The organism is Mycobacterium sp. (assembly GCF_965229265.1).
Taxonomy (GTDB): domain Bacteria; phylum Actinomycetota; class Actinomycetes; order Mycobacteriales; family Mycobacteriaceae; genus Mycobacterium.
Genome location: NZ_CBDDIY010000011.1, coordinates 1,019,611 through 1,073,619 on the forward strand (window position 1 = coordinate 1,019,611; position 54,009 = coordinate 1,073,619).

The window sequence follows — 54,009 nt, forward strand, 5'->3', positions numbered from 1 at the left end:
ACCGGCTGGGCCGCAGCGAACTCAACTACGGCGAATACCGCAGCATCTCCAGCACGCTGCAGCGCATCGACGCGGTGACCGTCGAGGAGGTCAACGCGATCGCCCGTCAGGTACTGGCCAACCCGTTCGGGGCCGCCGTACTGGGCCCGCACAAGTCCAAACGATCGCTGCCGCAGCCACTTCGGACCATCAGGAGCTAGCCGTGACGTTCAGCCTGCGCGAGTTGGCAGTACCCATCCTCGGTGCTCCAATGGCAGGCGGTCCGAGCACGCCGGCCCTGGCGGCGGCGGTGTCCAATGCCGGTGGTCTCGGTTTCCTCCCGGCCGGCTATGTGAGCGCCGAGCAGTTCGCCGACGCGATCGCCGCGACGAGGTCGCAGACCACCGCGCCGATCGGTGTGAATCTCTTTGTGCCGCAAACCTCGGTGGCGACCGAGGCCGGGCTGGACCGCTACCGGGAGCTGCTCGTGCCGCTGGCGCAGCATTATGGCGCCGAACCCGGCGCCACCCGCCCCGATGATGACGGCTGGCAGGCCAAACTCGACGTCGTGGCCGATACCGCTCCGGAGGTGGCGTCGTTCACCTTCGGGTGTCCGGCGCCGGAAGTCCTTGCCGCACTTGCAGACCGAGGAGTGCTGACCGGGGTCACCGTGACCTCGCTGGACGAAGCGAGCGTCGCGGTGGCCGCCGGGGCCGGTGCCTTGGTGGTGCAGGGCCCCGAGGCCGGCGGGCACCGCGGCACCTTCGACCCGGCCAGAATGCCGGGGGACCGACCGCTGGATTCGCTGCTGGCCGAGGTCGTCGCGGCCCACGACGTCCCGGTGATCGCCGCGGGCGCGATCGCCACCGCCGCCGACGTGCGACGGGTACTCGGGCTAGGCGCGCAGGCCGCACAGGTCGGCACCGCGTTCCTGCTGAGCCAAGAGGCCGGCACCAATCCTGTTCACCGGCACGCACTGTCGGATCCCCAGTTCACCCACACGGTGGTCACGTGCGCATTCTCCGGGCGCTACGCCCGCGGTCTGGCCAACGACTTCACCGACCGCTTCGATCCGATCGCTCCGCTGGGCTACCCGGAGGTCAACCAGATGACCGGTGCCCTGCGCCGGGCGGCGGTGGCCGCCGGTGACCCGCATGGCACCAATCTGTGGGCGGGCACGGCGTGGCGGGCGGCCAGGCCAGGCAGCGCCGCCGAGATCGTGGCGGCCCTGACCTGTGGGCTGTGATGACGGTCTCGCGCCGTCGGCTCGTGCTGGCCGCAGCCGCCGTGGCGGCCACCGCGGCCTGCGGGAAGACCAGCTACACCCCGCCGCAGCATAGCGACCCCGCCGAACCCCTGCCGCCACTGGACGAGCGAATGGGCATGCTGGAGAAGCGTCACAACGCCATCGTCGGGATCTATGGCGTCAATCTCGATGCGGGCGTCACGGTGGCGCACCGCGACAGCGACCCGTTCGCCATGTGCTCGACGTTCAAGGCCTATCTGGCGGCCCGGGTGCTGCAGAAGGCCCAACGCGGCGAGCTACGGATGACCGACACCGTACTGGTGGATCCCGCTGCGGTGCAGCCTAACTCGCCGATAACCGGTCCGAGAGTGGGTAGTGCCATGCCGTTGGCTGAGCTGTGCCGGGCCGCGCTGCAGCGCAGTGACAACACCGCCGCCAACCTGCTGCTGACCGTGATCGGCGGTCCACAGGCGATCACCGCCTTCGCCCGCTCGATCGGCGATGAGCGCACCCGGTTGGACCGTTGGGAGACCGAACTGAACTCCGCCATCCCGGGCGATCCCCGTGACACCAGCACACCGCGCGCACTCGGCGGCGGCTTCCGGGCGATCCTCACCGGGGACGTGCTCGACGAAGCGCATCGCCACCAGTTGGAGGACTGGATGCGCGGCAACCAGACGTCCAGCATGCGGGCCGGCCTGCAGCCGGGCTGGGCCACCGCCGACAAGACCGGCTCCGGCGACTACGCCAGCACCAACGACGTCGGGATTGCGTTCGGGCCCAACGGGGAACGCATCCTGTTGGCGATTATGACCCGCACGCAGTCCGACGACGCGAACGCGCCCGCGTTGCGTGACCTCGTCGCCGAGGTGACCACCCTGGCGTTGCCGACATTGCTCGGGCAGGGTTAGACACCACAAGATGCGACCGACCGACGCGTGCCCCTGCGGTTCCGGCGAACCGTTCGGCCGGTGTTGCCTGCCGCTGCACCAGGGCCAGGCTCAGGCGCAGACCGCCGAACAGCTGATGCGGGCCCGGTACAGCGCCTTCGCGGTCGGCGACCCCGACTACCTGTGGCGGACGTGGCATCCGCGCACCCGGCCCGCCGCGGTGACACCGGAGCGCCGGCTGACCTGGACCGGCCTGCAGATCCTCGACACCGTTGAAGGCCGGGCTGGGGTCCAGACCGGTGAGGTCGAATTCCAGGCGCACTACCGGGATGGGCGGCGAAGCGGGACGCTGCACGAGCGGTCCCGATTCGTCATGCGAGCGGGTCGGTGGTTCTACGTCGACGGGGACCTCTTCGACTGACCGCGGTCGCGATGAGTTTCCGTCCGCCTCGGAGTCAGACTCGGGGACGACAGCTGAAAGGATTCATCGTGAGTGAGTATGCCGCCCCGATCGGGGCGCCTATCTGGTTCGATTTGATGAGCAGCGACCCCGCGCGCGCCGCGGAGTTCTATCACGAGATCTTCGGCTGGGAGGTGGAGGCGCCGCCGCAGGCGGAGTTCGGTGGCTATCAGAACTTCACCCGCAACGGGAGGCGGGTCGCCGGGCTGGTGCCGCAGATGCCTGGGGCCGGTGCGGCCAACATCTGGTCGGTGTATCTGCACACCAGCGATGGCGAGGCCACCGTCGCGGCGGCGCAGGCTGCGGGCGCGACGGTGATGGTGCCGCCGATGCCGGTCGGGGATCTGGGCTCGATGATGGTCGTCGTCGACCCCGCCGGGGCCGTCATCGGATTCTGGCAGCCGGGGACGCACGCCGGGTTCACCGAGTGGGGTGAGCACGGGACGCCGTACTGGTTCGAATGCCAGAGCAAGGACTACGACGCATCACTGGCGTTCTACCGGGCCGTGCTCGGCGCCCGCATCGACGAGATCGGAACCGGCGGCGCCGCGGATGCCGTTGGGCCGGAGCGGTATGGGCAGGTCTTCGCCGGGGAGAGCGCGTATTCGGGAATCATGGATGCGGCCAAGCTCTTTCCCGCTGAGGTGCCGTCGTTCTGGCAGGTGTACGTCACTGTCGACGACGTCGCCGCGACGGTGAAGCAGAGCGAGGTTCTCGGTGCCGAGGTCCTGATGCCCGGCGAGGAGACCCCGTACGGCACTTTGGCGGCGATCAGGGATCCGCTGGGTGCGCTGATCTGTCTCGGTCATCCGCCGGCCGGTATGTGAGGCCCAAACACCAACGAACCGGGACGCTCGAAGAGCTGTCCCGGTCCGCTGTGTGGGGGTGAGCCGTTGGCTCACATGGGGTCTCAGGCCAGCAGGCCGGCCGGATCGGTGTAGGGCAGGTCGAGGTCGTGGGCGACCTCGGCCGAGAGCAGGTCGCCCTGGTGGGTCGACAGCCCCCTGGCCAGCGCCGCGTCGGCCTTGCACGCGCTCTGCCAGCCCTTGTCGGCGAGCTTGAGCACGTAGGGCATGGTCGCGTTGGTCAGCGCGTAGGTCGAGGTCCGCGGGACCGCGCCGGGCATGTTCGCGACGCAGTAGAACACGGCGTCGTGGACCTTGAAGGTCGGGTTGTCATGAGTGGTGGGCTTGGAGTCTTCGAAGCAGCCACCCTGGTCGATCGCGATGTCCACCAGAACGGCGCCCGGCTTCATCTGTGCCACAGTCTCATTGGTGACCAGCTTGGGGGCCTTGGCGCCGGGCACCAGCACGGCGCCGATGACCAGGTCGGCCTGCTTGACGGCATCCTCGAGGTCCAGCCGCGAGGAGTAGCGGGTCTCGATGGCGCCGCCGTACTCGGCGTCGATCTTGCGCAGGGTGTTGACGTTGAGGTCGAACACGGTGACGTGAGCGCCCATGCCCCAGGCGACGGCGGCGGCGTTGTCGCCGGCCATGCCGCCGCCGATCACCACGACCTTGGCCGGGGCGACGCCGGGCACGCCGCCCATGAGCACGCCGCGACCGCCCTGGGTGCGCATCAGGTGGTAGGCACCGACCTGAGCGGACAACCGTCCGGCAACCTCGCTCATCGGAGCGAGCAGCGGGAGTGCGCCGTCGGCAGTCTGTACGGTCTCGTAGGCAATCGAGGTGGTGCCCGACGCCAGGAGGGCGTCGGTGCAGGGACGCGACGCGGCCAGGTGCAGGTAGGTGAACAGGGTCTGGCCCTTGCGCATGCGGCTGTATTCCGCCTCGATGGGCTCCTTGACCTTCAGCAGCAGGTCAGCTTCGGCCCACACCTGGTCGGCGCTGCTTACCAGCTGCGCTCCGGCGGCCTTGTAGTCATCGTCGTGGATGGCCGATCCCTCGCCCGCGCCGGCCTGGACGAGCACCTCATGCCCGCGGCGGACCAGTTCGGACACACCGGCCGGGGTGATAGCGACGCGGTACTCGTTGTTCTTGATCTCGGTCGGAATGCCGACACGCATGATCGCTCCTTGTTGTGGGATTGGCTTACCAAGAATTGTGAAGAACCATCGGCAGTAAGGCAATCGTGACGACAAAGATTCACTAAGATCGCACTATGTCCGAAGGATCTGCGAAAACGGCAACTCGTTCCGGGGTCGCGTCGAAGGATGTTCGGAGCGCCGAGCTCGACGACGTCGACCGGCGGATCCTGGCGGCGCTGCACGCCGACGCGCGGATATCGAACAGTGCGCTGGCCGATGCCGTCGGGATCGCTCCGTCGACCTGTCATGGGCGGGTGCGCCGGTTGCAGGACATCGGGGTGATTCGCGGTTTCTACACCGATATCGACCCGGCCGCGATCGGCCTGTCGCTGCAGGCGATGATCTCGGTGAGCCTGCAGTCCAACGCGCGCGGCAAGATTCGCAACTTCATCCAGCACATCCGAAGCAGGCCCCAGGTGATGGACGTGTACTTCCTGGCCGGTGCCGACGACTTCATCATTCACGTCGCGGCCCGCGACACCGACGACCTTCGTTCGTTCGTCGTGGAGAACCTCAACGCCGACGCCGACGTGGCCGGTACCCAGACGTCGCTGATCTTCGAGCACCTGCGCGGGGCTGCGCCGCTGTAGGGAGTGCCGCGTGGTCCGCACGCTAGGCGGCCTCCCCGCCCGGGGGCGGGGCTTCCCCGTTGTCGAGGAGGCGTTCGGGGTGGTGGTAGGTGTTGGTGCCGCCTCGGATCATGGGCAGTTGTGGTGGGGGGATCCATTCGGTGGTGCCGTCAGGGAGTTGGCGGGTGGTCCACCCGCCGGTTTCGACGAGTTGGTTGTCGGGTCCGCAGGCCAGGGTGAGGTCGTCGATGTCGGTGGCGCCGCCGTGTTTCCAGTCCTTGGCGGCGTGGTGGACGTCGCTGTGGTAGCCGGGGGCGTCGCAGCCGGGCCGGGTGCAGCCGCGGTATTTGGCGTGCAGGATGATGCGTTGATCGGCCGACGCGATGCGTCGGGTGCGGCCTAACCACAGGGCGCGGCCGGTGACCCCGTCGAACAGGGCCAGGTAGTGGTAGGCGTGGGTGGCTTGGCGGATGACGTCGCTGATGGGGACCCGCACTCCGCTGGCGGTGACGGCTTGGCCACTCTGGGCTTGGATGTCCTGCAGGGTGGCGGTGACGATGATGGTGACGGGCAGCCCGTTGTGCTGACCGAGTTTGGGGTCCCCGAGTTGTCGGCGCAGCAGCGCTTTGAGGGCGTCGTGTTGGCGTTGGCCGTGACTGCGCGCGTCTCGGTGTGCGGTGTCCTGGGTTGGCGTGGTGGTCGGTGTCTCGTCGGCGGGGTTGCACATCCCGGGTGCGGCGAATTTGGCCATCCAGGCATCCACCGCCGCCCGTAGCTCGGGGTCGGCGACCAGCTTGCCCACACTCATTCCGTCGGGGCGTTGCCCGCCGCACCAGACGAACCCGCGTTGGCGGGCCCGGTCCTGCTCGGAGAACACCCCGTCCGGGTTCAGCATCAGGGCGAGCTGGGAGGCGACCTTCTCGAGCTGATCCGGTCGCAGGTTGACCGCATGCTCAGCCAGGGAGCGTTCGGCCTTCTCTCTTTCGGCAGCGGGGACGTGGTCGGGAAGGTCGCGGAAGAACTTTTGGATGACGGCCAGATGCTCGCCATCCAAGTGTCCGGCGTGCACGGCTTTCGACGTCTCGGGTAACAACGGTGGCAGCGGCTGGCCGGTCAGCGTGGACCGCGGGGCGAGTTGTTCGGCGTCGCGCAGGCGCCGCTTGGCCTCCCGTTTGCTGATCCGCAGCACATCGGCCAGGGTGGCGGGCAGCGGCGGGCAGCCTTCGAACCGCTCCAGCCGGGATACCACCGAGCAGGCCACCGCCGCCTGCCGGCGCTGCGCGGTCTCCAACCGCTCCAATACGACGAACCGCTCCGGGGCGTCCAACGCCTCGAGATCGACCCCGGCGAGCTGCTCGACGACATCGTCAAGCAGCTCCAACACCGCACCGATCGAACTCATGTTCGAAATGCTACGCCGGACCTACGACAAGAAATTCGCCGTGAAGTCCCTATCGGGCGGACCGAGCCCTAGGGCGCTGGTCGCCGGAACGGACCGCTTGTCTGGCCTGACCGGCCGCCGTTGTCGGCTTCGTTTCGGGCGGCCGATGGGACGCTGCCACAGCGCGAGTCGCCGCAGCGGTACGAGCCGCCGCTGCCGTCGGCGTCGGATCCGGGATATCGACCGGCCGGTGGTAGCCCTTCTCGACGATCGGGCGCAACGCATTGTCGAGTGTGGGAGCCAGCGGACCCGCCCAGGCGACCAGGGGCAGGGTCTTGGTGGGCACCCACACGCAGGTGACGTTGCCCGGTTGACCCGCCACGTCGGGGGTGTAGCGAACGTTGGCCGGGTCAGCCAGATCGACCTGCCAGTAGTTGCTGTGGATCGTCAGCATCCCGGCGACCGCGTTGGCGACCGCGAGCAGGTTGGTGGGGTCGTCGGGCCAGTCGGCCCACCCGTCGTATTGCCGGATGACCTCGGTGCCCTGGTAGGCAGTGGTCGGCGGAAGCCAGGGCGCGCCGGCCGACTCGGTTTTCGGTCGCCTGCCGCCGTAGGGGTTCTCCGGGTTGCCGATCGACACCCACGAGACCCTTGCCGGATCGGGGGCAGTCTCCGGGTTGGCGGCCCACCGGCGCAGGTCAGCGTAGATGACCTGGCCGCCCTCGCTGTGCCCGAACAGCACGACGGGTTCGTCCTCGGGCAGGGCCTCGATGGCCTTCTCGACGTTGGTGGCGCCCTGCGAGGTGAAGGCACTGCCGGGGAAGGCGAAGTAGTCGACGGGCTGGCAGTGGTTGGGCGCCTTGCACAGGTCACCGCGCAGCTGCGTCGGCGTGAAATGCAGGATGTGTTGCATGCCGACGAATCCGCCTTCGAGGGTGAGGACCGTCGCGGCGTGGCTCGCCGGCGCAGTCACGATCACCGCTGCGGTGCCGATCATTGCTAGCCCGGCTCGTCTGAACATCGCCAACCCCCTGCGGGCAGCGTAACGCCCGGGCGTGCGGATTAGGCTGCGTTCATGCGAGTCGGGGTCCTGGGAGCCAGAGGCAAGGTCGGAACGACGATGTGCGACGCGGTACGCGACGCCGAGGGCTTGTCGTTGAGCGCCGAAGTCGACGCCGGCGACGACCTGAGCCTGCTGACCGACAGCGGCACCGAGGTGGTTATCGACTTCACCCACCCCGACGTCGTCATGGACAACCTGAAGTTCCTCATCGACAACGGAATTCACGCCGTCGTCGGCACCACCGGTTTCACCGACGAGCGCCTCGACCAGGTGCGGTCCTGGCTGGCCGCCAAGCCCGGCTCTGGTGTGCTGATCGCCCCGAACTTCGCCATCGGCGCCGTGCTGTCCATGCACTTCGCCCAGAAGGCTGCCCCCTATTTCGAATCGGTGGAGGTCATCGAACTGCACCACCCGCAGAAGGCCGACGCGCCGTCGGGCACCGCGACCCGCACCGCCAAGCTCATCGCACAGGCACGAAAAGGTTTGCCGCCCAACCCCGATGCCACCAGCACCGGCCTGCCGGGTGCGCGTGGCGCCGATGTCGACGGTGTCCCGGTGCACTCGGTGCGGCTGACCGGGCTCGTCGCCCACCAGGAGGTGCTGTTCGGCACGCTGGGGGAGACGCTGACCATCCGCCACGACAGCCTCGACCGCACCTCGTTCGTGCCGGGTGTGCTGCTGGCGGTCCGCGAGATCGCCACCCGGCCCGGGCTGACCATCGGAATCGAACCCCTTTTGGACCTGTGAACCGCGCGCTGCGCACCCAGCTGCTGATCGGGCTGATGTGCCTGGCGCTGCTGGTGTATTTCGTGCTGCTGGGCCGCACCGGAATCACCCTGCTCACCACCGGGACGCCGACCGCGATCGCGCTGGGAATCGGCGTGCTGATCCTGCCGGTCGTCGGGGCGTGGGCGATGGTCGCAACGCTGCGCGCGGGGTTCGCTCATCAGCGGCTGGCCCGGCTGGCGACCGAGGGCGGCATGGAGCTCGACGTCAGCGACCTGCCGCGCACCCCGGGCGGGCGCATCCAGCGTGATGCCGCCGACGCCCTGTTCGACACGGTGCGGGCCGAGCTGGAGGCCGACCCGGACAACTGGCAGCGCTGGTATCGGCTGGCGCGGGCCTACGACTACGCCGGCGATCGCGGCCGGGCCCGGGAGGCGATGCGCAAAGCCGTTGCGATGCAGGCGGGCAAGACCTGACGGGGAATGGCCTGCTGACAGCCGCGGTTTGTTCCGGGCATGACCTCCATCCCTGAATCTCATCAAGACCTCGCCCAGGCGCCGCTGGTAGCCTCGCTATCCACCGTCGGTGCCGACGGGACGCCCCAGGTCACCGCTATCTGGTTCGTGGTCGACGGCGACACCGTGAAAACGTCGTTCGTGACGGCACGGCAGAAGTACAAGAACGTCGTCGCCCATCCGCAGGCGACATTGTTCATCATCGATCCGCAGAACCCGTTCCGGACACTCGAGATCCGCGGGACGGTCGAAGTCGGCGAAGACCCCGGCCTCGAGCTGTTCGAGGAGGTCGTCCGACATTATGGTCAGGACCCGGAGACCTTTCCGGCGCCTCGCGAGGGCCGGGTGGCCGTCACGTTGCGGCCAACGCGGGTCGTGGCGCAGGGCTGACATGTGAGTGGAGGGTGATGTCTCGTCTGCTGATCGTCCACCACACTCCCTCACCGCACTGCCAGGAGATGTTCGAGGCCGTTCTGGCCGGCGCCACCGATCCCGACATCGAGGGTGTCGAGGTCGTGCGCCGCCCGGCGCTCACCGTCGCACCGGCCGACATGCTGGCCGCCGACGGTTTTCTGCTGGGCACCCCGGCGAACCTGGGCTACATGAGCGGTGCGCTCAAACACGCCTTCGACGTCTGCTACTACCCGTGCCTGGACACCACCCGGGGGCGTCCGTTCGGGCTCTATGTCCATGGCAACGAGGGCCCCGAGGGAGCGCTGCGCGGGGTCGACGCCATCACCACGGGGCTGGGCTGGGTCAAGGCCGCCGAGTCCGTCGTGGTGTCGAGCAAGCCCAGCAAGACCGACCTGCAGGCGTGCTGGGAGCTGGGGGCGACGGTGGCCGCCAGCCTGATGTCCTAGAGCGCCACCCGCGGCGAGACCGGCGCACTACCCTCTGGAGGGACGAAGAGGAGGTGCCATGCCCGGAATCGCTGACATCGCGCTAGGGGCTGCCCCGATCGCCGGCGGTGCGCTTCTGGGCATCGCCGCGGGCAATCTGAGGGGACCCGACTTCCGCGGGATGATCAAGGACGACATCGAACTGCTCGACAAGATCCCAGAGGAGGACGCCGAGCTGCGCGCGGCACTGCGCACCAGCATCAACGCGCGCATCGTCGACCTCATCGCCACCACCGAGAAGAGCCGCGAATTGCGAGAGATCGCGGCCTCCTACAAGGGCAACTGGCGCGACATCGTCGTGTTCATCTGTGCGGTGCTATTCACCATCGTGTGGTGGAACGTGCCGCACAGCCGCAGCAACTGGCTGGTGATGTTCGTGTTCCTGATCATCTTGTCGGTGATCGTCGCGGCGTACGCCTCCCGCGGCGTCATCCGCGCCCTGACCAGCATCCGCCGCGGCCGCCACCGCGAGCAGGCCTAAGCGGGCAGGTGCGCCCCGAAGAAGTCGGTCATAGCCTCCCAGTGCCGCGCCGCGGCGGCCTGGTCGTAGGGGCCGTTGTCCGGCACCGCGAAGCCGTGCGCGGCTGAATACCACTCGATGGTGTGCTCCACCCCGGCGTCAGTCAGCGCCGTGTCCAGGGTTTCGGCCTGCTCGGGGGTGAACGACGGATCGTCTTGGGCGCCGCCCACATAGACCGCCGCGCGGATGCGTTCGGCCAGCAGATGCGGACTGTCCGGGCCCTCGGTCGCCAGCCCGCCGCCGTGGAACGACATCGCCGCCGCGACCCGCTCGGGCACCCGCCCGGCGACCGTCAGCGACGTCCGCCCGCCCATGCAGTAGCCCGTGGTGCCGAATGTCTGGCCGCTGACCTCGGGCCGGGCGGCCAGATAGTCGAAGAACGCCCGCGCGTCGGTCTCCATGGCCTCGGGGGTGACGCTGCCCAGCATGCTGAACAGCCGCGCCCGCTCGGCCGGATCGGAGAACACCGTCTCCATGGAGAATGGCGCCCAGTCGCCGTGCCGGTAGTACACATCGGGCACCAGCACCACGTAGCCCTGGCCGGCCAGCTGCGCCGCCATGTCGACAAACGTGGGCCGGATCCCGCCGGCGTCGGGGTACATGATCACCGCGGGCCACCTACCTTGCCCGTCCGGGATCGCCAGGGTGACGGGGCAGGTTCCGTCGGCAGTGGTGACGGTGTCAGAGATGGTCGGCATGGCATCGTTTGTACCCCCTGTTGCCGGACGTAAGCTGATCGGCGTGCCGATCGCGACGCCATACGAGGATCTACTTCGCCTAGTGCTCGGGCAGGGCACACCGAAAGCGGATCGCACCGGCACCGGAACACGCAGCCTGTTCGGCCATCAGCTGCGCTACGACCTGTCGGCCGGCTTCCCGCTGATCACCACCAAGAAGGTGCACCTTAAGTCGGTGATCTACGAACTGCTGTGGTTCCTGCGCGGGGACTCCAACGTCGAATGGCTGCACCAGCACGGCGTCACGATCTGGGACGAGTGGGCTTCTCCCACAGGGGATCTCGGTCCGGTCTACGGTGTGCAGTGGCGGTCGTGGCCGACCCCGTCGGGCGAACACATCGACCAGATCAGCAATGCGCTGCAGCTGCTGCGTACCGACCCAGACAGCCGCCGCAACATCGTCTCGGCCTGGAACGTGGGCGAGATCCCGCAGATGGCGCTGGCGCCGTGTCACGCGCTGTTCCAGTTCTACGTTGCCGACGGCAAGCTGAGTTGCCAGCTCTACCAGCGCAGTGCCGACCTGTTCCTGGGGGTGCCGTTCAACATCGCCAGCTACGCGCTGCTGACCCACATGATGGCCGCCCAGGCCGGCCTGGAGGTGGGGGAGTTCGTCTGGACCGGCGGTGACTGCCACATCTACGACAACCACGTCGAGCAGGTCGCCGAGCAGCTCAGCCGCGATCCGCGACCCTATCCGGAACTTGTTCTCGCCCAGCGTGATTCGATCTTCGACTACACCTATGACGACATCGAGATCCGCAACTACGATCCACACCCGGCCATTAAGGCCCCGGTCGCCGTATGAGCCCGAGCGGACTCGGACTGATCTGGGCGCAGTCGACCTCGGGGGTCATCGGCCGCGACGGTGGCATCCCGTGGCACCTGCCCGAGGACCTCGCCCGCTTCAAGGACCTCACCATGGGCCACACCGTGGTGATGGGCCGGCGCACCTGGGAGTCACTTCCGGCGAAGGTTCGCCCGCTGCCGGGACGCAGAAATGTCGTACTCACCCGGCAAACTGACTACATGGCACACGGAGCGACGGTGGTGGGCGACCTGGAGTCCGCCATCACCGATGAGGACACCTGGGTGATCGGCGGGGCGGAGATCTATCACCTCGCTCTGCCGCTGGCCACCCGGTGCGAGGTGACCGAGGTCGGCCTCGACCTTCGGCTCGAAGACGGCGACGCGCTGGCCCCGATGCTCGACGAATCCTGGGCCGGCACCTCCGGCCCGTGGCAGGACAGTCGCTCCGGGCTGCGCTACCGGTTCCACAGCTACCTGCGGGCATGACCCGGCTGTCGGCCGATCAGGCCCGCCGGATCGCAGTGGCCGCGCAGGGGTTCGCCGAGCCCGCGCCCCGCGGACCCGTCACCCGCGCCCATCTGCGCCGGTTGATCGGGCGCCTTCAGGTGCTGCAGCTCGACTCGGTGTCGGTGGCGGTGCGGGCCCACTACGCGCCGGTGTTCAGCCGGCTGGGCGCCTATGACCGCGGTGTGCTCGACGGTGCCGCCTGGAGCCACAGCGCCCGCTCGCCGCGTCTGCTCGTGGAGTACTGGGCGCACGAGGCGGCGCTGATGGCCGTCGAGGACTGGCCGCTGATGCGGTGGCGGATGCGCGAGTACACGCATGGCCGCTGGGGCATCGAGATCGTCAAGAAGAACCCGCGGCTGGCCGACGACATCCTCGCCGCCGTCGGCGAACTCGGGCCCAGCACCGCCGGGCAGATCGAGGCGCACCTCAACAGCGAGCAACGCGGACGCAAGGGCCCGTGGTGGGACCGCAGCGACACCAAATGGGTGGCCGAGGCGCTGTTCGCCTCCGGGGTGCTGACGACGGCCACCCGGGTCGGGTTCGCCCGCCACTACGACCTGGCCGAGCGGGTGCTGCCCGCGCAGGTGCTGGCCCGCGAGGTCGACGACGCCGAGGCCCTGCGCGAGCTCACGCTGCGCGCGGCCACCGCGCTGGGGGTGGGAACCGAGGCCGATATCCGCGACTATTTCCGACTGAGCCCGAAGCAGAGCAAGCCCGCGGTGGCCGCGTTGGTCGCTGAGGGTGAACTCGAGGAGGTCGAGGTGGCCGGCTGGTCGGCGCCGGCCTACCTGCGGGCCGGGTTGGCGGTGCCACGGCGCGAGCGCGGGACGGCCCTGCTGTGTCCGTTCGATCCGTTGATCTTCTTCCGGCCGCGGGTCGAGCGGTTGTTCGGATTCCATTACCGCATCGAGATTTACACCCCGGAACCCAAGCGCCAGTTCGGCTACTACGTGTGGCCGTTTCTGCTCGACGGGCGCCTGGTCGGCCGGGTCGACCTCAAGGCCGACCGCAGCAACGACGTGCTGCACGTCGTGGGGGCGTTCGCCGAGCCGGGTCAGGACCAGCCGCACGTGGCACAGGCCCTGGCGGGGGAGCTGGCGACGATGGCGAGCTGGCTCGGTTTGGGCGGTGTGCGCGTGGGTGAACGCGGGGATCTGATGGGGCGACTGCGACAAGCGTTTTGAGTCGTCAGTCGGCTCAGTGTGCTGGCAGCACGCACTCGGCATTCTGGTCGGTGCTCAGACACAGGGAGCACACGTGCGAGTTGTGGGTATCGCACGCCGCCATGTCCGGGCGCTCGTAGTCGATGTCGCATACGTGGCAACGGATCTGCACGTCGGACGGGTTGCCATGCTCGTCGAACATCGGCAGGTCGATCCCATCGTGCCCGCGGCGCAGGTAGTACCGGCCCTTTGTTGCTAGCGCAATGACCGGTGGCAGCACCAGGCCCAAGGAGATCGCCACCAACGACGAGTATGGCCGCAGCGTCTCGCCGAGCCCGCCGAAGAACGCCACGATGGATACTCCGGCGGCGATGAGCATCGAGCCGAATCCCACGGGATTGATGGCGTACAGCATGCCGCGGCGGAATTCCGGTTGCTTGGGCGAAATGCCCAGCAGGTATTTGTTGATCGCGATGTCGGATGCGACCACCACCACCCAGGCCATACCGCAATTGGCGTAGAAGCCGAGGATGGTGTTGAGGAAGTCGAACATGTTGGCTTCCATCAGGATCAGTGCGATCAACAGGTTCACGCCGAGAAACACCAATCGGCCCGGATAGCGCTTGGTGATCCGGGTGAACGAGTTGGTCCACGCCAGCGAACCGGAATAGGCGTTGGTGACGTTGATCTTGATCTGGCTGATCACGACGAGGACCACGGCCAGGCTCATCGCCAGCCACCCCGGCATGAAGTTCTGGTAGATCTCTAGGAATTGATGCACCGGCTGGTTGGCGATCGCGGTGCCGTCGGCGATATTGCTGATCAGGTAGACGGCCAGGAACAGGCCGATGATCTGCTTGATCGCGCCGAAGATCACCCAGCCGGGACCGGCAAGGACCATCCAGGTCCACCAACTGCGGGCGTTCTGCGGAGTGCGTGGTGGCATGAAGCGCAGGTAGTCAATCTGTTCGGCGATCTGCGCGATGAGGGCCAAACAGACGCCGGCGGCCAGCAGCATCGAGCCGAAATCGGTTGCACCGCGGCCTTGCTCACCCTGATAGGCCAGGAACTGGCCAACCGATTCAGGATGGCTGATCACCAGGTAGGCAAAGGGGAACACCATGAGGAACAGCCACAGCGGCGTCGTCCAGACCTGCAGTGTGGAAAGCACTTTCATCCCGTAGATGACCAGCGGGAAGATGATCAGCGTCGAGGTTGCGTAGCCGATCGGCAATGGGATGCCCAGGCCCAGGTGGAGGCCCTGTGCCATGATCGAGCCTTCCAGGGCGAAGAAGATGAACGTGAACGTGGCGAAGATAACGTTGGTGACCACCGAGCCGTAGTAGCCGAAACCGGCGCCACGGGTGATCAAATCGAGATCGATGTTGTAGCGGGCCGCGTAGTACGCCAGTGGAAATCCGGTGGCGAAGATGACCAGGGCGAAGATGGCGATGCCCCATAACGCATTGGTGGTGCCGTAGGCCATGCCGATGTTGGCGCCAATCGCGAAGTCGGCGAGATAGGCGATGCCGCCGAGCGCGGAGATGCCGACCACCCGTGTCGACCACTTTCGGTAACTGCGGGGTGCGAACCGCAGGGTGTAATCCTCGAGCGTCTCCTTGGTTTCGGCGACGGCGTCCAGATTTCGCTCGGCTGCGGCGGTCTCGATGCGTTCTGCTTCTTGCGTCATGGCGCGAACCCCGTTGGATGTCGATGCCGGAAGCCCAACGGCGTTGTGAGACCCGAACACGGCGACTCTAAGCGGGCGGGATTAACGTGTCGTGACACCGGTGTTTCGTGACGCTGCCTTTGGCGTCCGCCATGGGGCTGTTGCTACTCCGGCGCGCGGGGATCCGGCACCGGCGCTGGCGTGCGCCGATCCGGGCACTCAATCCAGATTCCCGGCGGCCGAACTCAAGTGCCGCAGCGCCTGTTCGGCGAGTTTGGCCATGGGCCGGCGGTTCTCCGGCTGCAGCCAGTGCTGGAACGCGTCGTCGAGGGCCAATGCGCCGATGTGAGCGGCCAGGCTCGCCGTGGGCTGCTTCACCCCGCGCTCGACCAGCGCGTCGGCCATGGCGGCGGTGAGCGCGGCCGCCTTGAGCAGATCGCGCTCCCGGAGGTCGGGGTTGTTCATGATGACCGTCTGGCGTTTGGCCAGAAAGTCTCGGCGGTCCTCGGCGAAGCCGGCGGCGAACGCGGCCAGCGCCGCGCCGACCGCCTCCAGCGGGGTGGCACCGGCGGGGGCGTCGGCGATGGCGTCGGCGAACAGGTGACGGTAGGCATCCTGACCGCCGAACAGCACCTCGCGTTTGTCGGAGAAGTGGCGAAAGAACGTGCGCTTCGTCAATCCTGCCCGCTCGGCGATCTCGGCGACCGTGACGTCCTCGTATCCGCGGCTGAGGAACAACTCCACGGCGGCCCCGCCCAGCCGTTCCGCGGCATTGGGTTCCCACCGACTCATCCCCGAAGTATAGGAGGTGCACCCGCACCGATGACACCGAGTGCCGTCATGGTGTAGCGTTCATGGCACTTGGTGTCATCGCATCGGTGGCACCGGCCCGCAATCGCCACCGCACCTGCAGACGGGAATCGGAATGAAGAATCTTCGTGCCAGATACGGCCAGTACGCGATCGTCACCGGGGCGTCCTCGGGGATCGGAGAGCAGTTCGCCCGCCAGCTCAGCGCGGCCGGGATCAACGTCGTGCTGGTGGCACGGCGCAAGGACCGGCTCGACGCCTTGGCCGCGGAGCTGTCCCGCGTGGACGGGACCACCAACACCGCACTCGTGCTGGACCTGCTCTCCGACGGCGCGGTGGACGAATTACACCGTCAGGTCGGTGATCTCGATGTCGGAATCGTCGTGGCGAACGCCGGAATCTCGGTGGCCGGGCCGCTGGTGACCAACTCGCTGGCCGACGAACTCGACGTCCTCACCCTCGACGGGGCCGTTCCGCTGCAGTTGGCCCACCGCTTCGGGCGCGATTTCGTCAGACGTCGCCGCGGCGCCATCATCCTGGTGGCCTCCAGTCTGGAAGCCAGCGCCGCGCCGTACGTGGCCAACTACGCCGCGGTCAAGGGCTACGTCTCGTCGCTGGGCCGGGCCTTGCACTACGAACTGAAGAAGGACGGTGTCGACGTGCTCGTCGTGTCGCCGGGAATGACGAAAACCGAAGCCCTGGACCGACCCATCGGCATCGACTTCCGCAAGGTCGGCGGGCCCATGATGGAACCCGCGCAGGTGGTGGGCGCGGCGCTGGACGCCCTGGGCACGAAAGCCCGCGTGATCCCCGGCGCAGTCAACCGGGCTAGCGACGTGCTGATCAAGTATGTGGTGCCACGATCGCTGGCGGCCAGGATGTTCGGCTGGACCTTCGGGCGCGCCCTGACCGACGCCGTCCCGAGCGGCTCATGAGCACGGCCGGTGCCGCGGCGGCGGCGCTGCGGCGCATCCAGTACCACCAGTACGGCGGACCGGAGGTGATGCGGCTGGAAGCCTTCGAGCCCAGAGCCCTTGGCGCCGAGGATGTTCGCGTGCGAGTGCGGGCCGCAGCCGCCAACCCGATGGACTTCGGAATCCGCAACGGTGCCATGAAAGCGGTGACCGGGCGCAGCTTCCCGCGCGGCATGGGCTACGACTTCGCCGGCATCGTCGAGGCAGTCGGCGACGGGGTGACACGGCTGCGGGTCGGTGATGCCGTCCTCGGTGGCGCCCCGATCACCTGGTCGGGGGCCTTCGCCGACGTGGTCGTGGCCGAGGCGAAAGGTGTCGTCGGCAAGCCCGCCGGCCTGTCCTTCGAGGCGGCCGCGGCGGTCCCGACCGTCGGGCTGACCGCATACCAAGCGCTGTTCAGGAAGGGGAAGCTACGGCCGGGCGAGGCCGTGTTCGTGCACGGATGCCTTGGCGGAGTGGGGCGCTGCGCGGTTCAGCTCGCCGTCGCAAACGGCGCGACGGTGGGGGGCAGCTGCCGTGCGAGTGCACGTCAGGAGGCGCGCGAGCTCGGCGTCGAGCCGATCGTCGACTTTGACTTCGACGTCGACCCGGCCGCACTGCGCGGAAGATTCGACATCGTCCTCGACACTGCCGGCACCCTGACCATCAGGACCGCGCGCGCACTGCTCGGGCCGGGCGGCCGGATCGTGAGCATCCATCCCACGCCCGCTAACCTGGCCCGAAGCGCGCTGCCCGGCCCGTTCCGGGTTCTGATGACCCGGGCAGTGACGGAGGACCTTGAACAGGTCGCGCGAGCCGCCGGCGCCGGGACGCTACGGATCCCCATCGCCCGAACGGTTGCGCTCGCGGACGCGATACCGGCCCTGACCGACCTGGAACGCAACGGGGCGGCCACGCGCGGCAAGCTCATCGTCATTCCGGGAGAAGCCCGGCCTCCCGGCCTTTGACGCCACGCACCCGGTTGACGATGAACACCACCACGCCGATACCGAGCCACACCAGGCCGCCGATCTTGGCCAGTGCGTCGGCATTGAACAACACGTAGGCGATGATCACGAAGCCCAGCGCCGGAACCACCAGATGCAGCAGGTAGTTCTTCGACTTCTTGCGCACCAGGTAGTACCACACCACCGAGGCGTGCAGCAGGCAGAAACTGAACAGGGCACCGAAGTTGACCAGCGAGGAGATCAGCCCGATCTGGCCGACGAAGAACAGCACCAGCACCACGCTGAGCGCGCTGACCGTGAGGATCGCGGCCATCGGCACCTGACGCGAGCTGATCTTCGACAGGTAGCTCGGCAGTTGCCGGTCGCGGCTCATCGAATACAGCAGCCGGCTGGTGGCGGCTTGGGCGGCCATCGCATTGGCGAACCCGACGGCCAGCACATTGACCGCGAAGAACGCGTTCATCCAGCCCGTGCTCGACGCGGCCTGCACCAGATCGAAGAAGGCGTTGCCCACCTCGTCGTCGCTGAAGGACTCGCGGCCACCGGCCAGCAGGCTGGCCAGCCAGGTCTGCAGCACGAACAGGAACGCCACGATGAACAGCGACCCGACCATGGCCTTGCCGGCCGGGTTCTTCTTGCCGGTGGATTCCTCTGCGAGCGTGGAGATTCCGTCGAATCCGAGGAAGCTGAGCACCGCGATCGAGAGCGCCGAGGCGATCAGCGGCGCACTGACAGTCTCGGGATTCCAGATCGGCGTCGTGCTCCAGCCGACGTTGGGCAGCGAGCCGCCGCTGATCGCCCGGATCGCGATGTAGACGAAGATCACCACGAACACCAGCTCGATGGCCAGGAAGGCGCGGTTGGCCATCTTCAGCGAGTCCACACCCAGCAGGTTGATGACGGTGTTGACCACCACGAACACGATCGCCCACAGCCAGCGCGGCGTGCCGGGGAACAGGCCGATCATCGACTCTGCGGCGAACACGTACAGCAGGGTCGGCACCAGCAGGTAGTCCAGCAGGATGGCCCAGCCGGCGAAGAAGCCGACGTTGGGATGAATGCCACGGCCGACGTAGGAGAACACCGAGCCGGCCAGCGGAAACGACTTGGCCATCTGGGCATACGCCAGCGCGGTGAACACCATGGCCACCAGGCCGATGAGGTAGACCAGCGGGACCATGCCCGCCGCGCTGTTGTAGACGGTGCCGAAGATGGCCCACGGCGCGATCGGCACCATGAAGACCAGCCCGTAGACGAGCAGGTCGACGGTGGCTACCGAGCGGTGCAGTTCCTGCTTGTAGCCGAACGATTCCAGCGTGCGCTGGGTGGCCGGCTCGGTGGGGCGTGCGGAAACGTCCATGGACATCCTGTCGGTCGAAGGAATCAGATCGCCGAGTCGTGCGCGGCAAGGAACGCGGCGACGACGGCGCGAAACTCCTCGGGCTTTTCCAGATGGGTGCAGTGACTCGTGTCGGGGAAGACGTGGCTGGCGACGTCGGGGATGTGCTCGACGTAGGGCTGCCAGGTGGCCGGTGTGGCCTCGTCGAATTCGCCGGCGATCACCAGGGTCGGCGCGGTGATCGACGGCAGCCGGTCGATGATGCTCCAGCCGCGCAGGGTGCCGACGACGTGAAATTCGTTGGGGCCGTTCATGGTGTGGTAGACCGTCGGCTCGGCCTCCATCTGGGTGACGGTGTCGAGGAAGTCCTGGGGGACGGGCTCCACCCGGCACACGTGGCGCCGGTAGAACTCCTCTGTGGCGGCCAGGTACTCCGGGTCGGTGACGGTCCCGTCGGCTTCGTGGCGGTCGAGTGCGGCCTGCACGTCGGGGGGCAGCTGGGCCCGCAGTTCGGCCGCGCCGGCCATCCATAGCTGCATCGAGGCCGGCGAGTTGCAGATCGACAGCGACGCCAGTCCCGGTGGTTGTCGCACCGCGATCTCGGCCCCGAGCATGCCGCCCCAGGACTGGCCCAGCAGGTGGTAGTGCTCGAAGCCGAGCGCGTTGCGGACCGCGTCGAATTCCTCGACGAACAGCGCGGGCGTCCAGAAGTCGGCCGGCGCATCGGGCAGGTGTGTGCTTGCGCCGCAGCCGATCTGGTCGTAATGGACCACGACGCGGCCGGTCTCCTGCGCCAGCGCAGCGATGTTTGCGACGTAATTGTGCGCCATGCCTGGGCCGCCGTGGAGGACGACGAGGGGGAGGGTGCCCGCGCGCACCGTCTCCGGCGAGGTGATCTGCACCCAGGTTTGGTATTCCCGGAACGGCACCATCTGCGTATCCACAGCCATGGGGTCCAGCATGAACCGGTAAAGGTCTCGTCGCAAGACCATTGATTGGGAATTAACATCACGGTGACGAAGGAGGGTCGCGGTCGATGGCTCACGATGGCGCACCGGTAGGGCCGGGGCTGCTCGCGCAGCAGCTGGACTCGTCGTCGCGGGTCGACGAGATTACCGACCGGCTGGTCACGGCCATCGCCATCGGCGAGTACCTACCCGGGGCCAGGTTGCCGGTGGAACGCGATCTTGCGGCATCTCTGGGAGTGGGGCGGATGACGGTGCGGGCCGCGCTGGCCCGGCTGGTGGCCCGCGGTCTGCTCGAGACCAGGCGGGGCCGCGGCGGCGGCTCCTACGTGCTCGACCAGTGGCCGGAATCATCCAACGACGCGGTGCGCCGCACCCTGGGCATGCGGCTGGGCGAGCTTCGGGACCGCTGTGACGCGGTGTGTCGGCTACAGGGCGTGGTCGCCCGCGCCGCGGCGGAGTCGTGCACCGAGGCCGACCTCGCGCTGATGCGGGCCCGGCTGGAGGCGTACCGGGCAGCGGGGACCGGGCTGCCCGCCCAGCAGGCCGACAGCGGGTTTCACCTGGCGATCATGGACGCCGCGCACAACGACGTGCTCAAGCAGCTACTGCTGGATCTCAAGGCGACGGTCAGCATCGGCTCGCCGGCGCACCTGTGGGGTGAGCCGACCACCATGCACACCATGGAGATTCGCGCGCTGCACGACCACGAGGAGATGCTGGCGGCGATCGGTGCCGGGCGCGGCGACGAAGCCGACGCGCTGGCCCGCGAACACGGCGCCATCGACTTCGAGCTGATCACCACCGCGATGCGCCGCGCCGGGGTATTGGTCGACTGAGTCAGCTCAGGGGAATGGCGTTGTTGCCCTTCGAGTCCTGATAGCGCTGCGAGAGCGCGGCATAACGTGCCCGGATCCGGTCCTGCTGGTGTTGCAACTGGCTGCGCCGCGGTTCGGGTTCAGCCTCGACCAGGCCCGGGATGGAATAGGCCGACCAGAACGCGTTGCTGCGCCGGTAGCCGCCCGGCGGTAGACCGAACACCTCCGCGAGGATCTTCAGATCGTGCGGGATGGCGAAGCTGTCCCGGGAATCCTCGTGGCTGAAGAAATAGTAGAAGTTGTCAAATCCCGCCCAGGTGATCGCCGACATGCACATGGTGCAGGGCTCGTGGGTGGACAAGAAGACCAGATCGGCTGCCGCCGGCCGGCCGGGCAGTTCGTAGAACCGGTTGAGGGTGTGGATCTCGCCGTGCCACAACGGATTCTCGATCTCGCCATTGGTCTCGGCGACCACCACCGACAGGTCCGACTTGTGCAGGATCGCCGCTCCGAACACCTTGTTACCGGCCGCAACTCCACGATCGGTCAGCGGCAGGATCGCCTGCTCCATCACGTCCAGCAGGCGGGCGGGGTTCGTCGGCATGTCCCACGCTAACGCGCGGACCCTTCGGCCGCGCGTCGGCGCTCACCCCGCCCGCGCCACGACTCGCCGGTCTGGCAGCCGGTTCAGCCCCAGATGTCCGCGCAGCGTCGTCGCGGTGTATTCCCGCCGGAACAGGCCGCGGGCCCGCAGGATCGGCACCACATGGTCGACGAACAGTTCCAGCCCCGACGGGAAGACATCCGGCATCAGGTTGAACCCGTCGACCGCGCCAGCGACAAACCACTCCTCGATCGCATCGGCGATCTGCTCCGGGCCGCCCACCACCAGCCGGTGCCAGGTGATCACCCGGTCCAGCAGCTCGCGCACGGTCAGGTGTTCGCGCCGCGCCAGATTCACCACGATGTCGCGAGCTCCCTGTGACCCGGTATCGGTCACCGCGCCGTCCAGCAGCCACTGCGGCAGGGGCTTGTCCCAGGCCAGCTCCCCGGGGTCCACCGACAACTGCCCGGCCAGATGTGCCAGGCGCCGCTCGCCGGCCAGCTCGTTGAGTTCGTCGTTGCGCCGCCGGGCCTCCGCCTCGGTGCTGCCCAATACGAACGACAGGCCCGGCATGATCCGGATCGCATCCCTCGGCCGGCCATGGGCCACTGTCCGCGACCGCAACTCCGCGGCGTTGCGCAACGCGTCCGGCAGCGAGGCCTGCGCAGCGAACACCCCGTCGGCATACCGCGCCGCCAAATCCAGCCCCCCGGGTGAACCGCCGGCCTGGAACAACACCGGGTGCCCCTGCGGCGGTCGGGGCAGCGTCAGCGGTCCGTCTACCGAGAAGAACTCGCCGCGGTGATCGATCGTGCGGATCGCACCGGGCCGGCTGAACGCGCCGGTCGTCTTGTCCGCCAGGACAGCATTGTCGTCCCACGAATCCCACAGCGACCGAACCACATCGATGAACTCTGCGGCCCGGGAGTAGCGCTGCTCGCGGTCGGGTTGCGCGCCGCCGCCGAAGTTGTTCCACGCGTAGGGATCACTGCTGGTCACCACGTTCCACGCGACCCGGCCGCGGCTGAGATGGTCCAGCGAGGCAAACCGGCGCGCCACATTGTAGGGCTCCTCGAACGACGTCGACACCGTGGCGATCAACCCCAGATGGGTGGTCACCGAGGCCAACGCCGACAGCAGCACCAGCGGATCCAGCGCCAGCGGCGGGGCGTCCAGCGGCTCGTCCGGGTTCTGGAACAGCGACGGGCTGTCGGCCAGGAACAGCGCGTCCAGCATCCCGCGCTCGGCGATGCGCGCCACGTCGATCCAATACGACAGGTCGGTGAACCAGTGTGGATCCGCGCCGGGGTACCGCCAGGCCGCCGGGTGCATCCCGTCGGACAGGACGTTGACGCCCAGATGCAGTTCCCGGCGGGTCACGCCGGATCACCCGGCAGCGCCAGCTTTTTCACCTCGGGATCGGTGGCGATGAACTGCTGTACACGCGGATCCTTGAAGGCCTTGATCAGGTTCTTGATGTTCTCGGTGTCCAGGTAGTTGCTACCCACCGTGAGCACCGAGGCGAACTCGTCGGGTGACTTGGGCGCGAAGATCAGCTTGTCCTCGCTGACCCCGGCGGCCAGGAACGACTCCGCGTATCCGACGATCGCGTCGAGGTCGGGCAGCGCCCGCGGCTGGGCGCCGAAGTCCAGCAGCGTGAACTTCAGGTTCTTCGGATTGTCGACGATGTCCTTGGTGGTCAGTGCGGTGATGTCGGCGCCGGGGCGCACGGTCACCAGCCCGGCCTGGGCCAGATACCAAATGCCCTGCGCATTGTTGGCGGGGTCGGCCAGCAGCGACACCGTCGCGCCGTCCGGGATCTCCTGCGGCGTCCGGTACTTGTCGGACCAGATGCCGAACACCCAGTGGAAGAACGGCCCGGTGGCGGCCTGCTCCTTGAAGCTGGGGTTGGCGTCGAGTACCTGCTGGAGCCAGTGCCGATGCTGGAAGATGGTGCCGGCATAGCGACCGTCGCTGATCGCCTGGTTGATCTGGGTGCTGTCGCCCAGTCCGACCGCGCCGACCTTGACGTTGTAGTCAGAGGCGACGTTGGCGGCGATGTACTCGATGATCGCCTTCTCCGCCGGGTTAGAGTCCAGGTAGACGACATCCAGTGTGGCGCCAGCTGTTTCATTCGCCGACTTGGTACCGCTGCCGCGCTCGACGACGAAATACACTGCCGCCGCGACAATCACGACAAGGGCGATGGCCACGTAAGGCCATCGACGCCGTTTCTGAAGGGTGAAACCGTGCGGTTGCGCCGATACCGACTCGTCGATGCTCATACGTCCAGAAGCATGCAGCACCCAGCGCGGCTCGCCCAGGGTTGCGATCATCGCGATCGGCTCACCGTGATCGCAATGCTGTCAACCGGATCCCGGTGTTGACAGTGTTGGTGCGCAACGGCGATGACGCTTGCCCACAATCCGTTTCCGAAGGGCTCCCCATGATCGAGCTGACTGAACTGACCAAGATCTACGGCACCGGCGATAGCCGCACCGTGGTATTGGACCGCATCAATTTCCGCGTCGACGCCGGCGAGATCCTGGCCGTGGTCGGGCCCAGCGGGGCCGGTAAGAGCACGCTGGCCGAATGCATCAACCTGCTCACGCTGCCGACATCGGGCTCGGTGGTGGTCAATGGCGAGGATCTGACCACGTTGTCGTCCAAGGAGCTGCGGGTGGCCCGCCGCCGGATCGGCACCGTGTTCCAGTCCGCCGGTCTGTTCGAACGGCGCACCGCGGCACAAAACGTCGCGCTGCCCCTGGAATACCTGGGTGTCACCGCGGCCGAGGCGCGCAAGCGCGTCGCCGAGTTGCTCGACCGCGTCGGGCTGTCCAACCGAGCCAACCACTACCCGTTCCAGCTCTCGGGTGGGCAGAAGCAGCGCGTCGGCATCGCCCGCGCGCTGGCGCTGCGCCCGTCGGTGCTGCTCTCCGACGAGGCCACCGCGGGCCTGGACCCGACCACCACCGATTCGGTGGTCGAGCTGCTGCGCGAATTGCGCGACGATCTGGACCTGTCCATCGTGTTCATCACCCACGAGATGGACACCGTGCTCAAGATCGCCGACTCGGTGGCGCGGCTCGATCGCGGCAGCATCGTCGAATCCGGTCCTCTGGTAGAGCTTCTCACTGATCCCGATTCGGCTCTGGGCGCCGAGCTGCGCCCGCAGGGGATCGCCAGTGGCGCCGCCGCCGGCCAGCGCGTATGGCAGGTGGTCTACGACTCGCCCGCCGTGCCGTCGGACTGGATCGCGCGTGCCTCGGCCGACCTGGGCGCACCGATCGCGGTGCTCGGGGCCTCGGTCCAGCAGGTCCACGGCGTCACCGTGGGATCGGCGACCCTGGGTATCCCGGCCGAGCTGTCCGAGCGGGCCGGTGACGTGCTGGCTCGCTACGGCCTGGCGACCGGTGAGCAGCGGTTGCGGGGCGCCGCGTGACCGAGACTCTGTTGGCCAACGCCAAGGTCCCGGTCAACGAGCTGCCCGGGCTGCTGTTCCCGGCCCTGCTGGATACGTTGATCATGGTCGGCATCGTGATGACGATCGTCGTGCTGGTCGGGGTGCCCCTCGGCGCGCTCATTCACAACCTGGCTCCCGGCGGCCTGTTCGAAAACCCGGCGTTGCACACGGCGCTGAGCTGGATCATCAGCATTGGCCGCTCGCTGCCCTTCCTGATCCTGATGGCCGCCATCATGCCGTTCACCCGGTTCATCACCGGCACCAACATCGGTATCGCCGCCGCGGTGGTGCCGATGTCCTTGGCGGGCATCGCATTCTTCACCCGTATCGTCGAGAACTCGTTGCGTTCGGTGCCGCCATCGGTGGTCCGGGTCGCCCGCGCCTCCGGCGGATCGCGGCTGCAGATCATCCGCACCGCTCAACTCAACGAGGCGATTCCGTCGATCCTGGGCGGGCTCACCATCAACATCATCGCCATGATCGAATACTCGGCCATCGCGGGGACCATCGGTGCCGGCGGAATCGGTTATGTCGCAGTCACCTACGGCTACCAGCGATTCGATCAGGGCGTCATGTTCGCCACCATCGTGATCTTGGTGGTCACCGTCGCCGCGGTGCAGCTGGTCGGCGACGCGCTGGTCCGTTTCACCACTCCGCATGCCCGCCTGAAAGGAACCGTCAACGCATGACCACCACCGACAGCCCGGTCCAGAGTCCCGACGACCACGGCTTCGAGCTCCGCAAACGGCGCAAGTGGATCCCGATCGCGGTCGGATTGGCCGTCGTGATCGTCGCGATCGTCGCCGGGCGTTACTTCTTCTTCGGAAAGGCCAAGTCGGCCAACGAGATTCCGGGTGCGACCCTGGTGGTCGCCACCAACGAGGGCAACGCGGCCGAGCAGGCGCTCATCGAGTACATCAGCCGTGAGGTTGCCCCCAGGCATGGCATCAAGGTGGCCTTCCGCGGGTTGGCCGACAGCAACACCATCAACCGCGCGGTCAGCGACGGCGAGGTGGCCGGCACCATCTACCAGCACAAGCTGTGGCTGAGCCAGGTGCTCGAAGCCAATCCCGACTTCCGCGAGCAGGCGGCCACTCCGGTGTTCCGGTGGGGCTTCGGCATCTGGTCGGACAAGTACAGTGACGTCAGTCAACTGCCCGACGGTGCCAATGTGTCGCTGTACTCCGACCCGGCCAACGAGGCACAGGGGCTGTGGCTGCTGGAGCGTGCGGGCCTGATCACCCTGAACCCCAATGTCGACAAGTGGACGGCCACCCAGAAGGACATCGTGGCCAACCCGAAGCACCTGAAGTTCACGCTGCTGGACTTTGCTGCGCAGTCCCGCTCGTTGCCGGATCTGGATGCGGCAGTGGGCTACACGGAGTACTATCTGGCCGCCAAAGTTCCTCTCCAGCAGGAGATCTTCGCTCCGCCTGCCCCCGACGAGTTCGCCGGGCAGCTGACCATCGGCAGCCGCTGGGCCGACACCGACAACATCAAGAAGCTGGTCGAGACCTTCAAAGACCCAGCGGTGCAGCAATTCCTGGCCACCGACCCGAGTGTCAAGGGGATCCTGCTGCCGCTGTGACTCAGGGTGGGCCGGGGGTGGTGATCGCGGCCAGCGCAGCCAGCGCGTCGTCGATGGCGGCGGCCAGGTCGCGGGTGCCACCGTCGGCCGCCCACGCGGTGATCGCGACCCCCGACGCCGCGACGATCGCGGCGGCCTGGACGCTGGTGGCCAGATCCGGCGCGGGCATCCCGGCCCGCCGGGACAGCGCGCCCGCGATCAGATCGCGGGTGCTCTCCTGGGCGATCCAGTTGCGTGCCTGCAGCGCCGGGGTGCTCAGCAGCAGGCTGGTGCGGATCAGGATCGACTCGCGGTCGGCTGGCAGGATCTGCTCGAGCCCCGCGTGCATCGCCGCACGGACCGCTTCCAGCGGCGATTCCCCGGGCGGGCGGGCGACGATCAGGTCGGCCATGATCGGGTCGTAGTCGTCGTATTCGACGACCTCTTCCTTGCGGGGGAAGTGCCGGAAGAAGGTCATGTGCGACACCCCGGCGGCCGCCGCGATCTCCTCGACGGTGGTCTGCTCATAGCCTTGGTCGAGAAAGAGCGCCAGGGCGTGGTCCTGGATCGACCGGCGGGTCCTGGCCTTCTTCGCGGTGCGCCAGTCACCGCTCATCGGGCGAGGACCCCGGCCGGCGCACCCAGGTGTACGTCCAGCCAGCCGCGCAGCCGACGCGGGTCCCGGCCGCGCCAGGCCAGGTGCGCGTCGGGTCGCACCAGCATGGCGTCGGCGTCGGCGTCCTCGAGCCCAACGACCAGCTCGCCCAGGCGTTCTGCGGCCACCGCTGCCAGGCGCGGGGGGCCAATGAGCGCCCACTGCGGCCCGAGAACCTCGAAGAGCCGCACCGATCGACCGTGCGTGTCCGTCAGCCGCCGATCGGGTAGCCGGTCGCCCGGCAGCGGTCCGGGCCGCGGCAGCCGGGTCTCGGCGCCCAGCGGCCCGTGCCGGTAGGAGATCTGCAACTGCGAGGCCTTATCGGTGACCAGGCGGTGCACGAAGTCCCGGTTGAGCAGCGGCACGGCCACATGGTCGCGCACCCAGCGCCGGGCCGGGCCGTCACCCATCATCAATTGGGTGAGCCCGCTTGTGGTTTCGAGCACGTCTTCGGCGACCGGGCGGCGCTCGGCCTGATAGCTGTCGATGAGGTGAGGATCGGCGCGCCCGGAGATCACCAGCGCGAGCTTCCACGCCAGGTTCTCGGCGTCCCCGATGCCGGTGTTCATGCCCTGTCCGCCCAGCGGGCTGTGGATGTGGGCGGCGTCGCCGGCCAGCAGCACCCGGCCGCGGCGGTAGGTGTCGGCCAGGCGGCGCTGGATCCGGAACGTCGACGTCCACTCCACCGCGTGGATGGCGCCGACGGTCCCCGGCGGAAACCTTCCGATCAGATGGTCGGCGATGTCCCGCGGTGATGCGTCGTCGGCGAACCCCGGCGGTGCCGGCGCCATCAGCCGCCACAGGTCGGCTCCCGGCAGGGGGAATGCGGCCAGCATGCTGTCGTGTGCCAGCCAACTGGTCGCCCCGTCGCGCGGTCGGTCGACATCGGCGCGGACGTCGGCGAGCAGGAAACGCTCCACCAGCGGGACGCCGGGGAAACCGATGTCGAGCAGCTTGCGGACCGCGCTGTGGGCCCCGTCCGCGCCGACGACCCAGTGCGCGTCGAGCTCGCTGCCGTCGTCGAGCCGGACTCCCGCGCCGTCGGAACCAACGATCACGCCGGTGACCGCCCGGCCCCACTCGACCGTGCCGCCCAGGGCCACCAGGCGTTCGCGCAGCGCGCCCTCGATGTCGGCCTGCGACATCAGCAGGGCGCGCGGCCCCGCGAGCGTAGTGTTCTGCGCGAGTCGAAGGCTGGCGAGCTCGCGGCCGTCGGCGACGATGGTCAGCCGGTCGACTGGCAGCGCCCGCCGCGGCAGGTCGCCCAGGGCGCCGAGCCGGTCGAGGACCTCGACCCCGCGCGGCTGTAGTCCCAGCGCCCGGGATGTCGTCGCAGGTCCCGACGCCTTGTCCAGGACCCGAACCGCCACGCCGGCGGCCAGCAGGGCGCTGGCCAGAGTAAGTCCGGTCGGTCCCGCTCCGACCACGATCACGTCGGTATCCATCGCCGCCTCCTCCTGTGTTAGTTCATAACATGTTAGCAACTAACGTTAAGACCGAGCGGTCCCCGCGCGGTGTGCGCACTAAGGTGAGCCCGTGGCCGAGACCGCGCCGCTGCGCGTGCAGCTGATCGCCAAGACCGAGTTCCTGGCCCCGCCCGACGTGCCATGGGACACCGACGCCGACGGCGGCCAGGCGCTGCTGGAGTTCGCCGGCCGGGCCTGCTACCAAAGCTGGTCCAAGCCCAACCCCCGAACCGCCACCAACGCGGCCTACCTCAAGCACATCATCGACGTGGGGCACTTCTCGGTGCTCGAACACGCCTCAGCGTCGTTCTACATCACCGGCGTCTCGCGGTCATGCACCCACGAGCTGATCCGGCACCGCCACTTCTCCTACTCGCAGCTGTCCCAGCGCTACGTGCCCGACAGCGACGCCCAGGTTGTCGTGCCGCCCGGCCTCGAAGACGACCCCGAGCTCCAACAGATCCTGCTCGATGCCGCCGACGCCAGCCGGGCGGCCTACGTCGAGCTGCTGACCAAGCTGGAGGCCAAGTTCGCCGACCAGCCCGCAGGGTCGGATGGACCGGCTACGCCGGGGGTGCTGCGGCGCAAACAGGCCCGCCAGGCCGCGCGTGCGGTGCTGCCCAACGACACCGAAACCCGCATCGTCGTCACCGGCAACTATCGCGCTTGGCGGCATTTCATCGCCATGCGGGCCAGCGAGCACGCCGACGTGGAGATCCGCCGCTTGGCGATCGCCTGCCTGCGCGAGTTGGCGCAGGTCGCGCCCGCGGTGTTCGCCGATTTCGAGATCACCGAGCTTTCCGACGGCACGGAGGTGGCGACCTCGCCGCTGGCGACGGAGGTCTGAGCCCGACCGGGTAATCTAGACGTCCGTGAGCACCAGCGGATTCGACGCCAGCGCCCGGCTGGGCACCGTTCTGACCGCGATGGTGACGCCGTTCAAGCCCGACGGCACGCTGGACACCGCCACCGCGGCGCGACTCGCCACCCATCTGGTCGACTCCGGTTGCGACGGGCTGGTGCTCTCCGGCACCACCGGTGAGTCGCCCACCACCACCGACGAGGAGAAGCTGGCGCTGCTGCGCGCCGTGCTGGAAGCCGTCGGTGACCGGGCCCGCATCATCGCCGGAGCCGGCAGTTACGACACCGCCCACAGCGTGCACCTGGCTAAGACCTGTGCGGCCGAGGGCGCGCACGGCCTGCTGGTTGTCACGCCGTATTACTCGCGGCCGCCGCAGTCGGGCCTGGTGGCGCACTTCACCGCGGTGGCCGATGCCACCGACCTGCCGGTGATCCTCTACGACATCCCGCCGCGCTCGGTCGTGCCGATCGAGTGGGACACCATGCGCACCCTGTCGGCGCACCCCAACATCGTTGCGGTCAAGGACGCCAAGGCCGACCTGCACGGTGGTGCGCAGATCATGGCCGAGACGGGTTTGGCCTACTACTCCGGCGACGACGCGCTGAACCTGCCCTGGCTGGCGATGGGCGCGGTCGGCTTCATCAGTGTGTGGGGCCATGTGGCCGCCAGCCAGCTGCGAGACATGTTGACCGCCTTCAATTCCGGTGACATCGCCACCGCTCGCAAGATCGGTGTGTCGCTGGCGCCACTGAACGCCGCGCAGGCCCGCCTCGGCGGGGTGACCCTGGCCAAGGCCGGTCTGCGGCTGATCGGTATCGAGACCGGTGACCCGCGGCTGCCGCAGATGCCGGCCACCCCCGCACAGCTTGACGAGCTGGCCGCCGACCTGCGCGCCGCGGCAGTCCTGCGATGAGCTGCTGATGAACGAGGAACTGACGCCCCCGGGTCCGCTGGCTCCGGGTGGTCTGCGCGTCACCGCGCTGGGCGGTATCAACGAAATCGGCCGCAACATGACCGTTTTCGAGCATCTCGGCAAGCTGCTGATCATCGACTGCGGCGTGCTGTTCCCCAACCACGACGAGCCCGGCGTCGACCTGATCCTGCCCGACTTCCGGCTCATCGAGGACCGTCTCGGCGACGTCGAGGCGCTGGTGCTCACCCACGCGCACGAAGACCACATTGGGGCCATCCCGTTCCTACTCAAGCTCCGCGCCGACATTCCGGTGGTGGGCTCGAAATTCACCCTCGCCCTGGTGGCCGCCAAATGTCGCGAGCACCGGGTCAACCCGGTGCTCGTCGAGGTCGCCGAAGGGCAGCGCAGCACCCACGGTGTGTTCGAATGCCAGTACTTCGCGGTCAACCACTCCATCCCCGATGCGCTGGCGATCGCCGTCCACACCGGCGCCGGCACCGTGCTGCACACCGGCGACATCAAGCTCGACCAGCTGCCGCCCGACGGCCGGCCGACCGACCTGCCCGGCATGTCGCGGCTGGGCGATGCGGGGGTCGATCTGTTGCTGTGCGACTCGACGAACGCCGAGATTCCCGGTGTCGGCCCGTCGGAGAGTGAGGTCGGCCCGAACCTGCACCGCCTGATGCGCGGCGCGGAGGGGCAGCGGGTCATCGTCGCGTGCTTCGCCTCCAACGTCGACCGGGTCCAGCAGATCATCGATGCGGCAGTCGCGTTGGGGCGGCGGGTGTCGTTCGTCGGACGCTCCATGCTCCGCAACATGGCCATCGCCCGGGAACTGGGTTTTCTGCACGTCGAGGATCGCGACGTCGTCGACATCGCGATGGCCGAGGAGATGCCCCCCGCGGAAGTGGTGCTGATCACCACCGGCACCCAGGGCGAACCGATGGCGGCCCTGTCACGGATGTCGCGCGGTGAACATCGCAGCATCACCGTCACCTCCGACGACCTGATCATCCTGTCCTCGTCGCTGATCCCCGGCAACGAGGAGGCCGTCTACGGCGTCATCGACGACCTGGCCAAGATCGGTGCCAGGGTCGTCACCAATCAGCAAGTGCGCGTGCATGTCTCGGGTCACGCCTACTCGGGCGAGCTGCTGTTCCTCTATAACGGGGTGCGCCCGCGCAATGTGATGCCGGTGCATGGCACCTGGCGCATGCTGCGGGCCAACGCCAAGCTCGCCGCCCGCAGCGGGGTGCCCGAGGAGTGCATCGTGGTGGCCGAGAGTGGCGTCAGCGTCGACCTGATCGCCGGCAAGGTCAGCATCGCGGGCGCGGTACCGGTGGGCAAGATGTTCGTCGACGGTCTGGTCACCGGCGATGTGGGCGACGCGACCCTGGGCGAACGGCTCATCCTCAGTTCGGGTTTCGTGGCCATCACCGTGGTGGTTACCCGCGGCACCGGGCGGATCGCCGCGCCGCCGCACCTGTACGCGCGCGGCTTCTCCGAGGACCCCAAGGCGCTGGAGCCCGCCACCCGCAAGGTCGCTGCCGAGCTGGAATCGCTTGCCGCCCAGAATGTCACCGATCCGGTGCGCATCGCCCAGGCAGTGCGCCGCGTCGTCGGCAAGTGGGTGGGGGAGACCTACCGGCGTCAGCCGATGATCGTGCCCACCGTCGTCGAGATCTAACCGCTCGCCGCGGTCAGCCAGGCCACCGCGCGATCCCGGTAGGCGCTCAGGCCCTTGTATTCGGCCATGTCCTCGGGCAATTCGGCCAGCACCGCCGCGGTGCGCTCACGCCACGGCCCGACGGTCGCGATGTCGGCCAGCGGCAGCATGTAGCTGCGAATCAGGAAGCAGATCGCGCCGGACTCCGCCAGCCTGATCAGGTGCTGAACCTCCACCCGCAGGTGGATCAGCCGGCCAAACGTCTCGTCGTCCACGGCGGTGAGTTCCTCGGCGTCGGGTAGCCACTGCGGGTAGGCCTCGGTAGACACGTCCAGGCGGCGCCCGACGGTCATCGACCAGTTGGTGCGCCTGTAGACCTCGCCGGGCTGCAGGCGCATCAGGAATTCGCGGGCCCGGCCGATCACCCCGGATTCGCGCAGCCGGGGGACCGGGCCGTGGATCTCCAGGAACGTCATGCCGACGTCGAAGCCGAAGGACCAGCCCGCGGCGAAGGTGACCACACCGGCGTCGGCGAACAGGTCACCGTCGCGCTGGTCGAGCAGGACGATGTCCTCCTGCACCTGCCCGCCGATGAAGGCCAGCGGGTCACAGGGCAGGCTGGCCTCGTCGCCGAGGATGAAATCCTGCTCTATGCCCAGCAATTCGTTGCGCCAGTGCCAGCGCTCGCCGTCTCGGGAGAGCGACATCGTGTCGGGGTAGGCGGTGGCGAGCTCGGTCATCAGCGCCAGCATGGTGTCCCAGCAGGCGATCCGCATGTGGGGCAGCACCGCGTGGCGTGACGGATCGGCGGCCAGGATGGCGCGCCGCTGCGCGATCTCGTGGCGGTACTCGCTGTCGATGTCGACCACCCGCCGCCCCCACTGGCCCGTCGCCGTCGTCACGACCGATCCGGCCGGGGCGATGTTGGTGCTGTACCGGTAGGAGTCGCCGGTGTAGGGGAACGGAAACGACGCGATCAGATCGGGCGCCGACACCGGCCCGGTCACAGGTCCAGCTCCACCCGACCGACCCCGCGCGATACGCAGGCCATCATCGACTCGGCGCGTTGATCCTCGCTCAGGTAGAGATCGCGGTGCAGCACCGCACCGGCCCGCACCGGCACCCGACACTCGCCGCACACGCCCTGCCGGCACATGCTGGGCACCGCATGGCCGTGCGACTCCAGGGCATCCAACAGGGACTCTCCGGAATTGACGGTGAATGCCGTTGCACTGCGGGCCAAGTCGACCTCGAATGGCTCACCGGGGGCAAGCTCCGCGCCGAAGTGTTCGACGTGGATCCGACTTGCCGGCCAGCCCGCGTCGATCGCGGCGGCCACGACGTCGTCGATGAACGGGCCGGGCCCGCAGATGAAGACGTGGGTGCCGAACGGTTGGGTGGCCAGCGTCGGGGACAGCTCCGCACGGAAGGCCGCCCGGTCGGTGAAGAACCCGGCGTGGTCGGTCAGCGCCTTGATCTCATCGACGTAGGCGCCACGGCCGTCGCGATGGATGTAGAGCAGCGCGACCTCGCGGTCCCACCGCCGGGCACTGCGCAGGTGCGTGATCATCGGGGTGATGCCGATTCCGGCGGCGATCAGCAGGTGTTTGCGGGCGCGCAGCACCGGGGCGAAAGCGCTGCGCGGCGGGTGGACCACCACGGTGGCGCCGACGGCGAGGTCGCGGTGGATCCAGCGCGAGCCGCCCCGCCCATCGGGGCAATCCCGCACCGACACCACGTACTCGCGGGGGGCGGCCGTCTCGCCGGTCAGCGAGTAGGCGTTGGCGCCGCCGGGATACTCGATCACGACGTGGCTGCCGGGGGTGAACGACGGCAGTACCGCGCGGTCGGTGCGGGCCAGGGTCAGGGTGCGGATCCCGGGCACGCCGTCGTCGACCGCGACGACCTCCAGCCTCAGCGTGCTCATGACACCGCGTCGGCGCTGGTGGCGAAGCCGAGATGGGCGCCGAGGCGCCGGGACACGTGGTAGTACACGAGCAGCTCGCGCCCGCAGCCGGGGCACGAGATGGCCCCGGTCAGCTCGACGTGCACGGCGGCGGTGGTGCGGCAGTGGGCGCAGTAGACCTCGCGGGTGTCCACCTCGGTGCTGGCCACGGTGATCTCGTCGTCGGCGGCGCCGAGTTCGAGTGCGCGGGCTCGGACCCGCAGGCAGGCGTGCGCGGGACCGGCCAGCAGCAGCCGCCACCCGACGACGGCGTCGTCGAGGTCGGCGTCCAGTACGGCACACGCCGCCGCGGCGTCGGATACGAGGTGGATCCGCGGACGGAGACCGGCCCGATGCGCGCTGATCTCGTCGGCCCACCGCCGCGCGATGGCGGCCGCGTCGGCCCCGATGGCCAGCACGGTCGGGTGGCGCCCGGTCAGATCGGCCGGCGGGCACGTTGGTTCGACGGCCCACGCTGGGACGCTGGTGAGGTCCAATGGGGGTCTCATCGCCACCCGATCGTAATGGCGGTGACGGGGTACTGCCCGGTGTCAGCGCTTGTTGGTGAACCCGGCGTCGACCGGCAGGGTGACGCCGGTGACGTACCGGCCGGCGTCGGAAACCAGGAAGAACACCGCGTTGGCGATGTCCTCGGGTTCCAGGGTCTGCACCGGCAGCGCGTTGGTCATGTCCGGCCCACCGAAGTCCTGCTGGGCCAGGCCGTCGAGCCAGGACCGGGTGAACTCGTTGTCGATCATCGGGGTGTTGACCCCGGCCGGGTGCACCGAGTTGACCCGGATGCTGAACGGGGCAAGGAAATTGGCGTAGGCCCGCATCAGGCCGACCAGCCCGTGCTTGGCGACGGTGTAGCCCAGCGACCCGGCCAGCGGTGCGCCGATGCCCACCAGGCCGGCTACCGAGCTGGTCAGCACGATCGCGCCGCCGTTGCCCTGCTTGATCAGCGGCTTCATCGTGATGTCGATGGTGTGGTAGACCCCGGTCAGGTTGACGTCGATGACGTCCTGCCAGGCGCCGTCGTCGGCCATCGGGGCGATTCCGGCGTTCGCGACCACGATGTCGAGCCGGCCCAGCTCCTCGATGCCCTGGTAGACCGCGGACTTCAGTGCGGTCCGGTCCCGCACGTCGGCCTGCCGGGCGACGATGCGTGCCCCGGTGTCTTCGACGAGTTTGACGGTGGCCGCCAGGTCCTCCGGGGTGGCCAGCGGGTAAGGGACGCTCGCGATCTGGTCACACAGGTCGATCGCGATGATGTCGGCGCCCTCGGAGGCCAGCTTGACCGCATGCGCACGGCCCTGGCCGCGGGCGGCACCGGTGATGAGGGCGACCTTGCCGTCGAGTGCACCCATGGCTACTACCGCCTCAGGGCCGCAGCTGACCCTTGGCCGGGTCACCGGCCGGCACAGGGGTGAGCAGCTTGATGTCGGGGGCGCCGTCGAGGTGCTCGCCGATCTCGCCGAACAGCGTGGTCACCCCCGGGGCCGTGCCGTGCGTCTGGAGTGCGTCGGCGTCGGCCCACTGTTCGATGAACACGAAGGTGCGGTCGGCCTCGTGCAGCGAGTACAGCTCGCAGCCCGGCTCGTCGTGAACCGCGGCGATCGCCTTCGTGCAGGCCGCGCGAACGGCGTCGACGGATTCGGGCTTGGCGGTGAAGCTGGCGACGACGACGACGGGCATGGGCGGCCTCCTCGGTACGGGGTGTGACGGCGCTTACGTTAGACGGCCTTCGTATCGGGTCGCGACGGTGGTCCCCTCTTCGCGATTTGGGCGCGCTTTCGTTCGCGTAGCGACGGCAATCGCGCCGAAATCGCCGATGGTCGCAGGTTGGCAACGGCGGTTTCGTAACCAGTGTGGCGGATGGTGCAGATGGGGCATTTGCGACTAGGCTTGCCCGCATGGCGAACAAGACGGCCGCTCGCTCTGGCGCGCGAACGACCAGGTCAAAGGGTGCGTCGCGATCGGCGAAGCCGGCTCCTCGGCGCAAGCCCGCCCAGAAGCGCACCTCGTCACCGGTGGCCACCGCGGCCGCGGCCAGTGGGCGCGCGGCGCGGGCGACCTGGCTGATGGTCGCCCGGGGGGCGGGTTCGACGGCGCGCTCGGTCGGTCGCGCCCGCGATATCGAGCCGGGCCACCGCCGCGACGGCATCGCGCTGGGCTTGCTGGCCATCGCCGTCGTCATCGCCGCCAGCTCCTGGTTCGACGCCGCCCGGCCGGTCGGCGCCTGGATCGACTCGGTGCTGCGCACCTTCGTCGGCGGCGCGGTGGTGCTGCTGCCGCTGGTGGTCGCCGCGATCGCGGTGCTGCTGATGCGTACCGAACCCAACCCCGACGCCCGTCCGCGCCTGGTACTGGGCTGCGCCATGATCGCCCTGCCGGTGCTGGGGCTGTGGCACCTCTGGTCGGGTGCGCCCCAGGATCCCGCCGCCCGCCAGCGCGCCGCCGGCTTCATCGGCTTCGCGATCGGGGGCCCGCTGTCCGACGGCCTGACCCCGTGGATCGCCACCCCGCTGCTGGTCCTGGCCGTGCTGTTCGGCGTTCTGCTGCTCACCGGCACGACGATCCGCGAGGTCCCCGAAACGCTGTATGCGATGTTCAGCACCCGCGGCCGCTACGCCGACGAGGACTATGACGACTACGACGAGACCGAGCCCGAGGATCTCGACCTGGCCGAGTCCGACGACTTCTCCGATGGTTACTACGACGACCCGCGTGCCTACGCCGACGAGGCACCGGCCTGGCCGGGCGCCCAGCCACAGCCCGCGGCCGGCACACCGATGGACAACTACCCGCTCGAAGAGGACGCCCCGACCATCCCCGAACCGACAGCCAAGGAGCGGCGCAAGAAGGCGGCCCCGAAGCTGGAGCCCAAGCTGGAGCCCAAGCTGGAGCCCAAGGTCGTCGACCGTGTCGTGGAAGGGCCGTACACCCTGCCGTCGCTGGAGCTGTTGGTGGCCGGCGACCCGCCCAAGCGGCGCAGCCCCGCCAACGAGGCGATGGCCGACGCGATCTCGTCGGTGCTGCAGCAGTTCAAGGTCGACGCTGCGGTCACCGGCTGCACCCGCGGCCCGACCGTCACCCGCTACGAGGTCGAGCTCGGCCCCGGCGTGAAGGTCGAGAAAATCACTGCGCTGCAACGCAACATCGCCTATGCGGTGGCCACCGAGAGCGTCCGGATGCTGGCGCCGATCCCGGGCAAGTCCGCCGTCGGCATCGAGGTGCCCAACACCGACCGCGAGATGGTGCGCCTGGCCGACGTCCTGACCGCCCCGACCACCCGGCGCGACCATCACCCACTGGTGATCGGCCTCGGGAAGGACATCGAGGGCGACTTCATCTCGGCCAACCTGGCCAAGATGCCGCACCTGTTGGTGGCCGGCTCCACCGGCTCGGGCAAGTCCAGCTTCGTCAACTCGATGCTGGTCTCGCTGCTGGCGCGGGCCACGCCCGACGAGGTCCGGATGATCCTGATCGACCCCAAGATGGTGGAACTGACGCCCTATGAGGGCATCCCGCACCTGATCACCCCGATCATCACCCAGCCGAAGAAGGCGGCGGCGGCGCTGGCGTGGCTGGTCGAGGAGATGGAGCAGCGCTACCAGGACATGCAGGCCTCCCGGGTTCGCCACATCGACGACTTCAACGCCAAGGTGCGCTCCGGTGAGATCAGCACGCCGCTGGGCAGTCAGCGGGTCTACAAGCCCTATCCCTACATCGTCGCGATCGTCGACGAGCTGGCCGACCTGATGATGACCGCGCCGCGCGATGTCGAGGACGCCATCGTGCGGATCACCCAGAAAGCCCGCGCGGCGGGCATCCACCTGGTGCTGGCCACCCAGCGGCCCTCGGTCGACGTGGTCACCGGCCTGATCAAGACGAACGTCCCGTCGAGGCTGGCGTTTGCCACCTCCTCGCTGACCGACAGCCGGGTCATCCTCGACCAGCCCGGCGCCGAGAAGCTGATCGGTATGGGCGACGGCCTGTTCCTGCCGATGGGAGCCAGCAAGCCGCAGCGGCTGCAGGGCGCTTACATCACCGACGAAGAGATCCAGGCCGTCGTGCAATCGTGCAAGGACCAGGCCGAGCCGGAGTACACCGAAGGGGTCACCGCGGCCAAGCCGGCCGGCGACCGCAGCGACGTCGACCCCGACATCGGTGACGACATGGACGTCTTCCTGCAGGCGGTCGAGCTGGTGGTCTCCAGCCAGTTCGGGTCCACCTCGATGCTGCAGCGCAAGCTGCGGGTCGGGTTCGCCAAGGCCGGTCGGCTGATGGACCTGATGGAAACCCGCGGCATCGTCGGGCCCTCCGAAGGGTCCAAGGCCCGGGAGGTGCTGATCAAGCCCGACGAGCTCGCCGGGACGCTGATGCTGATCCGCGGTGGCGGGGGCGACGAGGAGTCAGACGAGTTCTGACGCCGAGATCGACTTAATGGCGCACTCGACTCGAACTTCTGCGCCCAATTGTCGGTTTGGGCGCCAGAGAACTCAGAGGATCAGCAGCATCCGGGTGTTGCCGAGGATGTTCGGCTTCACATAGGACAGGTCGAGGAACTCGGCGACGCCGATGTCGTAGGACCGGCACATCTCCTCGTACACCTCGGCGGTCACCGGGGTGCCCTCGATCTCGGTGAAGCCGTGCCGGCCGAAGAACTCGGTTTCGAAGGTCAGCACAAACAGCCGCTGCAACTGCAGCTCGCGGGCGACCTTGAGCAGCTGATTGACGATCGTGTGACCGATCCCGCGGCCCTTGACCTTGGGATTGACCGCGACGGTGCGAACCTCGCCGAGGTCGGCCCACAGCACGTGCAGGGCGCCGCAGCCGACCACTTCGCCGTCCAGCTCGGCAACCCAGAACTCCTGGACCGCCTCATAGAGCGTGACCAGGTTCTTCTCCAGCAGAATCCGGCCGGCGTAGGTGTCGACGAGACGCTTGATGTCGGGCACATCCGAGGTACGGGCACGGCGTACGACGACATCAGCAGTCACGGGTGCAGAGTATCGGTCCCCGGTCGGGGCGATGCCAACCGATATTCGTCGCGGTGTCAGGTGGGAGATGCCTACCGATATCCTGATACGCGTGTCGGGACAACCCCAGAGCGGTCCGACGGTCCCGCGCGTCCGGGTGGCCAACGTCGCCAACCTGCTGACCGGTGTCCGGCTGATCCTGGTCCCGATCTTCCTGCTGGCCCTGTTCGCCGGTGACGGTCACGAAACTGCAAGCCGGATAACCGCTTTCGTCATTTTCGCGGTCGCGGTGATCACCGACCGACTGGACGGCTCGCTGGCCCGCACCTACGGGATGGTCACCGAGTTCGGCAAGCTGGCCGACCCCATCGCCGACAAGATGCTCATCGGGGCGGCGCTGATCGGGCTGTCGATGCTCGGCGACCTGCCGTGGTGGGTGACCCTGGTGATCCTGGCCCGCGAGCTGGGCATCACGGTGCTGCGGTTCGCGGTGCTGCGGCGCGGTGTGATCCCCGCCAGCCGGGGCGGCAAGCTCAAGACGCTGGTTCAGGCTGTCGCGATCGGTCTATTCGTGCTGCCGTTGCACAACTGGCCGCCCACCTGGCTCACGGTGGCCTGGGTGATCATGTGGGCCGCGATCGTGCTGACCGTGCTCACCGGCATCGACTACGTGGTGTCGGCCGTCAAGGACTCCCGTGAGCGATCCGCTGGTCGATGACGCCGCCGGGACGCTGGTCGCCCGGCTGACCGGCCTCGGCCATACCGTCGCCACCGCCGAGTCGCTGACCGCCGGGCTGCTGGCCGCCACGCTGGCGGGCGTGCCCGGCGCCAGTGCCGTCCTGCGGGGCGGGCTGGTCACCTATACCGTCGAGACCAAGATCACGCTGGCCGGCGTGCCCCGCGATCTGCTCGACGAATTCGGTCCAGTGGCCGCGCCGACGGCGGCGGCGCTGGCCGAGGGTGCGCGCGAGCGCTGCGCCGCCACCTGGGGGGTCGGGCTGACCGGGGTGGCCGGTCCGGAGCCGCACGGCGGGCACCCGGTGGGCACGGTGTACCTGGGGCTGGCCGGTCCGGGGCCGGGTTCGGCCGAGGTCACCGAGCTGGAGCTGACCGGCTCGCGCTGGGACATTCGGCTGGCCGCGGTGCATGAGGCCGTCCGGCGTCTGCACAACCTGGTAGACCGGTCCTGAGATCCTGGGAACCAATCCGGCCGTTTGCGGCGTTGCAGTAGTGGCTGCGACTAGTGGAGGAGGACAGCCAGATGGCGGTACTGCTGCGTGAGGTGATCGGCGACGTGCTTCGCGACGCCCGCACCTCGCAGGGACGCACCCTTCGCGAGGTTTCCGATTCGGCTCGGGTGAGCCTCGGTTACCTCTCCGAGGTCGAGCGTGGTCGCAAAGAGGCGTCCAGTGAGCTGCTCAGCGCCATCTGCAGTGCGCTGCGCGTCCCGCTGTCGCGGGTGCTGACCGACGCCGGGGAGAAGATGGCCGACCGTGAGCGCCTTGCCCCGTTGACGGCTGTGCCCAGCCCGGAAGCCTCCATTGACGTCGCCACCAAGGTCGTCATCCCGCATCCGGTTGCGATGGCGGTGGCCTGACCCGTCCGCCGGCGGAATGCCGACAGGGCTGTGGCCGGTCATCGCGAACCGATAAATTGGGTTCGACCACCTCATTGCGGCACTCGATACGAAGGCAGGGCAACTGATGGCCAATCCGTTCACCAAGGCGTGGAAGTACCTGATGGCGCTGTTCAGCTCCAAGGTCGACGAATATGCCGACCCGAAGGTGCAGATCCAGCAGGCCATCGAGGAGGCGCAGCGCCAGCACCAGGGGTTGACCCAGCAGGCCGCACAGGTGATCGGAAATCAGCGCCAGCTTGAGATGCGGCTCAACCGTCAGCTCGCTGACATCGAGAAGCTGCAGGTCAACGTCCGGCAGGCGCTTACCCTCGCCGACCAGGCCACCGCGGCCGGTGATGCGGCCAAGGCCACCGAGTACAACAACGCCGCCGAGGCGTTCGCCGCCCAGCTGGTCACTGCCGAGCAGAGTGTCGAGGATCTCAAGACCCTGCACGATCAGGCGCTGCAGGCCGCCGGCCAGGCCAAGAAGGCTGTCGAGCAGAACGCCATGGTGCTGCAGCAGAAGATCGCCGAGCGCACCAAGCTGCTCTCGCAGCTGGAACAGGCCAAGATGCAGGAGCAGGTCAGCGCCTCGCTGCGGTCGATGAGCGAGATCGCCGCCCCCGGCAACACCCCCAGCCTGGATGAGGTGCGGGACAAGATCGAGCGCCGCTACGCCAACGCGATGGGGTCTGCCGAGCTGGCCCAGAACTCGGTGCAGGGCCGGATGCTCGAGATTCAGCAGGCCAGTGTGCAGATGGCCGGGCACTCCCGGCTCGAGCAGATCCGTGCGTCCATGCGCGGCGATGCGCTGCCGTCCGGGGACGCGGCCCCGGCCAGCCCGGCGGTCCAGGCCGGTACCCCCGAGCCCGAAAAGCCGCTCGGACAGTAGGAGGCGAACACTTCGATGACGGTGAAACCGGACAAGCCCGGATTCGTCACGCGGCAGTGGCGTTCGACCCTGCAGCGCGGTGTCGACACCGTCAGCGAGTACGCCGAGGTGGCGGCCCAGAAGCTCAGTGCCGCCGCTGATCCGCGGGCTCGGCTGTTGCGCAAGCGGCGTTGGGCGTTGCGGCTGGGTCTGTTCTTCTCGTTCGCGTCGGTGTTCTGGATGCTCGTCACCGGCCTGCTCGCGACCTGGAGCACCCCGGTGTGGGCGCTGCTGATCACCGGCCTGATCGCCGCGGGTGCGGCGGCTCCGGCCACGATGCTGCTGTTGCGCTACCGCTGGCTGCGCGCGGAGCCGCTGCCCCCGCGACGTCAGGTCAGCGGCCGTCGGCTCCCCCCGCACGGTTCGGTGGCCCGGCCGACCATGTCGGCACTGGGCGCCTCCGAGCGGGGCCTGCACTCGCTGCTGGGGGTGATGGCGCGCGGAAACCTGTTGCCCCCCGAGGAGATCCGCGAGCTGACCGAGGCCGCCAACCGCACCGCGGCGACGATGGCAGCGACCGCCGACGAGGTGGTCTCGATGGAACGTGCCGCCGCCGAGACGCCCACCTCGCGGTCGTATCTGGCCCCGACCATCAATGCGTTCACCGCACAGCTCAACCACGGCGTGCGGCAGTACAACGAAATGGTGACCGCCGCAGCGCAGCTGGTGTCGGCGGCCAATACCGGCTCGATGTCCAGTTCGCCGATGTCGGCGCAGCGTTACCGAAACGAGCTTGCCGACGCCACCGACCGGCTGACCGGCTGGGCGCAGGCCTTCGACGAGCTCGGTCAGCTGCGTCGAGCCTGACTTACGGGCGGAATTTCGGCGCATTTAACGGCGCCGTTACCGAAATTCGCTAGGCAAAAGATGCGCGGAACCGCGTCAGCAGCGTAACTTCTCCGGGATGACTGCCGTCCTGTCTGTGTCACCGCAGGAAGATCATCGTTTCTTCGGTCATCCCATTGGGTTGGCGACGCTGTTCACCACCGAATTGTGGGAGCGTTTCAGCTACTACGGGATGCTTGCCATCTTGGTGCTCTATCTCGCTGCCGACGAATCGGCGGGCGGACTCGGATTGTCGGGCACCACGGCAATCGGGATCTTCGGGGTCTACAGCGCGATGATCTACCTGCTGACCGTGCCCGGCGGTTGGCTGGCAGACCGGTTGCTCGGTCCGCATCGTGCGGTGCTGATCGGTGCATGCACCATCGCGGCCGGCCACTTCGTGCTGGCAATTCCGGCGCCGGTATCGGTGTGGCCCGGGATGGTGTTGATCGCGATCGGCACCGGACTTCTCAAGCCCAATATCTCGGCCATGGTTGGCGAACTCTACGACCAGGACCCGGATGAGGGTGAGCGTCGTGATGCCGGATTCTCGATCTTCTACATGGGAATCAACATCGGCAGTTTCTTCTCGCCGTTGGTCTGCGGGTATCTCGGCGAAAATGTCGGCTGGCACATTGGTTTCGGTGCGGCCGGCGTGGGGATGACGATTGCGGTGCTCATCTACGTCGCCTCAGCACCGCGCACGCTGGGCCCGATCGGCCGCTCCGTTCCCAACCCCGAGACCCGCGACCAGCTTCGGAAGGTCGGCCTGATCGCGGGTGCATTCCTCGGTGCGAGCGCTGTCCTGTTCACCATCGACGCACTGTTCGGCAGTTATCGGGCCGAGCACATGATCTGGTACCTGGCCGCGATCACCGTCGCGACACCGTTTGTGTTCTTCAATCGGATCTTCCGCAGTGCGGACCTCACCGCCCTGGATCGCGACCGGATGAAGGCCTACCTGTGGATCTTCGCCGGCTCGGCGATGTTCTGGTTGATCAGCGATCAGGGTGGTTCGACGTTGAGCCTGTTCGCCGAGGGCAACACCGACCGCAATATCGGCGGCTTCCTAGTGCCGGCGAGCTGGCTACAGTCGGTCAACCCTGTCGCGATCGTGCTGCTGGCGCCGGTATTTGCCGTCATCTGGATGCGGCTGGGCAGGCGGGCACCGACGTTGCCGAGCAAGTTCGTGCTGGCCCTGGTCTTGATCGGCTTGTCATTTCTGGCCATGGCGATGTTGGCGAATACAGCCGGCCAGGGTGTCAAGGTTGCCTGGCTCTGGCTGGCGACGATCATCGTCGTCCAGACGGTTGGCGAACTCTTGCTGAGCCCAACCGGTTTGGCCGCGTCGAGCCACCTGGCCCCACGCGGGTTGGAGAGTCAGGTTGTCGCGCTGTGGTTCCTGTCGAGCGCGGTCGGCGATGCGATCGGCAGCACGATCGCGCCCCTGCAGGACTCCATGGGGCTGGTCGGCTACTTCTGCCTCGTTGGTGGAGCTGCTCTGGTGTTGGGGGTCATCCTGGCGACTCAGGTCAAACGGATCCACTCGTTGATGGGCGGCATCCACTGAACCTCAGGGCCGCGGGCGCAGTGCCGGAATCAGAGCGCCCACGACGCCGCGGGCAATGGCCTTACTGAAATCGAACATGTCGAAGTAGTCCCGCCACAACGTGATCCGGCCGTTGCTCACCTCGAAGACGCCGCACACCCAGAACTGCAACCGCACCGGGCCGACCACCAGCACGTCGGTGCGTTCGGTCAGCACCACCGGTCCGTTGACGGCGATGCGGTGGATCTTCACCTCGAAGCGACCCTTGCCCTGCATGCGCCGGAACAGCTTCATGGTGCGGGCCCGGCCGCGGATGGTGGGGAAACCGACGTTCTGGTACACCAGGTTGTCGTCCAGCTGAGCGTCGGCGGTGTCCAGGTCTTCGTCCTGCAGGGCGGACAGGAACACCTCGACGGTGTGCGCGTTGTCGATGTCGGAGCTCACGTTGGTGGTCTGCTCGGTCATATCCGCCAGAGTAGGCGCGTCCGCCTGTGGCAGGGTAGGCCGCGTGCGCGTCGCGGTCGTCGCCGGTCCAGATCCGGGGCATGCCTTTCCCGCGATCGCGTTGTGCCTGCGGTTCGCCGCCGCCGGGGATCGCCCCGTCCTGCTGACCGGGGCCGAATGGCTCGAGACCGCGCGGGCGGCCGGTATCGAGTCCGTCGAGCTCGCCGGACTGGATCCCACCGAGACCGATGACGACGCCGACGCCGGTGCCAAGATCCATCAGCGCGCGGCGCGGATGGCGGTTCTCAATCTGGCGGTGCTGCGCGGCCTCGCCCTCGATCTGGTGGTCTCCGATGTGATCACCGTGTGCGGCGGGATGGCGGCTGACCTGCTGGGCATTCCGTGGGTCGAGCTCAGCCCACACCCGCTGTACCTGCCGTCGAAGGGCCTGCCGCCGCTGGGCAGCGGGCTGGCGCCGGGCACCGGCGTGCGCGGGCGGCTGCGCGACGCCGTCATGCGCGCGCTGACCGCGCGCTCGGTGCAGCAGGGCCAGCGCCAGCGCGCCCAGGCCCGGGTGCGGATCGGCTTACCGGCACATGACCCAGGACCGGTGCGCCGCCTGATCGCCACCCTGCCGGCGCTGGAGGTGCCCCGACCGGACTGGCCCGCCGAGGCTGTCGTCGTCGGCCCGCTGCATTTCGAGCCGACGTCCGCGGTGCTGGCGATTCCGCCGGGGGAGGGTCCGGTGATCGTGGTGGCCCCGTCGACGGCCACGACCGGGGCCACCGGGGTGGCCGAGCTGGCGCTGACACATCTGGTGCCCGGTGACACGGTGCCCGCGGGCACGCGGGTGGTGATCTCCCGGCTGGGCGGCGACGACCTGGACGTGCCGCCCTGGGCCGTCGTTGGGCTGGGCCGTCAGGACGAGCTGCTGGCCCATGCCGATCTGGTGATCGGCGGCGGCGGTCACGGGATGTTGTCGAAGACCCTGCTGGCCGGGGTGCCGATGGTGGTGATCCCCGGCGGCGGCGACCAGTGGGAACTGGCCAATCGCGTTGTCCGGCAAGGGAGCGCGCGGCTGATCCGGCCGCTGAGTGCGGCCGCCCTGGTGAGCGAGGTGACCGAGGTGCTGTCCTCGCCGGGCTACCGGCAGGCGGCCCGGCGGGCCGGGGCGAGCATCGGGCAGGTCGCCGATCCGGTACGGGTGTGCCATGAATCGGTAGCTGGGTAGGTTGGTGGCGTGCGGCTGACCGAATTCACCGAGCTCGTCGAGGCGCAGTTCGGCCGGGCTCGCGGTGCGTCGTTGCTGGTGGACCATGTGCTGACCGCGCTGGGCGGGCGTACGGCGGCCCAGGCCGTCGAGGACGGGGTGGATCCCCGCGAGGTGTGGCGGGCGCTGTGCGCGGACTTCGACGTGCCGCGCGATCAGTGGTAACCGACACGCGGCGGCGCGCCTCCTTGTCATCGAACACATGTTCGTTATTGTGGTCCGTATTCGACCGTCGCCGTTTTGTCAGTGGGCTCCTCTAGCGTCACGGCCAACTGACCGACACCGGTCAACCGAACATCGGAAGAGAGCGGAGACCTCATGGCGCAGCAAGCCCCCGATCGCGAGAAAGCCCTCGAGCTCGCGATCGCGCAGATCGAGAAGAATCACGGCAAGGGCTCGGTGATGCGCCTCGGTGACGAGGTACGTCAGCCCATCTCGGTCATCCCGACCGGTTCCATCGCCCTGGATGTGGCATTGGGCATCGGCGGCCTGCCCCGCGGCCGCATTATCGAGATCTACGGCCCGGAGTCCTCGGGTAAGACCACCGTCGCCCTGCACGCGGTGGCCAACGCCCAGGCGGCCGGTGGCATCGCGGCCTTCATCGACGCCGAGCACGCGCTGGATCCCGATTACGCCGCGAAGCTGGGTGTCGACACCGACGCGCTGCTGGTCAGCCAGCCCGACACCGGTGAGCAGGCACTCGAGATCGCCGACATGCTGATCCGCTCCGGGGCCATCGACATCATCGTCATCGACTCGGTGGCTGCTTTGGTGCCGCGCGCCGAGATCGAGGGCGAGATGGGCGACAGCCACGTCGGCCTGCAGGCCCGCCTGATGAGCCAGGCGCTGCGCAAGATCACCGGCGCGCTGAGCAACTCCGGTACCACCGCGATCTTCATCAACCAGCTGCGCGAGAAGATCGGTGTCATGTTCGGTTCGCCCGAAACGACAACGGGCGGTAAGGCATTGAAGTTCTACGCCTCGGTTCGGCTGGATGTGCGACGGATCGAGACGCTCAAGGACGGCACCGACGCGGTGGGTAACCGCACCCGCTGCAAGGTGGTCAAGAACAAGGTGTCGCCGCCGTTCAAGCAGGCTGAGTTCGACATCCTCTACGGCAAGGGCATCAGCCGGGAGGGCTCGCTCATCGACATGGGCGTCGAGCAGGGCTTCATCCGCAAGTCCGGGTCGTGGTTCACCTACGAGGGTGAGCAACTCGGACAGGGCAAGGAGAACGCCCGCAACTTCCTCATTCAGAACCCCGACGTGGGCAACGAGATCGAGAAGAAGATCAAAGAGAAGCTCGGTATCGGCGCGGTGATAACCGACGAACTCAGCGATGACGTTCTGCCCGCCCCAGTCGACTTCTGAGACCCGCGAAGAGCAGGCGCATGCGTTGTGCCTGCGCCTGCTCACAGCGCGGTCGCGCACCCGATCCGAGCTTGCCGCGCAGTTGACCAAACGGGGATACCCCGAGGCGGTCGCCGCGACGGTACTCAATCGGCTGGCCACCGTAGGTCTGATCGACGACGCCGACTTTGCCGAGCAGTGGGTCCGGTCACGCCGGGCTCGGGCCGGAAAAGGCAAGCGTGCCTTGGCCGCTGAGCTGCGCAATAAGGGTATCGACGACGACGTGATCGCCGATGCGCTCGAGGGCATCGACGCCGCCGCCGAACGGCAGCGTGCCGAGCAGTTGGTGGAGCAGAAGCTGCGCCGGGAGGCGTTGACCGAGGCCGACGAGGCCAAGGTGATGCGCAGACTGGTCGGCATGCTGGCCCGTCGCGGCTACCACCAGAGCCTGGCGGTGGCGGTGGTCAGTGAGGGATTGGCGGCGGAGCGGGAACGTCGCCGGGTCTGACTCGCCCCGCCCGGCGCGGGTTCAGTCTCGGCGCCGACCCTCGACCGAAGACCGGGGCAGGCGCCCGGCGCGTGAGTGGCCGCGGAGCTGATCGTCATCGACCAGCACGTCGAACTCGAGTTTCAGCCGCATCGGCTTGGTGACCGTCTGACGCCAGGTCACTCGCTGCCCGCCGGCTTCGTCGGCGATCGCGATGTCGGTCAGCGTGACGGTCTCGTTCTTTCCCGTTGCGCTGCCGATGATGACGCCATCATCATCGGTAAAGCGATACTCGATCTGCAGTGACCCGATCGGGGTCTTGATCGCGACGTCCCATACTCCGACCAGACCCATCCTCACACCGCCACCGGAAGCCGGCCGGTATCGGTCCACACCGTGCCGCGGCGCTCATAGGCGAACAACTCCTCTACCGCCACTGCCACCTTGGGGCCGAAGCCGCGGCTCAGTAGGTGCAAGGCGAGGTCGAGGCCGGAGGTCACGCCGCCGGCGGTGACGAGGTCGCCGTCGTCGACGACCCTGGCCCGCACCGCCGTGACGCCGGTGGCTTCCAACACGTCGACACCGAGATGATGTGTGTTGGCGTTGCGGCCCTCGATCAAGCCCGCCATGGCCAGCGCCAGCGAGCCTCCGCACACGGTCGCGACCGTAATGGCGGGATTTTCCAGGGCTTGTCGCATCAGCGGCACGGCCGCGGTCTCGCCGAAGCGGGCGAGCAGGACGGGAATGGTCGCCACCTGGTCGGGATCGCCGTCGATGGGGCCCGAAGCGCCCGGCACGATGACATAACCCGGCTTGGTGGGATCGAGCTGACCGGTGGCCGGTATCACCAGGCCGCGCGTTCCGCTGACGACTGGGCGCGGACCCTCGGCAGTGACCATCTCCACCACCAGGTCGCCGCCCACCGCGTCGCTGCCGGCTGCCAGCACCTCGAACGGGGCGATGGCGTCAAGTGGGTCGAATCCGTCGAAAAGCAGTATCTGCGCATGCATGTCGGGAATCTTCGGCGTACCTGCCGGTAATCGACAGTGGCAGGATAGCCATCTATCGACGGGATATTGCCAACGTTGTTACGGTTTGCACGTGCATACCGTTGCCCTGCTCGCGTTGCCCGACACCATCGCCTTCGACCTGGCCACACCGATTGAGATGTTCGGCCGTGCACTCCTGCCGGACGGGAAGCCGGCATACCGGGTGATCGTCTGCGGGTCCGAAAGCTCTGTCACGGCAGGGCCTTTGCGCATCTCGACCGACCACGGGATCGACGAACTGGCTGGCGCGCACACGATCATTGTTCCTGGCCGCAACGACGCGCTGGCGCAGCCGCCGGCCGAAGTCGTCGATGCGTTGCGCGCCGCGTTCGCCGGCGGAACGCGGATAGCCTCGATCTGCGTCGGGGCGCTGACTCTGGCCGCTACCGGTCTCCTCGACGGCAGACGCGCGACCACCCACTGGGCGGCCGCCGATCATTTCCGCGCGGCCTTCCCCACGGTGCAGCTGGATGCCGATGTCCTCTACGTCGACGAAGGGCAGCTATTGACGTCGGCCGGTGCATCCGCCGGTATCGACCTGTGTCTGTACATGATTCAGCGCGACTACGGTGCCTGCGTTGCGGCCGAGGTCGCCCGGCTGGCGGTGGCCCCGCTGCACCGCAGCGGCGGGCAGGCGCAGTTCATCCTGCGGAACCGGGTGCCGCAACACCATGTTGGCAAGCGCACCGAACTCGACGACGTCCTGGAATGGATCGAGCAGCACGCACATCAGGATCTGACACTGGAGGCCATCGCGGTAGAAGCGGCGACGAGCGTGCGCACCCTGAATCGGCGCTTCCAGGCCGAAACCGGGCAGACTCCGATGCAATGGCTCACCGGCGTGCGGGTGCGGCACGCGCAGCAGCTGCTCGAGTCGACCGCACTGGGCGTCGAACGGATCGGTCGCAAGGTCGGGTTCACCTCCGCGACGAACTTTCGTGAACAGTTCCGCCGGTGGGTCGGGGTGTCACCGCAGAGCTACCGCAGCACATTCCGGCACGGGTTAGGCTCCCCGGATGCGGATCTCGGTTAAGTTGGCGCCCACCTTCGCCTACCCCGAGCTCGAGACGTTCTGGCGCTGCGCCGATGACCTCGGCTTCGACGCGGTCTGGGATTACGACCACTTCTACGGTCTGGTCGACCACGCCAAGCCCACTCACGAAGGCTGGACCACCCTGGCCGCGATGGCCGTGGTGACCCGCCGCGCCAGGGTCGGTTGCATGGTGACCGGCGTGACCTATCGCAACCCGGCGATCCTGGCCAAGATGGCCGTCACCGTCGACCACATCTGCGGCGGTCGGCTGGACTTCGGCATCGGCGCGGGCTGGCATGAGGCCGAGCATCGCGGATATGGTCTCGAATTCCCCAGCGCGGGAACACGAGTGGCTATGGTCGACGAGGCGCTCACCGTCATCCGCCGGTTGTGGACCGAGGAATCGGTCAGCTTCGAGGGCCGGTTCTACACCCTGCAGGACGCCATCTGCGAGCCCAAACCCGTGCAACGCCCACACCCGCCGATCGTCATCGGCGGGTCGCAGCCCAAGATGCTGCGGGTCACCGCCCGCCATGCCGATGAGTGGAACATGCCCAGCCACGAGGGCCCCCGGCAATGGGGTGAGGCCAACCGCCGGCTCGACGACGCATGCGCCGAAGTGGGCCGCGACCCGGCCGCGATTCGCCGATCCGTCCAGCTCTTCCTGCACCCCCGCGAACCCCAGCAGGTCGACGCGCAACTGGATCTCCTGCCCGACTACGAGCGACTCGGCTGCCAGCATGCCGTGCTGTCGTTCTACCAGCCGCCGTCGGCCGAGCTGTTGCGGCGGTGCGCGGCGTTGGGCTGAGCGCCCTCCGGAAACCAGGGGAGATGTCGGTGGCAGTCGTCGCTCAATCGGGACGCTTTTGCGTACGGGTGGCGGTCGCAGTCGCGGCGCTCGTGACCGGCGTAATCCTGGCATGCGTGCTCGCCCTTGCCGTTCTGCTGCTCGCGGCCCGTCTTGTCCCGGCGCCGTGGGTCTTCCTCGGCGCGGGTTATCTTGCTCTGGTGGCGGGCGGCCTGGTGACCATGCTCGCGGTTCGCAAGATTCTCCGGCTCAACGGCACGTGGCGATCGACCGCTGGGGTTGGCCTCGGCCTGGCGATCGTCGTGGCGCTCGCCGCCGGATTCACCCTCTTCGACCGATTCCCCTCGATGCCGGTCGAAGCCGATCCGGTGGGAGTCCACTACTGGTCGATTCCTCACGGCCGGCTGGCCTACTACCACCTTCCGGCGGCCCCAACGTCCGACAAGCATGCGCCTGTTGTGTTCCTGCACGGCGGTCCAGGCACGCCAGGGGAGGGATTGCCAACGGGCAGTGCGGAACTGGCCGCACTCGGCTACGACGTCTATGCCTATGACCAACTCGGGGCGGGCCGGTCCTCTCGATTGAGTGACATCACCCAGTACACCGTCGAGCACGCCCTCGACGACCTCGATGAGGTGCGACGCGCGGTCGGCGCGCAGAAGATGATCCTGATCGGCCGATCCTGGGGTGGCTCGCTACTCGCCCAGTACCTGGCACGTCACCCGGATCGCGTCGAGCGGGCGGTCTTCGTCACGCCCGGCACCATCTGGGGTGGTCTCGACGAGGCCGTCGGCGAACCCTGGCCGACACGCGACGCTACCGAGCACCGCGACTACGCAACGCTCACCGGACGACCCCGCACGCTGCTCCAGAGCCTTCTGCTCGAGGTCAACCCGGACGCGGCCCACGCTTTCGTGCCGGACCGGGAAGCTGACAGTTGGATGAGGGCAGTTGCGCTGACCGGTCGCAGCGCCACGGCGTGTTCTGGCCGGCCCCGGGCCGCGGCGCATCGCAACCTGCAGGGCTTCTACAGCAATCAGATGCTCGCCTCGGATTTCGCAACCACCGCCGACCCCCGGCCCGCCCTGGCACGGGCACATGTCCCGGCACTCGTCCTGGCGGCACAGTGTGATTTCATCCACTGGCCGGTCACGCGGCGCTACGTCGATGCCATCCCTGGAGCAGTCCTCGTTCCCGTCGCCAACGCCCGACATGGCATTGCGGATGACCAGCCGGCACTGTTCACCCGCTTGGTCACGGAGTTCATCACCGGGCAGCCCCTGGAGACGCCACCCTGGCCGTCAGCGGCCGATCCGTGGGCCCGCCCGCCGAGTGGCTGAGACGGCAGCCGATCGACTCACCGCTGGCCGGGCGCAGCAGCATGCGCGTGAGCTCGGGATGCCGCCGCGGGGACGGCGTCGACCCGTCGTTCGTTGGGACAGGACGCCGATACGCGGCGTGCTTTCCTTCCCACGCCCGGGCTCAACCGTCAGTCCCCGGGCTCCAGTTCGGCTTGTACATGCATCGGTGCTGGACCCCGCTTGGAGCTTCGCAACCGTCGCTCCAGCCGTGTCGCCGCCGACGACAGTGCGAAGTTGGCACTGATCATCAACACCGCGATGACGATCAGCGCCGGAATGTAGTTGCCGTAGGACGATCCGACGACGGTGCCTTGGCGCACCATCTCCACGAAGGTGATCTGGTAGCCGATCGCGGTGTCCTTCAGCACCACCACGAGCTGGGACACCAACACCGGCAACATCGAGGTGATCGCCTGCGGCAACAGGATTGCCCGCATCGTCTGCCCCGACCGCAACCCCAGCGCGGCCGCGGCCTCGGACTGCCCGCGTGGGAGCGTCTTGACGCCCGCTCGCACGATCTCGGCGATCACGGCGGAGTTGTACAGCGTCAGCCCCGTCACCACACCGGCCAACGCCAGCTGGCTGGACGGGAACACGTCGTAGAGCGCGTACAGGAAGTAGGCGAAGATCATCATGATCAGCACCGGCACGGCTCGGAAGAATTCGACGATCACCGCGCACGGCCAGCGCACTGCGCCGATTTCTGACAACCGTCCCACACCCAGCAGCAATCCCAGGATCCCGGCGAGCACGATCGACAGGGCTGCCGCGGTCAAGGTGCCCTGGATACCCGGCAGAACATAGGTCTTCCACAGGTTGGCCGTGGTGAACGGCTCCCACTTGGCTGCGCTCAACTGACCCTTGCCGGCCAGTTGAGCGACGACCACCCACGCCACCAGGGCGATGATGACCAGGGTGACCACCGAGATCACCCGGTTGCGCACCAGCGCCCGGGGCCCGGGGGCGTCGAAGAGAACCGAACCGCTCATTACCGCGCCACCGCCCAACGCTTGCCTAGCCATCCGAATAGCAGTCCCAGCGGGAGAGTGAGGATCAAGAATCCGACCGCGAAGATGCTGCCGACCACGAGCAGTGCCGCGGTGTTCTCGATCATCTCCTTCATCAGCAGCGCCGCCTCAGCCACACCGATGGCCGAGGCGATGGTGGTGTTCTTCGTCAAGGCGATCAGCACTGAGCCCAGCGGGATGACGACCGCCCGAAAGGCCTGCGGGAGAAGCACGATCCGCAGGTTCTGCCCGAACGTGAACCCGAGCGAACGGGCCGCCTCGGCCTGACCCAGCGGCACCGTGTTGACCCCGGAGCGCACTGTTTCACACACGAACGAGGCGGTGTAGACCGTCAAACCGAGCACCGCCAGCCGAAAGTTGCTGTCCGCGATCGATGTCGGCGACGTGGAGTCGCTCAGCGTGACCCCCAGGGTCTGTGCCAAACCGAACGAACAGAACAGGATGATCAACGTCAGCGGGGTGTTGCGCACCGTGTTGACGTAGGTGGTCCCGAGCCAGTTGAGCGTCGGGATGGGCGACAACCGCATCGCCGCCAGGATCGTGCCGAGTATCAACGCCCCGATCGCGGAGAACACGGTGAGTTGGATGGTCGTCCAGAACGCCTTCAGGATCTGGCTGCGGTACTTGCTGAAGATCTGAACGTTCTCGGCGCTGGCGGTGGATGCGCCGGTGTCCAGCGGCGGGGGAGTCGGTGCGACGATTCCGGCGGCGCCGAGGTTCTTGTCGAACGCCGTTTTCCAGCTGCCATCCTGCTCCATCTTGATGATGGCATCGTTGATCTTTTGGCGAAGTTCCTTATCGCCCTTGCGCAGTCCGATTCCGTAGCGCTCCACCGAGAACGGTTCACCGATGATCTTGAACGCACCGGGGAACTGGGCGGCGAAACCAGCCAGGATCACCTGGTCGGTGCTGACCGCGTCGATGGCGCCGTTGCGCAGCGCCTCCACGCACGCCGAGTAGGTGTCGTACTGCTGGAGCTGCACACCGGGGTATTTGTCCTTGATGCGCTGGGCCGGTGTGGAACCCGAAACCGAGCACAGTCGCTTACCGTTCTGCAGCGACTCCGGGCCGGCGATGTCGGTGTTGTCGGCGCGCACCAGCAG

Annotated in this window: 61 protein-coding genes and 1 pseudogene (2 of these 62 cut by a window edge); 37 read left to right on the forward strand and 25 right to left on the reverse strand. The window is 68.0% G+C overall.

Annotation, left to right across the window (positions count from 1 at the left end):
* The 5 genes from ADBZ9K_RS17270 to ADBZ9K_RS17290 form a co-directional block, all read left to right on the forward strand.
* Positions 1–200 carry the final stretch of a M16 family metallopeptidase gene (locus ADBZ9K_RS17270; protein ID WP_526622472.1) on the forward strand. Its footprint begins 1,147 nt before the window's first position, so the window shows 200 of its 1,347 coding nt (coding positions 1,148–1,347); its start codon lies beyond the left edge, outside the window; the stop codon is at positions 198–200.
* 2 nt (positions 201–202) lie between these two features.
* On the forward strand, positions 203–1,225 hold the full coding sequence (locus ADBZ9K_RS17275; protein WP_526622473.1) for a nitronate monooxygenase: 1,023 nt from the start codon (positions 203–205) through the stop codon (positions 1,223–1,225).
* A complete protein-coding gene (gene bla, locus ADBZ9K_RS17280) occupies positions 1,222–2,136 on the forward strand; it encodes a class A beta-lactamase (protein ID WP_526622475.1) in 915 nt (304 codons plus the stop codon). The genes ADBZ9K_RS17275 and bla overlap by 4 nt, the downstream gene beginning before the upstream one ends.
* Positions 2,137–2,146: 10 nt before the next feature.
* Positions 2,147–2,536: a YchJ family metal-binding protein gene (locus ADBZ9K_RS17285; RefSeq protein ID WP_526622477.1), complete on the forward strand. Its 390-nt coding sequence runs from the start codon at positions 2,147–2,149 to the stop codon at positions 2,534–2,536.
* 68 nt (positions 2,537–2,604) lie between these two features.
* On the forward strand, positions 2,605–3,402 hold the full coding sequence (locus ADBZ9K_RS17290; RefSeq protein ID WP_526622479.1) for a VOC family protein: 798 nt from the start codon (positions 2,605–2,607) through the stop codon (positions 3,400–3,402).
* 83 nt (positions 3,403–3,485) lie between these two features.
* Here ADBZ9K_RS17290 and ald read toward each other — a convergent pair whose 3' ends face one another.
* Complete coding sequence (gene ald, locus ADBZ9K_RS17295; protein WP_526622481.1) at positions 3,486–4,601, reverse strand: alanine dehydrogenase; 1,116 nt, start codon at positions 4,599–4,601, stop codon at positions 3,486–3,488.
* Positions 4,602–4,696: 95 nt separating this feature from the next.
* Between ald and aldR the strand changes: the two genes are divergently transcribed.
* A complete protein-coding gene (gene aldR, locus ADBZ9K_RS17300) occupies positions 4,697–5,212 on the forward strand; it encodes an HTH-type transcriptional regulator AldR (protein WP_526622483.1) in 516 nt (171 codons plus the stop codon).
* 22 nt (positions 5,213–5,234) lie between these two features.
* Here the strand turns inward: aldR and ADBZ9K_RS17305 are convergent, their stop codons facing one another.
* On the reverse strand, positions 5,235–6,593 hold the full coding sequence (locus ADBZ9K_RS17305; protein WP_526622485.1) for an HNH endonuclease signature motif containing protein: 1,359 nt from the start codon (positions 6,591–6,593) through the stop codon (positions 5,235–5,237).
* Positions 6,594–6,642: 49 nt separating this feature from the next.
* Positions 6,643–7,569 (reverse strand): PE-PPE domain-containing protein, encoded by a 927-nt coding sequence (locus tag ADBZ9K_RS17310; RefSeq protein ID WP_526622487.1) that lies wholly within the window; start codon positions 7,567–7,569, stop codon positions 6,643–6,645.
* Positions 7,570–7,647: 78 nt separating this feature from the next.
* Here ADBZ9K_RS17310 and dapB point away from each other — a divergent pair, with 78 nt between their 5' ends.
* From dapB to ADBZ9K_RS17335, 5 genes are read left to right on the forward strand one after another with little or no spacing between them, the layout of a single operon-like run.
* Positions 7,648–8,382 carry a 4-hydroxy-tetrahydrodipicolinate reductase gene (gene dapB / locus ADBZ9K_RS17315; RefSeq protein ID WP_526622489.1) on the forward strand — a complete coding sequence of 245 codons (735 nt, stop codon included), beginning with the start codon at positions 7,648–7,650 and terminating at the stop codon, positions 8,380–8,382.
* 35 nt (positions 8,383–8,417) lie between these two features.
* Positions 8,418–8,837, forward strand: a complete 420-nt coding sequence (locus tag ADBZ9K_RS17320; protein WP_526622751.1) for a hypothetical protein — start codon at positions 8,418–8,420, stop codon at positions 8,835–8,837.
* A 39-nt stretch (positions 8,838–8,876) separates the two neighbouring features.
* Positions 8,877–9,266 carry a PPOX class F420-dependent oxidoreductase gene (locus ADBZ9K_RS17325; protein WP_526622491.1) on the forward strand — a complete coding sequence of 130 codons (390 nt, stop codon included), beginning with the start codon at positions 8,877–8,879 and terminating at the stop codon, positions 9,264–9,266.
* A gap of 17 nt (positions 9,267–9,283) precedes the next feature.
* Positions 9,284–9,736 carry a flavodoxin family protein gene (locus ADBZ9K_RS17330; protein WP_526622493.1) on the forward strand — a complete coding sequence of 151 codons (453 nt, stop codon included), beginning with the start codon at positions 9,284–9,286 and terminating at the stop codon, positions 9,734–9,736.
* Between the two features lie 58 nt (positions 9,737–9,794).
* Positions 9,795–10,256: a hypothetical protein gene (locus tag ADBZ9K_RS17335; protein WP_526622495.1), complete on the forward strand. Its 462-nt coding sequence runs from the start codon at positions 9,795–9,797 to the stop codon at positions 10,254–10,256.
* Here ADBZ9K_RS17335 and ADBZ9K_RS17340 read toward each other — a convergent pair.
* Positions 10,253–10,993 (reverse strand): dienelactone hydrolase family protein, encoded by a 741-nt coding sequence (locus ADBZ9K_RS17340; RefSeq protein ID WP_526622496.1) that lies wholly within the window; start codon positions 10,991–10,993, stop codon positions 10,253–10,255. The genes ADBZ9K_RS17335 and ADBZ9K_RS17340 overlap by 4 nt on opposite strands.
* 43 nt (positions 10,994–11,036) lie before the next feature.
* Between ADBZ9K_RS17340 and ADBZ9K_RS17345 the strand changes: the two genes are divergently transcribed.
* The 3 genes from ADBZ9K_RS17345 to ADBZ9K_RS17355 are packed head-to-tail and all read left to right on the forward strand — an operon-like array spanning position 11,037 to position 13,530.
* Positions 11,037–11,837 (forward strand): thymidylate synthase, encoded by an 801-nt coding sequence (locus tag ADBZ9K_RS17345; RefSeq protein ID WP_526622498.1) that lies wholly within the window; start codon positions 11,037–11,039, stop codon positions 11,835–11,837.
* Entirely contained in the window at positions 11,834–12,325 is a 492-nt protein-coding gene (locus tag ADBZ9K_RS17350) for a dihydrofolate reductase (RefSeq protein ID WP_526622500.1), read from the forward strand. The genes ADBZ9K_RS17345 and ADBZ9K_RS17350 overlap by 4 nt, the downstream gene beginning before the upstream one ends.
* Complete coding sequence (locus ADBZ9K_RS17355) at positions 12,322–13,530, forward strand: winged helix-turn-helix domain-containing protein (RefSeq protein WP_526622501.1); 1,209 nt, start codon at positions 12,322–12,324, stop codon at positions 13,528–13,530. Before ADBZ9K_RS17350 ends, ADBZ9K_RS17355 begins: the two co-directional genes overlap by 4 nt.
* A 13-nt stretch (positions 13,531–13,543) precedes the next feature.
* Here the strand turns inward: ADBZ9K_RS17355 and ADBZ9K_RS17360 are convergent, their stop codons facing one another.
* Both ADBZ9K_RS17360 and ADBZ9K_RS17365 read right to left on the reverse strand, forming a co-directional pair.
* Complete coding sequence (locus ADBZ9K_RS17360; RefSeq protein ID WP_526622503.1) at positions 13,544–15,199, reverse strand: purine-cytosine permease family protein; 1,656 nt, start codon at positions 15,197–15,199, stop codon at positions 13,544–13,546.
* A gap of 198 nt (positions 15,200–15,397) precedes the next feature.
* Positions 15,398–15,970, reverse strand: a complete 573-nt coding sequence (locus ADBZ9K_RS17365) for a TetR/AcrR family transcriptional regulator (protein ID WP_526622505.1) — start codon at positions 15,968–15,970, stop codon at positions 15,398–15,400.
* Between the two features lie 133 nt (positions 15,971–16,103).
* Here ADBZ9K_RS17365 and ADBZ9K_RS17370 point away from each other — a divergent pair, with 133 nt between their 5' ends.
* Both ADBZ9K_RS17370 and ADBZ9K_RS17375 read left to right on the forward strand, forming a co-directional pair.
* A complete protein-coding gene (locus ADBZ9K_RS17370; RefSeq protein WP_526622507.1) occupies positions 16,104–16,922 on the forward strand; it encodes an SDR family NAD(P)-dependent oxidoreductase in 819 nt (272 codons plus the stop codon).
* Complete coding sequence (locus tag ADBZ9K_RS17375) at positions 16,919–17,908, forward strand: NADP-dependent oxidoreductase (protein ID WP_526622508.1); 990 nt, start codon at positions 16,919–16,921, stop codon at positions 17,906–17,908. The genes ADBZ9K_RS17370 and ADBZ9K_RS17375 overlap by 4 nt, the downstream gene beginning before the upstream one ends.
* Here the strand turns inward: ADBZ9K_RS17375 and ADBZ9K_RS17380 are convergent.
* Complete coding sequence (locus ADBZ9K_RS17380; protein WP_526622510.1) at positions 17,874–19,268, reverse strand: amino acid permease; 1,395 nt, start codon at positions 19,266–19,268, stop codon at positions 17,874–17,876. The two genes, ADBZ9K_RS17375 and ADBZ9K_RS17380, sit on opposite strands and share 35 nt — an antisense overlap.
* A 23-nt stretch (positions 19,269–19,291) precedes the next feature.
* Positions 19,292–20,197 (reverse strand): proline iminopeptidase-family hydrolase, encoded by a 906-nt coding sequence (locus tag ADBZ9K_RS17385; protein WP_526622511.1) that lies wholly within the window; start codon positions 20,195–20,197, stop codon positions 19,292–19,294.
* An 86-nt stretch (positions 20,198–20,283) separates the two neighbouring features.
* Between ADBZ9K_RS17385 and ADBZ9K_RS17390 the strand changes: the two genes are divergently transcribed.
* The gene (locus ADBZ9K_RS17390; protein WP_526622513.1) at positions 20,284–21,051 is read left to right on the forward strand and encodes a FadR/GntR family transcriptional regulator; all 768 of its coding nucleotides are present in this window, start codon (positions 20,284–20,286) and stop codon (positions 21,049–21,051) included.
* Position 21,052: 1 nt separating this feature from the next.
* Here the strand turns inward: ADBZ9K_RS17390 and ADBZ9K_RS17395 are convergent, their stop codons facing one another.
* Genes ADBZ9K_RS17395 through ADBZ9K_RS17405 form a run of 3 tightly spaced genes read right to left on the reverse strand, consistent with a single transcriptional unit; the run spans position 21,053 to position 23,919 of the window.
* On the reverse strand, positions 21,053–21,634 hold the full coding sequence (locus ADBZ9K_RS17395) for a nucleoside deaminase (RefSeq protein ID WP_526622515.1): 582 nt from the start codon (positions 21,632–21,634) through the stop codon (positions 21,053–21,055).
* 42 nt (positions 21,635–21,676) lie between these two features.
* On the reverse strand, positions 21,677–23,014 hold the full coding sequence (locus tag ADBZ9K_RS17400) for an LLM class flavin-dependent oxidoreductase (RefSeq protein ID WP_526622517.1): 1,338 nt from the start codon (positions 23,012–23,014) through the stop codon (positions 21,677–21,679).
* On the reverse strand, positions 23,011–23,919 hold the full coding sequence (locus ADBZ9K_RS17405) for a MetQ/NlpA family ABC transporter substrate-binding protein (protein ID WP_526622753.1): 909 nt from the start codon (positions 23,917–23,919) through the stop codon (positions 23,011–23,013). The genes ADBZ9K_RS17400 and ADBZ9K_RS17405 overlap by 4 nt, the downstream gene beginning before the upstream one ends.
* 161 nt (positions 23,920–24,080) lie before the next feature.
* Here ADBZ9K_RS17405 and ADBZ9K_RS17410 point away from each other — a divergent pair, with 161 nt between their 5' ends.
* Genes ADBZ9K_RS17410 through ADBZ9K_RS17420 form a run of 3 tightly spaced genes read left to right on the forward strand, consistent with a single transcriptional unit; the run spans position 24,081 to position 26,685 of the window.
* A complete protein-coding gene (locus ADBZ9K_RS17410) occupies positions 24,081–25,076 on the forward strand; it encodes a methionine ABC transporter ATP-binding protein (RefSeq protein ID WP_526622518.1) in 996 nt (331 codons plus the stop codon).
* Positions 25,073–25,786 (forward strand): methionine ABC transporter permease, encoded by a 714-nt coding sequence (locus ADBZ9K_RS17415; RefSeq protein WP_526622520.1) that lies wholly within the window; start codon positions 25,073–25,075, stop codon positions 25,784–25,786. The genes ADBZ9K_RS17410 and ADBZ9K_RS17415 overlap by 4 nt, the downstream gene beginning before the upstream one ends.
* Positions 25,783–26,685, forward strand: a complete 903-nt coding sequence (locus tag ADBZ9K_RS17420; RefSeq protein ID WP_526622522.1) for a MetQ/NlpA family ABC transporter substrate-binding protein — start codon at positions 25,783–25,785, stop codon at positions 26,683–26,685. Before ADBZ9K_RS17415 ends, ADBZ9K_RS17420 begins: the two co-directional genes overlap by 4 nt.
* 1 nt (position 26,686) lies before the next feature.
* Here ADBZ9K_RS17420 and ADBZ9K_RS17425 read toward each other — a convergent pair whose 3' ends face one another.
* Positions 26,687–27,280, reverse strand: a complete 594-nt coding sequence (locus ADBZ9K_RS17425; protein WP_526622524.1) for a TetR/AcrR family transcriptional regulator — start codon at positions 27,278–27,280, stop codon at positions 26,687–26,689.
* Positions 27,277–28,764, reverse strand: a complete 1,488-nt coding sequence (locus ADBZ9K_RS17430; RefSeq protein WP_526622526.1) for an FAD-dependent oxidoreductase — start codon at positions 28,762–28,764, stop codon at positions 27,277–27,279. Before ADBZ9K_RS17430 ends, ADBZ9K_RS17425 begins: the two co-directional genes overlap by 4 nt.
* Before the next feature lie 91 nt (positions 28,765–28,855).
* On the opposite strand from ADBZ9K_RS17430, the gene thyX reads away from it, so the two are divergent.
* From thyX to ADBZ9K_RS17445, 3 genes are read left to right on the forward strand one after another with little or no spacing between them, the layout of a single operon-like run.
* Complete coding sequence (gene thyX, locus ADBZ9K_RS17435) at positions 28,856–29,632, forward strand: FAD-dependent thymidylate synthase (RefSeq protein ID WP_526622527.1); 777 nt, start codon at positions 28,856–28,858, stop codon at positions 29,630–29,632.
* Between the two features lie 25 nt (positions 29,633–29,657).
* Positions 29,658–30,560 carry a 4-hydroxy-tetrahydrodipicolinate synthase gene (gene dapA / locus ADBZ9K_RS17440; protein WP_526622529.1) on the forward strand — a complete coding sequence of 301 codons (903 nt, stop codon included), beginning with the start codon at positions 29,658–29,660 and terminating at the stop codon, positions 30,558–30,560.
* A gap of 7 nt (positions 30,561–30,567) precedes the next feature.
* On the forward strand, positions 30,568–32,247 hold the full coding sequence (locus ADBZ9K_RS17445) for a ribonuclease J (RefSeq protein ID WP_526622531.1): 1,680 nt from the start codon (positions 30,568–30,570) through the stop codon (positions 32,245–32,247).
* On the opposite strand, the gene ADBZ9K_RS17450 is transcribed toward ADBZ9K_RS17445, so the two are convergent.
* From ADBZ9K_RS17450 to ADBZ9K_RS17470, 5 genes are read right to left on the reverse strand one after another with little or no spacing between them, the layout of a single operon-like run.
* Positions 32,244–33,233 (reverse strand): heme-dependent oxidative N-demethylase subunit alpha family protein, encoded by a 990-nt coding sequence (locus tag ADBZ9K_RS17450; RefSeq protein WP_526622533.1) that lies wholly within the window; start codon positions 33,231–33,233, stop codon positions 32,244–32,246. The genes ADBZ9K_RS17445 and ADBZ9K_RS17450 overlap by 4 nt on opposite strands.
* A complete protein-coding gene (locus ADBZ9K_RS17455; RefSeq protein ID WP_526622535.1) occupies positions 33,230–34,153 on the reverse strand; it encodes a PDR/VanB family oxidoreductase in 924 nt (307 codons plus the stop codon). The genes ADBZ9K_RS17450 and ADBZ9K_RS17455 overlap by 4 nt, the downstream gene beginning before the upstream one ends.
* Positions 34,150–34,680 (reverse strand): dimethylamine monooxygenase subunit DmmA family protein, encoded by a 531-nt coding sequence (locus ADBZ9K_RS17460; RefSeq protein WP_526622537.1) that lies wholly within the window; start codon positions 34,678–34,680, stop codon positions 34,150–34,152. Before ADBZ9K_RS17460 ends, ADBZ9K_RS17455 begins: the two co-directional genes overlap by 4 nt.
* A gap of 42 nt (positions 34,681–34,722) precedes the next feature.
* On the reverse strand, positions 34,723–35,538 hold the full coding sequence (locus ADBZ9K_RS17465) for a mycofactocin-coupled SDR family oxidoreductase (protein ID WP_526622538.1): 816 nt from the start codon (positions 35,536–35,538) through the stop codon (positions 34,723–34,725).
* Positions 35,539–35,551: 13 nt separating this feature from the next.
* A complete protein-coding gene (locus ADBZ9K_RS17470) occupies positions 35,552–35,866 on the reverse strand; it encodes a putative quinol monooxygenase (RefSeq protein WP_526622540.1) in 315 nt (104 codons plus the stop codon).
* A 218-nt stretch (positions 35,867–36,084) separates the two neighbouring features.
* Between ADBZ9K_RS17470 and ADBZ9K_RS17475 the strand changes: the two genes are divergently transcribed.
* Positions 36,085–38,601 (forward strand): DNA translocase FtsK 4TM domain-containing protein, encoded by a 2,517-nt coding sequence (locus tag ADBZ9K_RS17475; protein WP_526622541.1) that lies wholly within the window; start codon positions 36,085–36,087, stop codon positions 38,599–38,601.
* Between the two features lie 72 nt (positions 38,602–38,673).
* On the opposite strand, the gene ADBZ9K_RS17480 is transcribed toward ADBZ9K_RS17475, so the two are convergent.
* The gene (locus ADBZ9K_RS17480; protein ID WP_526622543.1) at positions 38,674–39,174 is read right to left on the reverse strand and encodes an amino-acid N-acetyltransferase; all 501 of its coding nucleotides are present in this window, start codon (positions 39,172–39,174) and stop codon (positions 38,674–38,676) included.
* Positions 39,175–39,241: 67 nt separating this feature from the next.
* Here ADBZ9K_RS17480 and pgsA point away from each other — a divergent pair, with 67 nt between their 5' ends.
* The 6 genes from pgsA to ADBZ9K_RS17510 all read left to right on the forward strand — a co-directional run bounded on the left by pgsA (position 39,242) and on the right by ADBZ9K_RS17510 (position 44,097).
* Complete coding sequence (pgsA, locus tag ADBZ9K_RS17485) at positions 39,242–39,871, forward strand: CDP-diacylglycerol--glycerol-3-phosphate 3-phosphatidyltransferase (protein WP_526622545.1); 630 nt, start codon at positions 39,242–39,244, stop codon at positions 39,869–39,871.
* Complete coding sequence (locus ADBZ9K_RS17490; protein WP_526622547.1) at positions 39,849–40,343, forward strand: CinA family protein; 495 nt, start codon at positions 39,849–39,851, stop codon at positions 40,341–40,343. Before pgsA ends, ADBZ9K_RS17490 begins: the two co-directional genes overlap by 23 nt.
* Before the next feature lie 71 nt (positions 40,344–40,414).
* The gene (clgR, locus tag ADBZ9K_RS17495; RefSeq protein ID WP_526622548.1) at positions 40,415–40,750 is read left to right on the forward strand and encodes a transcriptional regulator ClgR; all 336 of its coding nucleotides are present in this window, start codon (positions 40,415–40,417) and stop codon (positions 40,748–40,750) included.
* A 106-nt stretch (positions 40,751–40,856) separates the two neighbouring features.
* Entirely contained in the window at positions 40,857–41,663 is an 807-nt protein-coding gene (pspA, locus tag ADBZ9K_RS17500) for a phage shock protein PspA (protein WP_526622550.1), read from the forward strand.
* Between the two features lie 15 nt (positions 41,664–41,678).
* Positions 41,679–42,509 (forward strand): phage shock envelope stress response protein PspM, encoded by an 831-nt coding sequence (pspM, locus tag ADBZ9K_RS17505; RefSeq protein ID WP_526622552.1) that lies wholly within the window; start codon positions 41,679–41,681, stop codon positions 42,507–42,509.
* A gap of 97 nt (positions 42,510–42,606) precedes the next feature.
* Positions 42,607–44,097, forward strand: a complete 1,491-nt coding sequence (locus ADBZ9K_RS17510) for a peptide MFS transporter (protein ID WP_526622554.1) — start codon at positions 42,607–42,609, stop codon at positions 44,095–44,097.
* A gap of 3 nt (positions 44,098–44,100) precedes the next feature.
* On the opposite strand, the gene ADBZ9K_RS17515 is transcribed toward ADBZ9K_RS17510, so the two are convergent.
* Positions 44,101–44,541: a limonene-1,2-epoxide hydrolase family protein gene (locus tag ADBZ9K_RS17515; protein ID WP_526622556.1), complete on the reverse strand. Its 441-nt coding sequence runs from the start codon at positions 44,539–44,541 to the stop codon at positions 44,101–44,103.
* 43 nt (positions 44,542–44,584) lie between these two features.
* Here ADBZ9K_RS17515 and ADBZ9K_RS17520 point away from each other — a divergent pair, with 43 nt between their 5' ends.
* From ADBZ9K_RS17520 to recX, 4 genes are all read left to right on the forward strand, one after another.
* On the forward strand, positions 44,585–45,751 hold the full coding sequence (locus ADBZ9K_RS17520; protein ID WP_526622558.1) for a glycosyltransferase: 1,167 nt from the start codon (positions 44,585–44,587) through the stop codon (positions 45,749–45,751).
* Between the two features lie 9 nt (positions 45,752–45,760).
* Positions 45,761–45,955 carry a DUF3046 domain-containing protein gene (locus tag ADBZ9K_RS17525; protein WP_526622560.1) on the forward strand — a complete coding sequence of 65 codons (195 nt, stop codon included), beginning with the start codon at positions 45,761–45,763 and terminating at the stop codon, positions 45,953–45,955.
* A gap of 153 nt (positions 45,956–46,108) precedes the next feature.
* Entirely contained in the window at positions 46,109–47,161 is a 1,053-nt protein-coding gene (gene recA / locus ADBZ9K_RS17530; protein WP_526622562.1) for a recombinase RecA, read from the forward strand.
* Positions 47,130–47,648 (forward strand): recombination regulator RecX, encoded by a 519-nt coding sequence (recX, locus tag ADBZ9K_RS17535; protein WP_526622564.1) that lies wholly within the window; start codon positions 47,130–47,132, stop codon positions 47,646–47,648. The genes recA and recX overlap by 32 nt, the downstream gene beginning before the upstream one ends.
* Positions 47,649–47,669: 21 nt before the next feature.
* Here recX and ADBZ9K_RS17540 read toward each other — a convergent pair whose 3' ends face one another.
* Positions 47,670–47,981 carry a hypothetical protein gene (locus ADBZ9K_RS17540; protein WP_526622566.1) on the reverse strand — a complete coding sequence of 104 codons (312 nt, stop codon included), beginning with the start codon at positions 47,979–47,981 and terminating at the stop codon, positions 47,670–47,672.
* Between the two features lie 2 nt (positions 47,982–47,983).
* Positions 47,984–48,637 carry a DJ-1/PfpI family protein gene (locus tag ADBZ9K_RS17545; protein WP_526622568.1) on the reverse strand — a complete coding sequence of 218 codons (654 nt, stop codon included), beginning with the start codon at positions 48,635–48,637 and terminating at the stop codon, positions 47,984–47,986.
* Between the two features lie 91 nt (positions 48,638–48,728).
* Here ADBZ9K_RS17545 and ADBZ9K_RS17550 point away from each other — a divergent pair, with 91 nt between their 5' ends.
* Genes ADBZ9K_RS17550 through ADBZ9K_RS17560 form a run of 3 tightly spaced genes read left to right on the forward strand, consistent with a single transcriptional unit; the run spans position 48,729 to position 51,857 of the window.
* Entirely contained in the window at positions 48,729–49,709 is a 981-nt protein-coding gene (locus ADBZ9K_RS17550; protein ID WP_526622570.1) for a GlxA family transcriptional regulator, read from the forward strand.
* Complete coding sequence (locus ADBZ9K_RS17555) at positions 49,693–50,517, forward strand: TIGR03560 family F420-dependent LLM class oxidoreductase (RefSeq protein WP_526622572.1); 825 nt, start codon at positions 49,693–49,695, stop codon at positions 50,515–50,517. The genes ADBZ9K_RS17550 and ADBZ9K_RS17555 overlap by 17 nt, the downstream gene beginning before the upstream one ends.
* A 29-nt stretch (positions 50,518–50,546) precedes the next feature.
* On the forward strand, positions 50,547–51,857 hold the full coding sequence (locus tag ADBZ9K_RS17560; RefSeq protein ID WP_526622574.1) for an alpha/beta fold hydrolase: 1,311 nt from the start codon (positions 50,547–50,549) through the stop codon (positions 51,855–51,857).
* A gap of 149 nt (positions 51,858–52,006) precedes the next feature.
* Here the strand turns inward: ADBZ9K_RS17560 and ADBZ9K_RS17565 are convergent, their stop codons facing one another.
* From ADBZ9K_RS17565 to ADBZ9K_RS17575, 3 genes and pseudogenes are all read right to left on the reverse strand, one after another.
* On the reverse strand, positions 52,007–52,867 hold the full coding sequence (locus ADBZ9K_RS17565) for an amino acid ABC transporter permease (RefSeq protein ID WP_526622576.1): 861 nt from the start codon (positions 52,865–52,867) through the stop codon (positions 52,007–52,009).
* Complete coding sequence (locus ADBZ9K_RS17570; protein WP_526622755.1) at positions 52,867–53,583, reverse strand: amino acid ABC transporter permease; 717 nt, start codon at positions 53,581–53,583, stop codon at positions 52,867–52,869. The genes ADBZ9K_RS17565 and ADBZ9K_RS17570 overlap by 1 nt, the downstream gene beginning before the upstream one ends.
* Positions 53,578–54,009 (reverse strand): annotated as a pseudogene (locus tag ADBZ9K_RS17575) (glutamate ABC transporter substrate-binding protein); its annotated part runs 363 nt beyond the window's last position; the annotation flags it as partial. The gene ADBZ9K_RS17570 and the pseudogene ADBZ9K_RS17575, both read right to left, overlap by 6 nt.

Coding starts and splice junctions, on each gene's coding strand:
- aldR (WP_526622483.1), top strand. CDS start 4,697: ATGTCCGAAGGATCTGCGAAAACGGCAACTCGTTCCGGGGTCGCGTCG.
- ADBZ9K_RS17380 (WP_526622510.1), bottom strand. CDS start 19,268: ATGGACGTTTCCGCACGCCCCACCGAGCCGGCCACCCAGCGCACGCTG.
- ADBZ9K_RS17510 (WP_526622554.1), top strand. CDS start 42,607: ATGACTGCCGTCCTGTCTGTGTCACCGCAGGAAGATCATCGTTTCTTC.
- ADBZ9K_RS17410 (WP_526622518.1), top strand. CDS start 24,081: ATGATCGAGCTGACTGAACTGACCAAGATCTACGGCACCGGCGATAGC.
- ADBZ9K_RS17350 (WP_526622500.1), top strand. CDS start 11,834: ATGAGCCCGAGCGGACTCGGACTGATCTGGGCGCAGTCGACCTCGGGG.
- ADBZ9K_RS17475 (WP_526622541.1), top strand. CDS start 36,085: ATGGCGAACAAGACGGCCGCTCGCTCTGGCGCGCGAACGACCAGGTCA.
- ADBZ9K_RS17545 (WP_526622568.1), bottom strand. CDS start 48,637: ATGCATGCGCAGATACTGCTTTTCGACGGATTCGACCCACTTGACGCC.
- ADBZ9K_RS17335 (WP_526622495.1), top strand. CDS start 9,795: ATGCCCGGAATCGCTGACATCGCGCTAGGGGCTGCCCCGATCGCCGGC.
- ADBZ9K_RS17355 (WP_526622501.1), top strand. CDS start 12,322: ATGACCCGGCTGTCGGCCGATCAGGCCCGCCGGATCGCAGTGGCCGCG.
- ADBZ9K_RS17445 (WP_526622531.1), top strand. CDS start 30,568: ATGAACGAGGAACTGACGCCCCCGGGTCCGCTGGCTCCGGGTGGTCTG.
- ADBZ9K_RS17390 (WP_526622513.1), top strand. CDS start 20,284: ATGGCTCACGATGGCGCACCGGTAGGGCCGGGGCTGCTCGCGCAGCAG.
- ADBZ9K_RS17375 (WP_526622508.1), top strand. CDS start 16,919: ATGAGCACGGCCGGTGCCGCGGCGGCGGCGCTGCGGCGCATCCAGTAC.
- ADBZ9K_RS17305 (WP_526622485.1), bottom strand. CDS start 6,593: ATGAGTTCGATCGGTGCGGTGTTGGAGCTGCTTGACGATGTCGTCGAG.
- pspA (WP_526622550.1), top strand. CDS start 40,857: ATGGCCAATCCGTTCACCAAGGCGTGGAAGTACCTGATGGCGCTGTTC.
- ADBZ9K_RS17565 (WP_526622576.1), bottom strand. CDS start 52,867: ATGAGCGGTTCGGTTCTCTTCGACGCCCCCGGGCCCCGGGCGCTGGTG.
- ADBZ9K_RS17540 (WP_526622566.1), bottom strand. CDS start 47,981: ATGGGTCTGGTCGGAGTATGGGACGTCGCGATCAAGACCCCGATCGGG.
- ADBZ9K_RS17340 (WP_526622496.1), bottom strand. CDS start 10,993: ATGCCGACCATCTCTGACACCGTCACCACTGCCGACGGAACCTGCCCC.
- ADBZ9K_RS17455 (WP_526622535.1), bottom strand. CDS start 34,153: ATGAGCACGCTGAGGCTGGAGGTCGTCGCGGTCGACGACGGCGTGCCC.
- clgR (WP_526622548.1), top strand. CDS start 40,415: ATGGCGGTACTGCTGCGTGAGGTGATCGGCGACGTGCTTCGCGACGCC.
- ADBZ9K_RS17555 (WP_526622572.1), top strand. CDS start 49,693: ATGCGGATCTCGGTTAAGTTGGCGCCCACCTTCGCCTACCCCGAGCTC.
- ADBZ9K_RS17430 (WP_526622526.1), bottom strand. CDS start 28,764: ATGGATACCGACGTGATCGTGGTCGGAGCGGGACCGACCGGACTTACT.
- ald (WP_526622481.1), bottom strand. CDS start 4,601: ATGCGTGTCGGCATTCCGACCGAGATCAAGAACAACGAGTACCGCGTC.
- ADBZ9K_RS17425 (WP_526622524.1), bottom strand. CDS start 27,280: ATGAGCGGTGACTGGCGCACCGCGAAGAAGGCCAGGACCCGCCGGTCG.
- ADBZ9K_RS17395 (WP_526622515.1), bottom strand. CDS start 21,634: ATGCCGACGAACCCCGCCCGCCTGCTGGACGTGATGGAGCAGGCGATC.
- ADBZ9K_RS17420 (WP_526622522.1), top strand. CDS start 25,783: ATGACCACCACCGACAGCCCGGTCCAGAGTCCCGACGACCACGGCTTC.
- ADBZ9K_RS17310 (WP_526622487.1), bottom strand. CDS start 7,569: ATGATCGGCACCGCAGCGGTGATCGTGACTGCGCCGGCGAGCCACGCC.
- ADBZ9K_RS17405 (WP_526622753.1), bottom strand. CDS start 23,919: ATGAGCATCGACGAGTCGGTATCGGCGCAACCGCACGGTTTCACCCTT.
- ADBZ9K_RS17330 (WP_526622493.1), top strand. CDS start 9,284: ATGTCTCGTCTGCTGATCGTCCACCACACTCCCTCACCGCACTGCCAG.
- pgsA (WP_526622545.1), top strand. CDS start 39,242: ATGCCTACCGATATCCTGATACGCGTGTCGGGACAACCCCAGAGCGGT.
- ADBZ9K_RS17465 (WP_526622538.1), bottom strand. CDS start 35,538: ATGGGTGCACTCGACGGCAAGGTCGCCCTCATCACCGGTGCCGCCCGC.
- ADBZ9K_RS17385 (WP_526622511.1), bottom strand. CDS start 20,197: ATGGCTGTGGATACGCAGATGGTGCCGTTCCGGGAATACCAAACCTGG.
- ADBZ9K_RS17460 (WP_526622537.1), bottom strand. CDS start 34,680: ATGAGACCCCCATTGGACCTCACCAGCGTCCCAGCGTGGGCCGTCGAA.
- ADBZ9K_RS17360 (WP_526622503.1), bottom strand. CDS start 15,199: ATGACGCAAGAAGCAGAACGCATCGAGACCGCCGCAGCCGAGCGAAAT.
- pspM (WP_526622552.1), top strand. CDS start 41,679: ATGACGGTGAAACCGGACAAGCCCGGATTCGTCACGCGGCAGTGGCGT.
- ADBZ9K_RS17370 (WP_526622507.1), top strand. CDS start 16,104: ATGAAGAATCTTCGTGCCAGATACGGCCAGTACGCGATCGTCACCGGG.
- ADBZ9K_RS17365 (WP_526622505.1), bottom strand. CDS start 15,970: ATGAGTCGGTGGGAACCCAATGCCGCGGAACGGCTGGGCGGGGCCGCC.
- ADBZ9K_RS17325 (WP_526622491.1), top strand. CDS start 8,877: ATGACCTCCATCCCTGAATCTCATCAAGACCTCGCCCAGGCGCCGCTG.
- ADBZ9K_RS17515 (WP_526622556.1), bottom strand. CDS start 44,541: ATGACCGAGCAGACCACCAACGTGAGCTCCGACATCGACAACGCGCAC.
- ADBZ9K_RS17320 (WP_526622751.1), top strand. CDS start 8,418: ATGTGCCTGGCGCTGCTGGTGTATTTCGTGCTGCTGGGCCGCACCGGA.
- recX (WP_526622564.1), top strand. CDS start 47,130: ATGACGTTCTGCCCGCCCCAGTCGACTTCTGAGACCCGCGAAGAGCAG.
- ADBZ9K_RS17470 (WP_526622540.1), bottom strand. CDS start 35,866: ATGCCCGTCGTCGTCGTCGCCAGCTTCACCGCCAAGCCCGAATCCGTC.
- dapB (WP_526622489.1), top strand. CDS start 7,648: ATGCGAGTCGGGGTCCTGGGAGCCAGAGGCAAGGTCGGAACGACGATG.
- recA (WP_526622562.1), top strand. CDS start 46,109: ATGGCGCAGCAAGCCCCCGATCGCGAGAAAGCCCTCGAGCTCGCGATC.
- ADBZ9K_RS17285 (WP_526622477.1), top strand. CDS start 2,147: ATGCGACCGACCGACGCGTGCCCCTGCGGTTCCGGCGAACCGTTCGGC.